Origin of the sequence: Streptomyces flaveolus, from assembly GCF_044765825.1 — a bacterium.
GTDB classification, from domain to species: domain Bacteria; phylum Actinomycetota; class Actinomycetes; order Streptomycetales; family Streptomycetaceae; genus Streptomyces; species Streptomyces flaveolus.
This window is the reverse complement of record NZ_JBIWKU010000003.1, coordinates 291,338-346,767: the sequence shown is the minus strand read 5'-3', so window position 1 is coordinate 346,767 and position 55,430 is coordinate 291,338. Positions and strand designations below refer to the sequence as shown.

At 72.7% G+C, this 55,430-nt stretch carries 56 protein-coding genes (1 of these 56 cut by a window edge); 32 read left to right on the top strand and 24 right to left on the bottom strand.

What is annotated here, in order from left to right; genetic code table 11:
• The 3 genes in view from ACIRG6_RS11115 to ACIRG6_RS11105 are tightly spaced (at most 9 nt apart) and all read left to right on the top strand, a layout consistent with a single transcriptional unit that may run on beyond the window.
• Positions 1-741: the 3' portion of an ABC transporter permease gene (locus ACIRG6_RS11115; RefSeq protein WP_403322144.1), read on the top strand. It extends 243 nt beyond the left edge of the window; only the last 741 of its 984 coding nucleotides appear in the window; the start codon falls outside the window, past its left edge; it ends in the stop codon at positions 739-741.
• Between the two features lie 9 nt (positions 742-750).
• Positions 751-1,743, top strand: a complete 993-nt coding sequence (locus tag ACIRG6_RS11110; RefSeq protein WP_403322142.1) for an ABC transporter ATP-binding protein — start codon at positions 751-753, stop codon at positions 1,741-1,743.
• Entirely contained in the window at positions 1,736-2,806 is a 1,071-nt protein-coding gene (locus tag ACIRG6_RS11105; protein WP_364675966.1) for an ABC transporter ATP-binding protein, read from the top strand. Before ACIRG6_RS11110 ends, ACIRG6_RS11105 begins: the two co-directional genes overlap by 8 nt.
• 128 nt (positions 2,807-2,934) lie before the next feature.
• On the opposite strand, the gene ACIRG6_RS11100 is transcribed toward ACIRG6_RS11105, so the two are convergent.
• Positions 2,935-5,049: a S9 family peptidase gene (locus tag ACIRG6_RS11100; protein ID WP_403322139.1), complete on the bottom strand. Its 2,115-nt coding sequence runs from the start codon at positions 5,047-5,049 to the stop codon at positions 2,935-2,937.
• A gap of 206 nt (positions 5,050-5,255) precedes the next feature.
• On the opposite strand from ACIRG6_RS11100, the gene ACIRG6_RS11095 reads away from it, so the two are divergent.
• Entirely contained in the window at positions 5,256-5,450 is a 195-nt protein-coding gene (locus ACIRG6_RS11095; RefSeq protein ID WP_189228818.1) for a hypothetical protein, read from the top strand.
• Between the two features lie 8 nt (positions 5,451-5,458).
• Here ACIRG6_RS11095 and ACIRG6_RS11090 read toward each other — a convergent pair whose 3' ends face one another.
• The 3 genes from ACIRG6_RS11090 to ACIRG6_RS11080 form a co-directional block, all read right to left on the bottom strand.
• The gene (locus tag ACIRG6_RS11090; RefSeq protein ID WP_364818886.1) at positions 5,459-5,899 is read right to left on the bottom strand and encodes a pyridoxamine 5'-phosphate oxidase family protein; all 441 of its coding nucleotides are present in this window, start codon (positions 5,897-5,899) and stop codon (positions 5,459-5,461) included.
• Between the two features lie 44 nt (positions 5,900-5,943).
• Positions 5,944-7,446 carry an MFS transporter gene (locus ACIRG6_RS11085; protein ID WP_403322136.1) on the bottom strand — a complete coding sequence of 501 codons (1,503 nt, stop codon included), beginning with the start codon at positions 7,444-7,446 and terminating at the stop codon, positions 5,944-5,946.
• A 74-nt stretch (positions 7,447-7,520) separates the two neighbouring features.
• Complete coding sequence (locus tag ACIRG6_RS11080; RefSeq protein WP_364675955.1) at positions 7,521-8,006, bottom strand: MarR family winged helix-turn-helix transcriptional regulator; 486 nt, start codon at positions 8,004-8,006, stop codon at positions 7,521-7,523.
• Between the two features lie 163 nt (positions 8,007-8,169).
• On the opposite strand from ACIRG6_RS11080, the gene mshB reads away from it, so the two are divergent.
• From mshB to ACIRG6_RS11045, 7 genes are all read left to right on the top strand, one after another.
• The gene (mshB, locus tag ACIRG6_RS11075; RefSeq protein ID WP_403322134.1) at positions 8,170-9,048 is read left to right on the top strand and encodes an N-acetyl-1-D-myo-inositol-2-amino-2-deoxy-alpha-D-glucopyranoside deacetylase; all 879 of its coding nucleotides are present in this window, start codon (positions 8,170-8,172) and stop codon (positions 9,046-9,048) included.
• The gene (locus ACIRG6_RS11070; RefSeq protein WP_403322132.1) at positions 9,045-9,467 is read left to right on the top strand and encodes a DUF6113 family protein; all 423 of its coding nucleotides are present in this window, start codon (positions 9,045-9,047) and stop codon (positions 9,465-9,467) included. The genes mshB and ACIRG6_RS11070 overlap by 4 nt, the downstream gene beginning before the upstream one ends.
• A gap of 156 nt (positions 9,468-9,623) precedes the next feature.
• Positions 9,624-11,900, top strand: coding sequence for a hypothetical protein (locus tag ACIRG6_RS11065; protein WP_403322131.1), 2,277 nt, complete (start codon positions 9,624-9,626; stop codon positions 11,898-11,900).
• A 129-nt stretch (positions 11,901-12,029) separates the two neighbouring features.
• Positions 12,030-12,938: an ABC transporter ATP-binding protein gene (locus ACIRG6_RS11060; RefSeq protein WP_381685711.1), complete on the top strand. Its 909-nt coding sequence runs from the start codon at positions 12,030-12,032 to the stop codon at positions 12,936-12,938.
• Complete coding sequence (locus ACIRG6_RS11055) at positions 12,935-13,675, top strand: ABC transporter permease (protein ID WP_318214300.1); 741 nt, start codon at positions 12,935-12,937, stop codon at positions 13,673-13,675. The genes ACIRG6_RS11060 and ACIRG6_RS11055 overlap by 4 nt, the downstream gene beginning before the upstream one ends.
• Positions 13,672-14,838, top strand: coding sequence for a sensor histidine kinase (locus ACIRG6_RS11050; RefSeq protein ID WP_364675943.1), 1,167 nt, complete (start codon positions 13,672-13,674; stop codon positions 14,836-14,838). The genes ACIRG6_RS11055 and ACIRG6_RS11050 overlap by 4 nt, the downstream gene beginning before the upstream one ends.
• The gene (locus tag ACIRG6_RS11045; RefSeq protein WP_403322127.1) at positions 14,835-15,449 is read left to right on the top strand and encodes a response regulator transcription factor; all 615 of its coding nucleotides are present in this window, start codon (positions 14,835-14,837) and stop codon (positions 15,447-15,449) included. The genes ACIRG6_RS11050 and ACIRG6_RS11045 overlap by 4 nt, the downstream gene beginning before the upstream one ends.
• A gap of 95 nt (positions 15,450-15,544) precedes the next feature.
• On the opposite strand, the gene ACIRG6_RS11040 is transcribed toward ACIRG6_RS11045, so the two are convergent.
• Positions 15,545-16,399: a transglutaminase-like domain-containing protein gene (locus ACIRG6_RS11040; protein ID WP_318214303.1), complete on the bottom strand. Its 855-nt coding sequence runs from the start codon at positions 16,397-16,399 to the stop codon at positions 15,545-15,547.
• Between the two features lie 58 nt (positions 16,400-16,457).
• A complete protein-coding gene (locus tag ACIRG6_RS11035) occupies positions 16,458-17,510 on the bottom strand; it encodes a GNAT family N-acetyltransferase (protein ID WP_403322125.1) in 1,053 nt (350 codons plus the stop codon).
• Between the two features lie 140 nt (positions 17,511-17,650).
• On the opposite strand from ACIRG6_RS11035, the gene fdxA reads away from it, so the two are divergent.
• A complete protein-coding gene (gene fdxA / locus ACIRG6_RS11030) occupies positions 17,651-17,971 on the top strand; it encodes a ferredoxin (RefSeq protein ID WP_003973842.1) in 321 nt (106 codons plus the stop codon).
• A 116-nt stretch (positions 17,972-18,087) separates the two neighbouring features.
• Positions 18,088-19,179 carry a bifunctional succinyldiaminopimelate transaminase/glutamate-prephenate aminotransferase gene (locus ACIRG6_RS11025; RefSeq protein ID WP_365020160.1) on the top strand — a complete coding sequence of 364 codons (1,092 nt, stop codon included), beginning with the start codon at positions 18,088-18,090 and terminating at the stop codon, positions 19,177-19,179.
• Positions 19,180-19,250: 71 nt separating this feature from the next.
• On the opposite strand, the gene ACIRG6_RS11020 is transcribed toward ACIRG6_RS11025, so the two are convergent.
• Positions 19,251-19,670 carry an ATP-binding protein gene (locus tag ACIRG6_RS11020; protein WP_364675928.1) on the bottom strand — a complete coding sequence of 140 codons (420 nt, stop codon included), beginning with the start codon at positions 19,668-19,670 and terminating at the stop codon, positions 19,251-19,253.
• A gap of 310 nt (positions 19,671-19,980) precedes the next feature.
• Positions 19,981-20,958 carry a heavy metal transporter gene (locus ACIRG6_RS11015; protein ID WP_364818897.1) on the bottom strand — a complete coding sequence of 326 codons (978 nt, stop codon included), beginning with the start codon at positions 20,956-20,958 and terminating at the stop codon, positions 19,981-19,983.
• A gap of 94 nt (positions 20,959-21,052) precedes the next feature.
• On the opposite strand from ACIRG6_RS11015, the gene dapE reads away from it, so the two are divergent.
• Both dapE and ACIRG6_RS11005 read left to right on the top strand, forming a co-directional pair.
• Positions 21,053-22,132, top strand: a complete 1,080-nt coding sequence (gene dapE, locus ACIRG6_RS11010) for a succinyl-diaminopimelate desuccinylase (protein WP_318214308.1) — start codon at positions 21,053-21,055, stop codon at positions 22,130-22,132.
• Between the two features lie 108 nt (positions 22,133-22,240).
• Positions 22,241-22,999, top strand: a complete 759-nt coding sequence (locus tag ACIRG6_RS11005; protein ID WP_239772814.1) for an LOG family protein — start codon at positions 22,241-22,243, stop codon at positions 22,997-22,999.
• A 193-nt stretch (positions 23,000-23,192) separates the two neighbouring features.
• On the opposite strand, the gene folP is transcribed toward ACIRG6_RS11005, so the two are convergent.
• The gene (gene folP, locus ACIRG6_RS11000) at positions 23,193-24,053 is read right to left on the bottom strand and encodes a dihydropteroate synthase (RefSeq protein WP_350714728.1); all 861 of its coding nucleotides are present in this window, start codon (positions 24,051-24,053) and stop codon (positions 23,193-23,195) included.
• A gap of 193 nt (positions 24,054-24,246) precedes the next feature.
• On the opposite strand from folP, the gene ACIRG6_RS10995 reads away from it, so the two are divergent.
• Both ACIRG6_RS10995 and ACIRG6_RS10990 read left to right on the top strand, forming a co-directional pair.
• The gene (locus ACIRG6_RS10995) at positions 24,247-24,600 is read left to right on the top strand and encodes a DivIVA domain-containing protein (RefSeq protein WP_318214310.1); all 354 of its coding nucleotides are present in this window, start codon (positions 24,247-24,249) and stop codon (positions 24,598-24,600) included.
• Entirely contained in the window at positions 24,597-25,181 is a 585-nt protein-coding gene (locus ACIRG6_RS10990; RefSeq protein WP_403322122.1) for a DNA-3-methyladenine glycosylase I, read from the top strand. The genes ACIRG6_RS10995 and ACIRG6_RS10990 overlap by 4 nt, the downstream gene beginning before the upstream one ends.
• A gap of 40 nt (positions 25,182-25,221) precedes the next feature.
• On the opposite strand, the gene chcB is transcribed toward ACIRG6_RS10990, so the two are convergent.
• Complete coding sequence (gene chcB / locus ACIRG6_RS10985) at positions 25,222-26,031, bottom strand: 2-cyclohexenylcarbonyl CoA isomerase (RefSeq protein ID WP_450152406.1); 810 nt, start codon at positions 26,029-26,031, stop codon at positions 25,222-25,224.
• A 344-nt stretch (positions 26,032-26,375) separates the two neighbouring features.
• Here chcB and ACIRG6_RS10980 point away from each other — a divergent pair, with 344 nt between their 5' ends.
• Positions 26,376-26,543 (top strand): DUF3117 domain-containing protein, encoded by a 168-nt coding sequence (locus ACIRG6_RS10980; RefSeq protein ID WP_003966491.1) that lies wholly within the window; start codon positions 26,376-26,378, stop codon positions 26,541-26,543.
• A 148-nt stretch (positions 26,544-26,691) separates the two neighbouring features.
• On the opposite strand, the gene ACIRG6_RS10975 is transcribed toward ACIRG6_RS10980, so the two are convergent.
• The gene (locus tag ACIRG6_RS10975) at positions 26,692-27,390 is read right to left on the bottom strand and encodes an O-methyltransferase (RefSeq protein WP_308032459.1); all 699 of its coding nucleotides are present in this window, start codon (positions 27,388-27,390) and stop codon (positions 26,692-26,694) included.
• A gap of 288 nt (positions 27,391-27,678) precedes the next feature.
• Between ACIRG6_RS10975 and sigE the strand changes: the two genes are divergently transcribed.
• The 5 genes from sigE to ACIRG6_RS10950 all read left to right on the top strand — a co-directional run bounded on the left by sigE (position 27,679) and on the right by ACIRG6_RS10950 (position 33,096).
• Complete coding sequence (gene sigE, locus ACIRG6_RS10970) at positions 27,679-28,350, top strand: RNA polymerase sigma factor SigE (RefSeq protein ID WP_189228802.1); 672 nt, start codon at positions 27,679-27,681, stop codon at positions 28,348-28,350.
• Positions 28,347-29,324 carry an anti-sigma factor family protein gene (locus ACIRG6_RS10965; RefSeq protein WP_364675912.1) on the top strand — a complete coding sequence of 326 codons (978 nt, stop codon included), beginning with the start codon at positions 28,347-28,349 and terminating at the stop codon, positions 29,322-29,324. The genes sigE and ACIRG6_RS10965 overlap by 4 nt, the downstream gene beginning before the upstream one ends.
• A gap of 93 nt (positions 29,325-29,417) precedes the next feature.
• Positions 29,418-31,565, top strand: a complete 2,148-nt coding sequence (locus ACIRG6_RS10960; protein WP_403322119.1) for a trypsin-like peptidase domain-containing protein — start codon at positions 29,418-29,420, stop codon at positions 31,563-31,565.
• A gap of 159 nt (positions 31,566-31,724) precedes the next feature.
• A complete protein-coding gene (locus tag ACIRG6_RS10955; RefSeq protein WP_364675906.1) occupies positions 31,725-32,174 on the top strand; it encodes a sec-independent translocase in 450 nt (149 codons plus the stop codon).
• A gap of 247 nt (positions 32,175-32,421) precedes the next feature.
• Complete coding sequence (locus ACIRG6_RS10950) at positions 32,422-33,096, top strand: hypothetical protein (protein ID WP_318214315.1); 675 nt, start codon at positions 32,422-32,424, stop codon at positions 33,094-33,096.
• A gap of 67 nt (positions 33,097-33,163) precedes the next feature.
• Here the strand turns inward: ACIRG6_RS10950 and ACIRG6_RS10945 are convergent, their stop codons facing one another.
• The 3 genes from ACIRG6_RS10945 to ACIRG6_RS10935 are packed head-to-tail and all read right to left on the bottom strand — an operon-like array spanning position 33,164 to position 36,223.
• Positions 33,164-34,297 (bottom strand): Mrp/NBP35 family ATP-binding protein, encoded by a 1,134-nt coding sequence (locus ACIRG6_RS10945; RefSeq protein WP_189228797.1) that lies wholly within the window; start codon positions 34,295-34,297, stop codon positions 33,164-33,166.
• Positions 34,298-34,341: 44 nt separating this feature from the next.
• Positions 34,342-34,941: a DUF1003 domain-containing protein gene (locus ACIRG6_RS10940; protein WP_318214316.1), complete on the bottom strand. Its 600-nt coding sequence runs from the start codon at positions 34,939-34,941 to the stop codon at positions 34,342-34,344.
• Positions 34,931-36,223, bottom strand: a complete 1,293-nt coding sequence (locus ACIRG6_RS10935) for a magnesium transporter MgtE N-terminal domain-containing protein (RefSeq protein WP_364675901.1) — start codon at positions 36,221-36,223, stop codon at positions 34,931-34,933. Before ACIRG6_RS10935 ends, ACIRG6_RS10940 begins: the two co-directional genes overlap by 11 nt.
• 212 nt (positions 36,224-36,435) lie before the next feature.
• Here ACIRG6_RS10935 and ACIRG6_RS10930 point away from each other — a divergent pair, with 212 nt between their 5' ends.
• On the top strand, positions 36,436-37,173 hold the full coding sequence (locus ACIRG6_RS10930) for a hypothetical protein (RefSeq protein ID WP_318214318.1): 738 nt from the start codon (positions 36,436-36,438) through the stop codon (positions 37,171-37,173).
• On the opposite strand, the gene ACIRG6_RS10925 is transcribed toward ACIRG6_RS10930, so the two are convergent.
• A complete protein-coding gene (locus tag ACIRG6_RS10925) occupies positions 37,170-37,691 on the bottom strand; it encodes a hypothetical protein (RefSeq protein WP_403322114.1) in 522 nt (173 codons plus the stop codon). The genes ACIRG6_RS10930 and ACIRG6_RS10925 overlap by 4 nt on opposite strands.
• A gap of 33 nt (positions 37,692-37,724) precedes the next feature.
• Entirely contained in the window at positions 37,725-38,840 is a 1,116-nt protein-coding gene (locus ACIRG6_RS10920; protein WP_239762492.1) for a magnesium and cobalt transport protein CorA, read from the bottom strand.
• 505 nt (positions 38,841-39,345) lie between these two features.
• Here ACIRG6_RS10920 and ACIRG6_RS10915 point away from each other — a divergent pair.
• Complete coding sequence (locus tag ACIRG6_RS10915; protein WP_364675894.1) at positions 39,346-39,942, top strand: suppressor of fused domain protein; 597 nt, start codon at positions 39,346-39,348, stop codon at positions 39,940-39,942.
• 37 nt (positions 39,943-39,979) lie between these two features.
• Here ACIRG6_RS10915 and ACIRG6_RS10910 read toward each other — a convergent pair whose 3' ends face one another.
• Positions 39,980-41,203, bottom strand: a complete 1,224-nt coding sequence (locus tag ACIRG6_RS10910; protein ID WP_403322111.1) for an MFS transporter — start codon at positions 41,201-41,203, stop codon at positions 39,980-39,982.
• A 158-nt stretch (positions 41,204-41,361) separates the two neighbouring features.
• Here ACIRG6_RS10910 and ACIRG6_RS10905 point away from each other — a divergent pair, with 158 nt between their 5' ends.
• The 3 genes from ACIRG6_RS10905 (at position 41,362) to ACIRG6_RS10895 (ending at position 43,685) form a co-directional block, all read left to right on the top strand.
• Entirely contained in the window at positions 41,362-42,003 is a 642-nt protein-coding gene (locus ACIRG6_RS10905) for a DUF6758 family protein (RefSeq protein WP_318214322.1), read from the top strand.
• Between the two features lie 134 nt (positions 42,004-42,137).
• Positions 42,138-42,995, top strand: a complete 858-nt coding sequence (locus tag ACIRG6_RS10900) for a PHP domain-containing protein (protein WP_364818906.1) — start codon at positions 42,138-42,140, stop codon at positions 42,993-42,995.
• An 84-nt stretch (positions 42,996-43,079) separates the two neighbouring features.
• Positions 43,080-43,685, top strand: a complete 606-nt coding sequence (locus ACIRG6_RS10895; protein ID WP_318214324.1) for a MarC family protein — start codon at positions 43,080-43,082, stop codon at positions 43,683-43,685.
• Positions 43,686-43,764: 79 nt separating this feature from the next.
• On the opposite strand, the gene ACIRG6_RS10890 is transcribed toward ACIRG6_RS10895, so the two are convergent.
• Positions 43,765-43,917, bottom strand: a complete 153-nt coding sequence (locus ACIRG6_RS10890) for a hypothetical protein (protein WP_225632295.1) — start codon at positions 43,915-43,917, stop codon at positions 43,765-43,767.
• Positions 43,918-44,153: 236 nt separating this feature from the next.
• On the opposite strand from ACIRG6_RS10890, the gene ACIRG6_RS10885 reads away from it, so the two are divergent.
• Complete coding sequence (locus tag ACIRG6_RS10885) at positions 44,154-45,059, top strand: NYN domain-containing protein (RefSeq protein WP_350714731.1); 906 nt, start codon at positions 44,154-44,156, stop codon at positions 45,057-45,059.
• A 35-nt stretch (positions 45,060-45,094) separates the two neighbouring features.
• On the opposite strand, the gene ACIRG6_RS10880 is transcribed toward ACIRG6_RS10885, so the two are convergent.
• Positions 45,095-45,973 carry an alpha/beta fold hydrolase gene (locus tag ACIRG6_RS10880; protein ID WP_364675885.1) on the bottom strand — a complete coding sequence of 293 codons (879 nt, stop codon included), beginning with the start codon at positions 45,971-45,973 and terminating at the stop codon, positions 45,095-45,097.
• A gap of 380 nt (positions 45,974-46,353) precedes the next feature.
• The gene (locus tag ACIRG6_RS10875; RefSeq protein ID WP_403322107.1) at positions 46,354-48,972 is read right to left on the bottom strand and encodes a DEAD/DEAH box helicase; all 2,619 of its coding nucleotides are present in this window, start codon (positions 48,970-48,972) and stop codon (positions 46,354-46,356) included.
• Positions 48,973-49,465: 493 nt separating this feature from the next.
• Here ACIRG6_RS10875 and ACIRG6_RS10870 point away from each other — a divergent pair, with 493 nt between their 5' ends.
• Positions 49,466-50,221 (top strand): ferritin-like fold-containing protein, encoded by a 756-nt coding sequence (locus ACIRG6_RS10870; protein WP_364675880.1) that lies wholly within the window; start codon positions 49,466-49,468, stop codon positions 50,219-50,221.
• 167 nt (positions 50,222-50,388) lie between these two features.
• On the opposite strand, the gene ACIRG6_RS10865 is transcribed toward ACIRG6_RS10870, so the two are convergent.
• From ACIRG6_RS10865 to ACIRG6_RS10850, 4 genes are all read right to left on the bottom strand, one after another.
• Positions 50,389-50,658, bottom strand: coding sequence for a hypothetical protein (locus tag ACIRG6_RS10865; protein WP_364675877.1), 270 nt, complete (start codon positions 50,656-50,658; stop codon positions 50,389-50,391).
• 171 nt (positions 50,659-50,829) lie between these two features.
• On the bottom strand, positions 50,830-51,057 hold the full coding sequence (locus ACIRG6_RS10860; protein WP_239762505.1) for a DUF3107 domain-containing protein: 228 nt from the start codon (positions 51,055-51,057) through the stop codon (positions 50,830-50,832).
• A 155-nt stretch (positions 51,058-51,212) separates the two neighbouring features.
• Positions 51,213-51,854: a TetR/AcrR family transcriptional regulator gene (locus tag ACIRG6_RS10855; protein WP_077801099.1), complete on the bottom strand. Its 642-nt coding sequence runs from the start codon at positions 51,852-51,854 to the stop codon at positions 51,213-51,215.
• A gap of 187 nt (positions 51,855-52,041) precedes the next feature.
• The gene (locus ACIRG6_RS10850; RefSeq protein WP_239762506.1) at positions 52,042-52,263 is read right to left on the bottom strand and encodes a hypothetical protein; all 222 of its coding nucleotides are present in this window, start codon (positions 52,261-52,263) and stop codon (positions 52,042-52,044) included.
• Between the two features lie 198 nt (positions 52,264-52,461).
• Here ACIRG6_RS10850 and ACIRG6_RS10845 point away from each other — a divergent pair, with 198 nt between their 5' ends.
• Positions 52,462-53,484: an alpha/beta fold hydrolase gene (locus ACIRG6_RS10845; protein ID WP_364675874.1), complete on the top strand. Its 1,023-nt coding sequence runs from the start codon at positions 52,462-52,464 to the stop codon at positions 53,482-53,484.
• A gap of 697 nt (positions 53,485-54,181) precedes the next feature.
• Positions 54,182-55,213, top strand: coding sequence for a DUF3152 domain-containing protein (locus ACIRG6_RS10840; RefSeq protein WP_403322102.1), 1,032 nt, complete (start codon positions 54,182-54,184; stop codon positions 55,211-55,213).
• Positions 55,214-55,430: the final 217 nt, after the last annotated feature.

Sequence of the window (55,430 nt, the reverse complement as noted above, 5' to 3'; positions counted from 1 at the left end):
CCGTCCCTGATCGCCTCCGGCAACCCCCTCAAGTGCGACCTGGCCAAGGCCCAGGAGGGCTCCCAGCCCGGCCACCCCTTCGGCTTCAACGGCCAGGGCTGCGACGTCTACACCCGCACCGTCTACGGCGCCCGTACGTCGGTGGAGGTCGGCGTCCTCGCCACGCTCGGGGTCGCCGTCCTCGGCAGCGTGCTCGGCGGACTCGCCGGGTTCTTCGGCGGAGCGGGGGACGCGGTCCTGTCCCGGATCACCGACGTCTTCTTCGCGATCCCGGTCGTCCTCGGCGGCCTGGTGCTGCTCTCCGTCATCACCAGCAACACCGTCTGGCCCGTCATCGGCTTCATCGTGCTGCTCGGCTGGCCGCAGATCTCCCGTATCGCCCGCGGCTCCGTCATCACCGCCAAGCAGAACGACTACGTCCAGGCCGCCCGCGCCCTCGGCGCCTCCAACTCCCGCCTCCTGCTGCGGCACATCGCGCCCAACGCCGTCGCCCCCGTCATCGTCGTGGCGACCATCGCGCTCGGCACCTACATCTCCCTGGAGGCGACCCTGTCCTTCCTCGGCGTCGGTCTGAAGCCGCCCAGCGTCTCCTGGGGCATCGACATCTCCGCCGCCGCGCCCTATGTCCGCAACGCCCCGCACGCACTGCTCTGGCCCTCCGGAGCCCTGGCCGTCACTGTCCTCGCGTTCATCATGCTCGGCGACGCGGTGCGCGACGCCCTCGATCCGAAGCTGAGGTGAGCCGCCGCCATGCTGCTCGAAGTGCGCGACCTGCACGTGGAGTTCCACACCCGGGACGGCGTCGCCAAGGCCGTCAACGGCGTCAGCTACGGCGTGGACGCCGGCGAGACCCTGGCGGTCCTCGGCGAGTCCGGCTCGGGCAAGTCCGTCACCGCCCAGACGATCATGGGCATCCTCGACGTCCCGCCCGGCCGGGTCACCGCCGGCGAGGTGCTCTTCGAGGGCCGGGACCTGCTGAAGCTGAAGGAGGAGGAACGCCGGAAGGTCCGCGGCGCCGAGATGGCGATGATCTTCCAGGACGCGCTGTCGTCGCTGAACCCCGTCCTCACCGTCGGCGACCAGCTCGGCGAGATGTTCACCGTGCACCGCGGCATGTCCCGCAAGGACGCCCGCGCCAAGGCCGTCGAGCTGATGGACCGGGTGCGCATCCCCGCCGCCGGGGAGCGGGTGAAGCAGTACCCCCACCAGTTCTCCGGCGGCATGCGCCAGCGCATCATGATCGCGATGGCGATGGCCCTCGAACCCAAGCTGATCATCGCCGACGAGCCCACCACCGCCCTCGACGTCACGGTCCAGGCCCAGGTCATGGACCTGCTCGCGGAACTCCAGCGCGAACTGCACATGGGCCTGATCCTCATCACCCACGACCTGGGCGTGGTCGCCGACGTCGCCGACAAGATCGCCGTGATGTACGCGGGCCGGATCGTGGAGACGGCCCCGGTCCACGACATCTACAAGGCCCCCGCGCACCCGTACACCCGCGGCCTGCTGGAGTCCATCCCGCGCCTGGACCAGAAGGGCCAGGAACTCTACGCCATCAAGGGCCTGCCGCCCAACCTCACCCGCATCCCGCCCGGCTGCGCCTTCCACCCCCGCTGCCCCATGGCCCAGGACGTCTGCCGCACCGACGTACCGCCGCTGTACGACGTGACGGAGCCGGAGTGGAGCGGCGCGGAACGCGGGAGCGCCTGCCACTTCTGGAGGGAGTGCCTGCATGGCTGAGGCCACCGAACCGATCCTCGAGGTCCGCGGGCTGGTCAAGCACTACCCGCTCACCTCCGGCATCCTCTTCAGGAAGCACGTCGGCGCGGTCAAGGCGGTCGACGGAGTGGACTTCGAGCTCGGACGCGGCGAGACCCTCGGCATCGTCGGTGAGTCCGGCTGCGGCAAGTCCACGGTCGCCAGGATGCTGGTCAACCTGGAGAAGCCGACGGCGGGGGAGATCCGCTACAAGGGCGAGGACATCACCCGCCTGTCGGGCAAGGCCCTCAAGGCCGTACGCCGCAACATCCAGATGGTCTTCCAGGACCCGTACACCTCCCTCAACCCCCGGATGACGGTGGGCGACATCATCGGGGAGGCCTACGACATCCACCCGGAGGTGGCCCCGAAGGGGGAGCGGCGCAAGCGGGTCCAGCACCTGCTGGACGTGGTCGGCCTCAACCCGGAGTACATCAACCGCTATCCGCACCAGTTCTCCGGGGGGCAGCGCCAGCGCATCGGCATCGCGCGCGGACTCGCCCTGCGCCCGGAGATCATCGTCGCGGACGAACCGGTCTCCGCCCTCGACGTCTCGGTCCAGGCGCAGGTCATCAACCTGATGGGCCGGCTCCAGGACGAGTTCGAGCTCTCGTACATCTTCATCGCCCACGACCTGTCGATCGTCCGGCACATCTCGGACCGGGTCGGTGTGATGTACCTAGGCCGCATCGTGGAGACCGGCCGCGACGCCGAGATCTACGACCATCCCACGCACCCCTACACCCAGGCGCTGCTGTCCGCCGTGCCCGTGCCCGACCCGGAGGCCCGGGAACACCGCGAGCGGATCATCCTGGCCGGTGACGTGCCCTCCCCGACCAACATCCCCTCGGGCTGCCGCTTCCGCACCCGCTGCTGGAAGGCGCGGGAGCGGTGCGCCCTGGAGGTGCCCGCGCTGGCCGTGCCCGCCGAGTTCCGGGGTGTCCCGGGCCCCGCGGCGCACGACTCGGCGTGCCACTTCGCGGAGGAGAAACAGGTGGTCCCGCCCGAGACGGAAGGCGAGGGGAACGGCAGCGGGCCGGGGTGACATGGCGCTCCCCGGCCCGCTTACGGCACCCGCACGGCCGTACACCGATCAGCGTGACGCGTCCGTATATCGGTACCGCTTCGGTGAAGTTGCCCGCGTGTTACGGCGGTTGGTGCCTTCGGGTGAGGTCAGGCCAGCGACCGCTTCAGGAAGTCCACCTGGAGCCGCAGCAGGTTCTCGGCGACCTCCTCCTGCGGGGTCATGTGCGTGACGCCGGACAGCGGGAGCACCTCGTGCGGGCGTCCGGCCGCCAGCAGGGCCGAGGACAGGCGCAGGGAGTGCGCGACCACCACGTTGTCGTCCGCCAGCCCGTGGATGATCATCATCGGGCGGTGCGGCTCGGCGGCGTCCACCAGGCCCGCGTCGTCGATCACCGAGTTGCGGCGGTAGACCTCAGGCTGCTCGTCCGGGTGACCGATGTAGCGTTCCTGGTAGTGGGTGTCGTACAGCCGCAGATCCGTCACCGGGGCGCCCACGATCGCCGCGTGGAAGACGTCCGGCCGGCGCAGCGCCGCCAGCGCCGCCAGATAGCCGCCGAAGGACCAGCCGCGCACGGCCACCCGGTTCAGGTCGAGCGGGAAGTCGGCGGCGAGGGCCTGGAGCGCGTCCACCTGGTCCTGGAGGACGACCGCGGCCACGTCGTCCTTGACGGCCTTCTCCCAGGCGGGCGAGCGCCCCGGCGTGCCCCGCCCATCGGCGACCACCACCGCGAAGCCCTGGTCGGCGAACCACTGGGACGTGAGGTGGGCGTTGTGCGCGGCCACCACGCGCTGGCCGTGCGGACCGCCGTACGGGTCCAGGAGCACCGGGAGGGAGGTGTCACCGTGGTAGTCCGTTGGCATAAGCACGGCGCACGGGACACGGCGTGCGCCCCCTTGGGTGAGTGTCACGCGCGGGGACAAACCGGGGTGTTCGGCGTGCGAGGCGACGGTCGCCACCGGCTTCCCGTCCCGCAGGACCTGCGCCCGGGCCCCCGGCCGGTCGAGCGTCGCGGAGACGAGAACGGTCACGCCCCCGGCGCGCACCGCCGAGTGCACGCCGGGCTCCTGCGAGACGCGCTCCACGCCGAGCTCGTTGACCCGGTACACGTGGACCTCGCCGGTCTCCGCGTCGGCCGCGTCCTCGCCCGCGGAGGCGGAGACCAGCACGTCGTCGCCGGAGACGTCCAGCACCGCCCGCAGGTGCAACTGCGCTCCGGTGAGCGGCCGTTCGCCGACCGCCAGCACCCGCGCCCCGCCCTCGTCGGCGATCCGCACGAGCTGCCCGGACGGGCTCCAGCAGGGCACACCGGGGAAGAGTTCCAGCCAAATCGGATCTTCATCCGCGTGCACCATCCGGGTCGCCCCGGACGCGGTGTCCACGGCCAGGAACAGCTGGCTGCGCTGGTCGCGCGCCTGTACGAGGATCAGTGGCGCGCCCGCCGCTGACCAGTGCACTCGCGCCACATACGGGTAGCGCGCACGGTCCCAGAGGACCTCCGTGCGCCCCCCGTCCAGCCCGATCACGAACAGCCGTACGTCCGCGTTGGCGGTGCCCGCCGCCGGGTACGGGACGTGTTGTGGATCACGTCCGGGGTGGGCCGGGTCGGAGATCCACCACCGCTCGACCGGCGTGTCGTCCACCCGCGCGACCAGCAGCCGGTCGGACTCCGGGCCCCACCAGAAGCCCCGCGCCCGCCCCATCTCCTCGGCGGCGATGAACTCGGCGAGCCCGTAGGAGACGCCCTCGGCGTCCGGCTCGGCCAGCGCCCTGTCCCCGTCCCCCTCGGCGCCCACCACCCGCAGGGTGCCCCGGGCGACGTAGGCGACGTGCCGTCCGTCGGGGGAGGGGCGCGGGTCGATCACCGGGCCGGGGGTGGGGAGTTCACGTGCCGTCCCCGCGCGCAGCTCGGCCGTGAAGAGCCGCCCCGACAGGGCGAAGGAGGCCAGTTCGACGGCCGCGTCGGTGGCGTACCCGACGATGCCGGCGCCGCCCTCGCGGCTGCGCTCGCGCCGCGCCCGCTCCTCGGCCGACAGGCGTTCCTCGGCGCCGCCCAGGAGGGCGCGCGGGTCGGCGGCGACGCGCTCCCCGCCGTCCGCGACGTCGAGGACCCACAGGGAGTTGGCCCGGTCCGTACCGGAACCGGAGCGCAGGAAGGCGACCCGTGAACCGTCGGGTGCCACGGTGAACGAACGCGGCGCGCCGAGCGTGAACCGCTGGGTGCGGGCGTGCCGTTTGGGGAAGGAGTCGGACTCGGTCGTCATGCCCTGACCATATTGGCCATGCGCCCCCTTGTGCGGCCGTGCGCCGATCGATGCGCGCGTACGGATAGTTATGATCACTAGCGCATAGTGGGTATCAACTGGGTGCCCGCTGCGTGGATTTATCTGCTCCTGCGTACCGAAGCGTTCCGATAGTCCGACCGCGTCCGACCTTCCCATGTCCCTGGGTTCTTTGGAGGTGAGCCGCCGTGGCACTCTCGATTTCGGCGGTGGTGCTGCTGGCGATCATCGTCTTCCTGCTGGTCAAGAAGTCAGGACTGAAGGCCGGGCACGCAGTGGTCTGCATGCTGCTCGGCTTCTACCTGGCCTCGTCGACCGTCGCCCCCACGATCAGTGAGGTGACGTCGAACATCGCGGGGATGATCGGGAGCATCAACTTCTGACGGCCGGCTCAGTCCTGGGCGGCGACGTCCAGGGCCGTCCCGTACAGCCGGGAGACCCTCAGGAGGATCACCACACGGCGGTCGGGCAGCGGCTGCTCGCCGGGGGCCGCCCCGTCCGCCGGGTCCACGATCTCCGCCTCGCCCTCCGCCACGGCGAACGACCAGACGTCCGGGCCGTTGACGTGGAGTGAGGCGTGCGGGTCGCGGCGCAGTTGGCGGACCTTGAGGCGGTCCGCGGTGGAGGAGACGCGCAGCACGCGTTCCTCGGCGTCCCAGTCGTAGAGGACGGTCGACAGGTGCGGGTGGCCGCTGCTCCTGACGCTCGCCAGTACGCCGAACCGCTGCCCGCCCAGCAGCCGGGAGAGTTCCTGGTCGGTGAGCGCCCGGGGGGCCGGTCCGTCGTTCCTGGTGGTGCCGGCCGGGGCCTCGGTGGCGGTGTTCTCGGTCATGGGGATCGGCCTTTCGTCGGTCGGGGCGGGGTGCGAGGGCGGGGTCACACGGCGGCGGAGCGGCCGGGCCGCGGTGTGCCGGCAGCCGGCTCCTCGGAGGCCTGCCGCCCGGGGCGGCGCAGCATCGTGAAGGCGACGGCGAACGCGGTGATCAGGAGTCCTGCGCCCACCGCGAAGGCGAGGCGGTAGCCGCCGGTCAGCGCCTCGGCGGCTGTCCGGCCGTGCGCCGTCAGGCTCTCGGTGCGGGAGGCGGCCAGGGTGGACAGGACCGCGACGCCCAGGGCCATGCCGATCTGCTGGGTGGTGTTGAACAGGCCGGACACGAGACCGGCGTCCTCCTCGCTCGCGCCGGACATGCCGAGCGTGGTCAGCGCCGGCAGCGCGAGGCCGAAGCCCGCGGCGAGCAGCATGACCGGGAGGAGGTCGACGGCGTAATCGGCCCGGACGGGGACCCGGGCGAGGAGACCTAGGACGCCGACGAGGAGCGCGATGCCCGCCAGCAGGACGTTGCGCTCACCGAAACGGGCGTTGAGGCGGGCCGAGACTCCCAGGGAGACCGCACCGATGACGGCGGCTGCCGGGAGCATCGCGAGGCCGGTCTCGGCGGCACCGTACCCGAGCACCTTCTGCAGGTAGAGGGCGACGAGGATCTGGAAGGAGAAGAGCGCGGCGACCATCAGGACCTGGACCAGGTTGGCGCCCGAGACGCTGCGCGAGCGGAAGACCCTCAGCGGCATGAGCGGGTTCTTCGCGGTGGCCTGACGGACGAGGAACGCGGCGAGCAGTACGGCGGCGAGGGCGCCGAGGCCGAGGGTGCGCCCCGAGGCCCAGCCGTGCTCCTCGGCCTTGACGACGGTGGAGATGCCGAGCATCAGGCCGGCGGTGACCAGCACCGCGCCGAGAACGTCCGCGCCCGCCCCGAGGCCGAGACCGCGGTCACCGGGCAGGACGCGTACGGCGATCGCGAGGGCGGCGATGCCGATCGGCAGGTTGATGAAGAAGATCCAGTGCCAGGTCAGCGCGTCGGTGAGGACCCCGCCGAGGACCTGGCCGATGGACGCGCCCGCCGCACCGGTGAAGCTGAACACCGCGATGGCCCTGGAGCGCTCCCCGGGTTCGGTGAACAGCGTCACGAGGATGCCCAGGCCGACGGCGGAGGCCATCGCGCTGCCGATGCCCTGGAGGAAGCGGGCGGCGATCAGCGCGGCGGGCGAGGTGGCCACGCCGGCCAGCAGCGAGGCGGCGGTGAAGACGGCGACGCCGGCCAGGAACATGCGCTTGCGGCCGATCATGTCGCCGAGCCGGCCGGCCAGCAGGAGCAGGCTGCCGAACGCGATGAGGTAGGCGTTGACGACCCAGCTGAGGCCGGCGGGGGTGAAGTCCAGGTCGCTCTGGATGACCGGCATCGCCACGGTCACGATGGAGCCGTCGAGGATGATCATCAGCATCCCGGTGGCGATGACTCCGAGGGCGAGCCGGCGTGTACGCGGGCCGGGGGGAGAAGCGGGAGGAGCGGGCGACGGCGCGGGGCCGGATACGGCAGACATGGCGCTCTCCTGTCAGTCGGGGCGACAGGAGAGACCGTAGCAGATTGTTTTGTTGCAGACTATTTTTATCGGTCCTACTTCGGCTGGCGTGCGCGGCGGGCCGGGCGCGGGGTCTCGACGGGGTTCGCCAGGGCGTCGTCGACCAGGTGGTTGAGGATCCGCAGGAGGGCTTGCGCGTCCCCCTCGGTGAGCGAGGCCAGGGCTTCGCGGTGCACGCGGTCGACGATCTGCTGGCTCCGTGCGGCGACACGGGCGCCCTCGTCGGTGACGGCGATGATCCGGGCGCGGCGGTCCGTACTGGAGGGGCGGCGCTCGGCCAGGCCCGCCTTCTCCAGGGCGTCCACCGTCACCACCATGGTGGTTTTGTCCATGTCACCGATCTCGGCGAGCTGGATCTGGGTGCGCTCCTCCTCCAGGGCGTGCACCAGCACACAGTGCATGCGGGCGGTCAGGCCGATCTCGGCGAGGGCGGCGGCCATCTTGCTGCGCAGGACGTGGCTGGTGTGGTCGAGGAGGAACGACAGGTCCGGTTCGGTGCGCGAGGGTGTCATGGCGGTCATGTCCGCCAGCGTAGGGCCATTCGATCCGTGGCGGATTATCCGGCAGAGACCTTGATGCGTCGCTGTGGAGCGCGCCCCCGCACCTGCACCGGCGCCTGACCCGTCCCCACGGACGGTCTCCCCGCATGACGAGGACGAGCGCTCGGCCTCATAGGGTGGCCCCATGACGGAACTCCCCGCCCGGCGTCTGCTGCTGGTGCACGCGCACCCGGACGACGAGTCGATCAACAACGGCGCCACCATGGCCAGGTACGCGGCCGAGGGCGCGCACGTGACGCTGGTGACCTGCACCCTCGGCGAGCGCGGCGAGGTCATCCCGCCCGGACTCGCCCACCTCACCGGGGCCGCCCTGGGCGGGCATCGCAGGGGCGAGCTGAGCGAGGCGATGCGCGCGCTCGGCGTGCACGACTTCCGGCTGCTAGGCGGACCCGGCCGGTACGCCGACTCGGGGATGATGGGCCTGGCCGACAACGACGACCCCGGCTGCCTCTGGCAGGCCGACCTCGACGAGGCCGCGGCCCTCCTCGTCGAGGTGATCCGCGAGGTGCGGCCCCAGGTCCTCGTCACCTACGACCCCGACGGCGGCTACGGCCACCCCGACCACATCCAGGCCCACCGCATCGCCATGCGCGCCGTCGAGCTGGCGGCCGAGGCGGGCTGCCCGGTCGCCAAGGTCTACTGGAACCGCGTGCCGCGCACCGTCGCCGAGGACGCCTTCGCCCGGCTCCGCGACGACCTGCCCGGCCTGACGTTCGAGAAGGCGGCCGGAGTCGAGGACGTACCGGGGGTCGTGGACGACGAGCGGATCACCACCGAGATCCGCGCCGAGGGCACCGCGTACGCCGCCGCCAAGGCCGCGGCCATGCGCGCGCACGCCACCCAGATCACCGTGGCCGAGCCGTACTTCGTCCTCTCCAACGAACTGGCCCAGCCGGTCTTCACCACCGAGTACTACGAACTGGTGCGCGGCGAGCGGGCCGGTGACGACGGCGGGCGCGAGAGCGACCTGTTCGCCGGGATCCGGATCGAGGAGGCGTCATGAGCGGGCGTACCGAGCCGACGGCCCCCGCCCTGGCCCAGCCGCTGCGACCGCCGTCCCCCGGGCGGGCCGCCCTCTACCTCGGGCTCTTCGTCCTCGGCGCGGTGACCGGCGTGGCGGGAGCGCTCGTGCAGCCGGCCTGGTTCCCGGGCGGGCTGCTGCTCGCCCTGGCCGCCGAGGCCGGACTCTGCCTCGGTGCCGGCCGCGCCCTGGGCCGCCGCGGCGGGGCCGTGGCACCCGCCGTCGGCTGGGCGGTCGCCGTGGTGCTGCTCACCGCCAGCCGCCCGGAGGGCGACTTCGTCTTCGCCGCGGGCGCCGGCTCCTACCTCTTCCTCCTCGGCGGCATCGCCGTCGCTGTGATGTGCGCCACCCTCGCGCCGGTGCGGCAACCGGACGGCGGCGGCGCCCGACTTGGCAAATGACGTACTACTTCGCCGTGGCACGGGCGTGCGAGTCCGGTGCGGGTTTCCCCGGCAGTCATGGGATACGCGTGAGAAGTGGCCAGTATGGTGGTGCGCGCCGCCGAGCCGCCCGCTTTCTGGTGTGCCGGGCGGCGGAGCCAACCGGGAGAACCTGCCTTGAGTCGTGAAACTGACAGTCCGTCCTCCGGGCCCCACGGGCGCGGTGGAGCCGCGTACCCGTCGGGCACCCCGCCCTACGGGACCCCCGTGGCTTCCGGCGCCGGTGCGGACGCGGGCCGTTCGGCCACGCGGCCGGAGGAGCGCAAGACCGAGACGACGCTGACGACCCGGATCCGGATCAACATCCCCGGGTCGCGGCCCATTCCGCCGGTCGTCGTGCGCAAGCCCGTCGCGGACGCCGAGAGCGCCGCCGCCGACACGGAGACGGCCGAGCACCCCGAGCCGGGCGCCACCGCGCCCACGGGCGCCGTCGAGTCTCCCGCCGAGCCCGCCCAGCCGGCCGAGGACAAGCCGACCAGCGACTGGTTCGCGCCCCGCAAGTCCGCGCCGGGCACACCCGGTCAGGGCGGCGGCTCCACCAACGGCGCGGGTCTGCCCGGTGGTTCCGGGGCCGGCAGCGCCGGTCCGGGTCGGGCGCCCTCGGGCGCCGGTACGGCCGGCGGTGCGCGCCCGGGCGGCGGGAGTGGCCGCCCCGGTGGCGTGGTCGGCTCCATGAGCGTGCCGGGTGGTTCCCGGTCCGGTTCCACCAACGGCGCCGGCCTGCCCGGCGCGACCGGCGGACCCGTGGCGCCCGGACACGGCGGCGGCACCGGTTCCTTCGACGTGACCGAGGCGCTGACGGCCGGACCGCTCGGCGGGAACGGTGCGCGCCCGGGCGGCAGCGGCACCGCCGAACGCGGCCGTGACGGCCTGCCGTTGTCCCCGGAGGACGGGCGCGGCGGGCGGAGCGTCTTCGACGGACTGGACGCGCAGAACCAGCAGAGCGGCCAGAACCGCCAGAACGGGCGGCCCGTTTCCGGCGGTCCCCAGGCGCCCGCGGGCCCGACGACCGGCCCGGTCACCGGGGACGGTCCTGCGCCGGTGCCCCCGCTCGACGGGCCGGGCGTACCCGGCCGGACCGACGCCCAGCGCGGCCCCGCACCCACCGGCCCGCGCGACCCCGGCGGCGCCCTCGGCGTACCGGGCGGACCCCAGGGGCCCGGCACCGGCACCGGCACCGCCCGTCCCGGTCCCGGTGGCGGGCTGAGCGACGACACCGCGATCCTCACCCCGCAGCGGCCCGCCCCGGGACCGCTGGGCGGCGCCCGCTACGGCAACCCGGACAACGTCTCCGGCAATACGGTCACCAGCGGCATCCCCGTCGTACCCGGCGACCGCAACACCCCGTTCCCCGGCGCGTCCTCCGACGGCCCGCGCCCGCACACGCCGCCGAAGGCGCCCGCGCCGGCCCCCGCGCCCCCGGCGAGCTCCGCCAAGCCGGCCGCCAAGAAGAAGGGCCGCAAGAAGCTCCCGCTGCTCGTCGGCGGCCTGATCGTCGTCGCCGGCGGTGCCTACGGCGCCGGCCTGCTGATGAACCACTCCGACGTGCCCAAGGGCACCACCGTGCTCGGCGTCGACATCGGCGGCGGCACGCGCGACGACGCCGTCGAGAAGCTGGACGACGCCCTCGGCGCGCGGATGAACAAGCCGCTGAAGCTCACGGTGGGCGGCGACACCGTCTCCCTCAAGCCGGACCAGGCGGGGCTCCAGTTCGACACCCAGGCCACGGCCAGCGCGGCGGCGACGAGCGACTACAACCCGGTCTCCGTGATCGGCTCGCTCTTCGGCAACCACCGTGTCGTCGACCCGGTGATGCCCGTCGACGAGGAGAAGCTGCACGCCGCCCTCCAGGGCGCGGCGGGCGGCGCCGGCTCGGCGACCGAGGGCACGATCAGGTTCGAGTCCGGCAAGGCCGTCCCGGTGTACGGCAAGGCGGGCAAGGGCATCGACGTCGCCAAGTCGACCGACGCGGTGGAGCAGGCGTACCGCGCCCAGGTGGAGACCGGCGCCTCCACCGCGGTGAACGTGCCGACGACCGACCGCCGGCCGACGGTCTCCGACGCCGAGGTCGACCGGATGATGAAGGAGTTCGCCGAGCCGGCGATGTCCGGCCTGGTCACGGTCCGGACCGACGCCGCGCACACGGTCTCCTTCAGCCCCGGCAAGTCGCTGTGGAAGTTCCTCGCCGTCAAGCCGCAGAACGGCAAGCTGGTCGAGTACTACGACCAGGCCGCCCTGAAGGAGCTGTACGGTGACACCTTCGACGGCGTGCTCATCACCCGCGCCACCGGCCAGAAGACCCCGGTCACCGTCCAGGACGTGATCGGCGCCCTGCGCCCGGCGCTGAAGAGCACCGGCAACCGCGTCGGGGTCATCGACACCAACCCCAGCTGACGCACGGCGACACGACGAGGGGGTACCCGGCGGACACCGGGTACCCCCTCGCCGCATGACATCTGTCATCCGTCACTCGGGACCGCCGACACTGCCGCGCACCCGGCCGCGGCGGCCACGATGGCTGCCATGACGACGACAGAGGCGGTCGGGTTCGACCGGGTGACCAAGAGCTACGGGGACGTCCGCGCCGTCGACGGCCTGACCCTCACCCTGCGCCCCGGGGAGACCGTGGCCCTGCTCGGGCCGAACGGGGCGGGCAAGTCGACCACGCTCGACCTGCTGCTCGGCCTCAAGCAGCCCGACACGGGCACCGTCCGGGTCTTCGGCACCGGCCCGCGCGAGGCCATCGTCGCCGGGCGCGTCGGCGCGATGCTGCAGAGCGGCGGGCTGATGGACGAGATCACCGTCGCCGAACTGGTCCGGCTCGGCTGCGCGCTCCACCCCAGGGCCTACCCGGTCGCCGACGTCCTGGCCCGGGCCGGCCTCACGAAGATCGCCGACCGCAAGGTCGACAAGCTCTCCGGCGGCCAGGCCCAGCGTGTCCGCTTCGCGCTCGCCACCGCCGGCGACAGCGACCTGATCGTCCTGGACGAGCCCACCACCGGCATGGACGTCTCCGCCCGCCAGGCCTTCTGGGCCACCATGCGCGAACAGGCCGACCAGGGCCGCACGGTGCTGTTCGCCACGCACTACCTGGAGGAGGCCGACGCCATCGCCGACCGGGTGCTCGTCCTGCACCGGGGCCGGCTGCTGGCCGACGGCACCGCCGCCGAGATCAAGGCCAGGGCCGGCGCCCGCCGGATCTCCTTCGACCTGGAGGGCGCGATCGACGAACAGGCGCTGCGCGCACTGCCGTTCCTGACGTCCCTCACCGTGTCCGGCCGGGCCGTCCGCATCCAGTCCTCCGACGCCGACGCCACCGTCCACGCCGCGTACGGCCTCGGCCTCTACCCCCGCAACCTCGAAGTCGCCGGCCTCGGACTCGAGCAGGCCTTCGTCGCCATCACCGCCGCCGAGGAGGCCAAGCAGCCGTGAACAGCCTGATCAAGCTGGAACTCACCCGCGCCCTGCGCAACCGCAAGTTCCTGTTCTTCTCGGTGATCTACCCCTCGGCCCTGTTCCTGCTCATCGCGGGCAGCGCCGACGCCACCACCGAGGTCGACGGCACCGGCCTGACCCTGCCGACCTTCTTCATGGTCTCCATGGCCTCCTTCGGCGCCCTGACCGCCGTCCTGATGGGCAACAGCGAACGCATCGCCAAGGAACGCGAGAGCGGCTGGGTACGGCAGTTGCGGCTGACCACGCTCCCGGGCCGCGGCTACGTCCTCGCCAAGACCGCGAGCGCCGCCGTCGTCAGCCTGCCCTCCATCGTCATCGTCTTCGTGGTCGCCGCCGCCGTGAAGGACGTACGCCTGGACGCCTGGCAGTGGCTCGCCCTGACCGGCGCGATCTGGGCGGGCAGTCTGGTCTTCGCCGCCCTCGGCGTCGCCATCGGATACCTGGCGACCGGGGACGCGGTCCGCCCCATCACGATGATCGTGTACTTCGGCCTGTCCATGCTCGGCGGCCTGTGGATGCCCACGACCACCTTCCCGGGCTGGCTGCGGAACATCGCCGAATGGCTGCCCACGCACGCGTACGCTGCCCTGGGGCAGGCGATCGAACAGAGGCACGCCCCGCACGCACAGGATCTCGCCGTCCTCGCCGTCTCGTTCGTCCTGTTCACGGGCGGCGCGGCGTGGCTGTACCGGAAGGACACGCTGAAGGCGTGAGCGGCGTCGGCATCGGGCAACGCCCGGAGAACCTCAGGCAGAAGGTCATCAAGTCGCTGTGGGCCGGCATCTGGCTGGTCTACCTGAGCGCCCCCGTCGTCGACCTGCTGAACGGCGGCCACAGCACGGGCGCGCGGATCGTCGGCTGGGCGGGCCTCGTCGGATTCGTCGTCTGGTACATGCTGCTGCTCTTCCGCACCGGACGCGGTGACCGCACCGACGTGGTCCTCGGCTCCCTCGCCGTCCTTGCGGCCGAGTCGACGCTGCTCGCCCTCACCCTGGGCCGGGAGTGGCTGGTCCTGTTCGTGTACGTCTCCATCGCCTCCGGCGCCGCCCTGCCGCTGCGTCTGGCCCGCTGGACGGTTCCCGGCGCGTCCGCGCTGATGACGGTCCTGGCGTTCGTCGTGCCGGACGCCAGGAGCTTCCTCGGCGGTCTGCTCGTCCCGGCGCTGCTGGGCGGCTTCGCCATGACCGGCGTACGCGAGCTGATCCGGACGACGATCGCGCTGCGCGAGGCCCGCGCCACCGTCGCCCACCTCGCCGCCAACGAGGAGCGGCTGCGGCTCGCCCGCGACCTGCACGACCTGCTCGGGCACTCGCTGTCCCTGATCACGCTGAAGAGCGAACTGGCCGGCCGCATGCTTCCCGGCCACCCGGACAAGGCCGCCCAGCAGGTCGCCGACATCGAGCAGGTCAGCCGCCAGGCCCTCGTCGACGTCCGTGAGGCCGTCACCGGCTACCGTCGCGCCCGTCTGACCTCGGAACTCGCCGGGGTCCAGGTGGCGCTGACGGCCGCCGGCGTGGACCCCGAGCTGCCCGCCGAACCCGACCTCACCGGGGTCCCCGAGGAGTCCGAGTCGGCGCTCGCCTGGGCCCTGCGCGAGGCGGTCACCAACGTCGTACGGCACAGCGGCGCCCGGCGCTGCACGGTGGAGCTGCTCCGGCGCCAGACCCTGGACGGGCAGGTGCTCGAGCTGTCGGTGGAGGACAACGGCTCCGGCGGCCCCGGCTCCGCGGACGCCCCCGGCAACGGCCTGACCGGACTCGCCGAGCGCCTGGAGAAGGCCGGCGGCGAGCTGGAGGCCGGCCGGACCCGGCACGGATTCCGGCTGGTCGCCCGCGTCCCGGCCGGCGTGGTCGCGGACGTAGGATCCGGGGCATGACCCGCACGATCAAGGTCCTGCTGGCGGAGGACCAGGCGATGGTCCGCGAGGCACTGGCCGCCCTGCTCGGCCTGGAGGAGGACATCGAGGTCGTCGCCCAGGTGGCGCGCGGCGACGAGGTACTGGAGGCCGCCCGCGAGCACGGCGTGGACGTGGCGCTGATGGACATCGAGATGCCGGGCGCGACCGGCATCGAGGCGGCGGCCCTGCTGCACCGCGAACTCCCGGCGGTGAAGCTGATCGTCCTCACCACCTTCGGCCGACCCGGCTATCTGCGCAGCGCCATGGAGTCCGGCGCGGACGCCTTCCTGGTCAAGGACGCCCCGGCGGCCCAACTTGCGCAGGCCGTACGGAAGGTCCTGGCGGGCGAGCGGGTCATCGACCCGACCCTGGCGGCCGCGGCCCTCGCCGAGGGCGCCAACCCCCTCACCGACCGCGAACGCGAGATCCTGCGCGCCGCGTCCGACGGCTCCACCAACGCGGAACTCGCCGAGGCCCTCCACCTCTCCCAGGGCACGGTCCGCAACTACCTCTCCACAGCCATCCAGAAACTGACGGCCCGCAACAGGGCGGAGGCGGTCCGCATAGCGAGGGAGAAGGGCTGGCTGTAACACCCACCCGCGCCCAGCTCGGGGCGGCACGGATGGGCGCAGGCGGCACCCCGCAACGCCGGGCCGCGCACCCCCCGCCCTCGCCGGACCGGCGTTCAGTTCAGCAACGCCCTCGCCGCCCGCGCCTCCCCCCGCACGAGCTCCGCCGCCCCCTCGTCCACCGCCCCGACCACGTCGGCATACGCGTCCAACTCCACCGCCCCCGCCACGAACTCCCCCCGCTGCACCAGCAACTGCGCCCGCTCGTACCGCAACCGCGCCGCATGCGACGGCAACAGCAACGCCAGGTCGATCGCCCACAGCCCCACGTCCGACCGCTCCGGACGAGCCGCCGCCCACGCCCGGACGTTGTTCAGGATCCGCGTCACCACGTCCAAGGGCGCCGCAGGCTCCAGCATCGACGGATGCAGCCCCGCCCCCGTCGCCCCCGCCACCAGCACCTCCGCGTCGTTCCCGCTGAGCACCCGCCCCCCGTCGAACGGATCGGCGAGCACCCGCTCCCCCTCCGGCCCGAACCCGACCACGAAATGCCCCGGCAGCGCGACCCCGTACACCGGAGCCCCCGCACGCCGGGCCACCTCCAGCCACACCACCGACAGCAGGATCGGCAGCCCCCGCCGGCGCCGCAGCACCTCGTGCAGCAGCGACGACTCCAGGCGCCGGTAGTCCGCCGCGGCCCCGTGGAACCCGTACCGCTCGCCCAGCAGGTCCCGCAGCGCGACCGCCCAGGCCCGCGGCGAACCCGGCCGGAACGGCACCTGCCCGGCCAGCCGGTCGAGCTCCATCTGCGCGGCGTCCAGACCCGCCTCGTCCAGCCCTCCGTCCGCCACGGCGCCCACCAGGAGGCACAGCGTCGACAGATCGGGCCGCTCGGACCGCGCCTCTTCGGCGAACCGACGCCGCACCTCGGCGGAACGCTCGGGCGACGGCGGATGGGGGAGGTGACGCATATCAGGCTCGTGCCCTCTCACGGCGGTCAGCGAACGACGAACGACACAGGGGCGGCACTCAGCCCCGCCCCGTCCCGGCGGCGTCTTCGGGCGCGCGGTAGTGGTGGTAGGCGTGGTGCGCCGAGAACCCCATCCCGGCGTACAGCGCCCGCGCCCCCGCGTTGTCCGTCTCGACCTGCAGCCACGCCGCCGAGGCGCCCTCGTCGAGCGCCCGCCGGGCCAGCGCGGCCATGACCTCGGTGGCGAGCCCTCGTCGCCGCTGCCCGGGATCGACCTCGACGGCCGCGAAGGAGGCCCACCGTCCGTCCACGACGCACCGCCCGATCGCGGCCGGCGCCTGCGCACCGGGCACCGTCGCGAACCACACCGACGGCCCTCCTCCACGCTCCGCTTCGCTCGCGCGGGGGGACCCCGAGCCCAGTACCCGCAGCGCCACGTCACTCACACCCTTGCGCCGATACCGCGACAGCCACGCCTCGTCGGCCTCCCGGGACAGCACCACACCGGTCCCCTCGGCCCGGTCGGCGACCGGCGCCAGCCCGCCGGTCCACACCTCGGCCGTCACCTCCCGCACCCAGCCCCGCCGCTCCAGCTCCGCGCACAGCAGCTCCTGCGTGCCCTCGGCGCCGGTGGCGGTCTGGACGTACGCGGGCAGTCCACGCGCGCCGTACCAGCGGCGTACGGCGGTCAGCGCGTCGTCGAGGGGCATCCCCGGATCGCCGAGCGGCAGCACGGAGTTGGCCCGCCGCGTGAACCCGGCGGCGGCCCGCAGCTCCCACTCACCGAGCCACTCGCTCTCCACCGGCGGCCAGGCCCTCGCGGCGACCCGCGCCAGCTCCTCGTAGTAGGACGCCGCGGGACCGCGCCGACGCGCCGGGGCGGACGGCACGACCTTGCCCGCGACCAGCGTGGATTCCGGGATCCGGACCGACTCGCCACTCTTGCGTGTGATCAGCAGCACACCGTTGTCCCATGATGTGAGAACGCCGACCGTGTCGGTGAACTTCTCACCTGCGACACCAGGTTCGCTCAAGCACCGAACGGAGACTCGTTTGCCCACGTCAGCGGCCGTAATGCGGACCTCGAGTCGGCCGGCGGCAGAGATTTCCACGGGTCGGTCCACCCCTCCTGTTCGGATCAAGCCCAAGAACGGAGATACTAGGGGCGGGCATCGACGACGCCGCGCTCCCGCGCGCCAGGCGGCGGAGCCTGAGGAGGCCCGCCAGCGCCCTATCGAGGAGGAACGACAGCGTGACCTACGTCATCGCGCAGCCTTGTGTCGACGTGAAGGACAAGGCGTGCATCGAGGAGTGCCCGGTCGACTGCATCTACGAGGGCCAGCGGTCCTTGTACATCCACCCGGACGAATGCGTCGACTGTGGTGCCTGTGAGCCGGTCTGCCCGGTCGAGGCGATCTTCTACGAGGACGACACTCCGGAGGAGTGGAAGGACTACTACAAGGCGAACGTCGAGTTCTTCGACGAGCTCGGCTCGCCCGGCGGCGCCAGCAAGCTGGGTCTGATCGAGCGCGACCACCCCTTCGTCGCCGCGCTGCCGCCGCAGAACCAGTAACGGCGGCCCGCACGCGCGCCGCCTCGGTCCCGTACGGCCCGGTCACTCCGATCGGCGCCGCACGGGACCGAGGCGTTTGCCGTACCGGGCGCCCACGACGAAAGTGAGCCAGTAACGTGTCCGCAGTCTCCGACCGCTTGCCCACCTTCCCCTGGGACAAGCTGGAGCCGTACAAGAAGACGGCCGCCGCGCACCCGGACGGCATCGTCGACCTCTCCGTCGGCACCCCGGTCGACCCGGTCCCCGAGCTGATCCAGAAGGCCCTGATCGACGCGGCGGACTCCCCGGGCTACCCGACCGTCTGGGGCACCCCGGCACTGCGCGACGCGATCACCGGCTGGGTCGAGCGCCGCCTCGGCGCCCGTGACGTCACCCACCGCCACGTCCTGCCGATCGTCGGCTCCAAGGAACTCGTCGCCTGGCTCCCGACCCAGCTGGGCCTCGGCCCCGGCGACCGCGTGGCCTTCCCGCGCCTCGCCTACCCGACGTACGAGGTCGGCGCGCGCCTGGCCCGCGCGGAGTACGAGGCGTACGACGACCCGACCGAGCTGGACCCGGCGGGGCTGAAGCTCCTCTGGCTCAATTCCCCGTCCAACCCGACCGGCAAGGTCCTTTCGCAGGCCGAGCTGACCCGGATCGTCGCCTGGGCCCGCGAGCACGGCATCCTCGTCGTCTCCGACGAGTGCTACCTCGAGCTGGGCTGGGAGGCCGACCCGGTCTCCGTGCTGCACCCGGACGTCAACGGCGGCTCGTACGACGGCCTCGTCGCCGTCCACTCCCTCTCCAAGCGGTCCAACCTCGCGGGCTACCGCGCGGCCTTCCTGGCCGGCGACCCGGCCGTCCTGGGCCCGCTCCTGGAGATCCGCAAGCACGGCGGCATGATGACCTCGGCGCCGACGCAGGCGGCCGTGGTGGCGGCCCTCGGCGACGACGAACACGTCCGCGTCCAGCGCGAGCGGTACGCGGCCCGCCGCGCGGCCCTGCGCGAGGCGCTCCTCGGCCACGGCTTCCGCATCGAGCACAGCGAGGCCAGCCTCTACCTGTGGGCCACCCGCGACGAGTCCTGCTGGGACACGGTCGCCCACCTGGCCGAACGCGGCATCCTCGTGGCCCCGGGCGACTTCTACGGCCCGGCCGGCAGGAACTTCGTCCGCGTCGCCTTCACCGCCACGGACGCCCGTGTGGCGGCGGCTGTCTCCCGCCTGTAGCGCGACAAAGCGACGGGGCCCGGGAGCGAACCCCGGACCCCGTCGCTGCAACGGGCGGCGTCGGCCGACCGTCAGCGCACCGGCAGCCCCTGCACCGGCAGCGCGGCACCCGCCGGCAGCCCGCCCTTCGTGGCCGTCGAGGCGGTGTCACCGACGACGCCACCGGCGGCGTCCGCCGCGCCACCGGCGGTCTTCTGCGCCACGGGCGTGGCCTTCTTGACGACCGAACCACCGGTCTTGCCAGCGGCCGGCACGGCCTTCTTGACGGCCTTGCCGCCGGTGTCACCCGCGACCTTGGTGGTGTCCTGCGCGGCGCCGTCGACAGCCTTGCCGACGTTCGCCCCGTCCAGCGCGGTCAGCCCGCCGAGGTTCGGGGTGGCCGGCAGTTCGGGAGCCGCACTGGCGGAGCCGGCCGCACCGACCCCGGCAGCCGCTCCCGCAGCGACGAGCAGCGCGGCACGGGCGATCCGGCGGGTCAGGGGGAGGGACATGATGCTCCTTCGACGGAAGTCAACGATGAGGTTCCGACCTCGCCCGGCGGGTGATCGCCGGGCTCGGACGCAGTGACTACCGCTCGAAGCCCGCGAAGGTTGCGGCGGCACAACGTAAAGAGTTGGCAATGCGTCGCATTATCGGTTGCACAGAAAAGCGGGCAAATGGGCTCCCCCCGGAAAGCTTGCTGAATCCTTACAGCTCTTTGCTTTCCCGGGTTCCGGGAGATTCGGGGGTGACGACGCGAAAACCTGCGCACCCCGTCGACTTCGTGCCGGTGCGGCTACCTCTCGCGGGTGACGGCTCGCACTACCGCGCGGACGTGATCCGGACCGAACGCGTGCCCTGTTCCGCACCGTGGGTGCCGGCATGGTCCGTCGCGTACCACTTGCTGTCGGTGTTCCCGGCGGTCCACTGCCGGCCGGCGTAGGTGACCCGCTCGATGCGCAGCGCGGACGCGTTGGCCACCGCCCAGTGCGCCAGCTGCCAGCCGCGCCGCTCGGCGCTGCGGTCCGTGCCCGACCCGTGGCCGTCGCCCACGGGCAGGGTCACGGTCCGCCCGTCGGAGCCGCCCCGGGCGCCCGGGGACGCCGCGGGACCGGGCTCCGTCGAGGTGCCCACCTCCGCGCCGGCCGGCTGGAGCACATCGCGTCCGAAGTCCCGCACGAGCGCCGCACGTACCGCGTCCGGCCCCTCGGCCCGGTGCGCGCCGGGACGCCCTTCGCAGGTCAGCGTCGCCGCGGACCGCCCGGTCAGGGCCGCCGCCAGCAGCGTCGCGTCCGGCTCGTGCTTGGCGTACGCGTCGGGGAAGCCGCTGCGCTGCACGCGCTGCGCGGCGACCGTCAGGGGCAGACGGGTGTAGCCGGGCACCTCGACCAGGTGGTCGTAGAACATGCCCGCCGAGTACGCCGGGTCCATGATCTCCTTCTCGGTGCCCCAGCCCTGCGAGGGCCGCTGCTGGAACAGGCCGAGCGAGTCGCGGTCGCCGTAGTCGATGTTGCGCAGCGCGGACTCCTGGAGCGCGGTCGCCAGGGCGATCGTCACCGCCCGTTCGGGCAGGTCGCGCGCGGTGCCCACGGCGGTGATCGTCGCCGCGTTCACCGCCTGCTCCGGCGTGAACTCGTAGACCGCTCGGTCGTCGTCGCCCGAGACGACCTTGCAGCCCGGCGCGCCGCCGGTGACGTACTGGACCGTGAGGTAACCGGCGACCGCGAGCAGGACCACGAAGGCAGCCCCGGTACGGAGGAGGCGGCCGCGGCGTTTGCGGGTGGAGGACGGCTCAGACACGCGTACAAGGTACTGGAGAGTAGGGCTTCTGGTGCGGCGGGTGCGGATGATGCGCGAGGACGCCGCCCACGACCCGGCGGGTAGGGTCGACGGCATGGCCGATACCCCGCTTGACCTCACGCTGGACGCCGCGGAGCTCACCGCGCGGCTCGTCGACTTCCCCTCCGAGAGCGGCTCCGAGAAGCCCCTGGCGGACGCGATCGAGAGCGCGCTGCGCGCCCTGCCGCACCTGACGGTCGACCGGTACGGCAACAACGTCGTGGCCCGCACGGACCTGGGCCGGTCGGAGCGCGTGATCCTCGCCGGGCACATCGACACCGTGCCGATCGCCGGCAACGTCCCCTCCCGGCTGGACGAGGACGGGGTCCTGTGGGGGTGCGGCACCTGCGACATGAAGGCGGGCGTCGCCGTGCAGCTGCGCATCGCGGCCACGGTCCCGGCCCCCAACCGCGACCTGACCTTCGTCTTCTACGACAACGAGGAGGTCGCCGCCGAGCTGAACGGCCTGAAGCACGTGGCCGAGGCGCACCCCGAGTGGCTGGAGGGCGACTTCGCGGTGCTCCTGGAGCCGTCGGACGGCCAGGTGGAGGGCGGCTGCCAGGGCACTCTGCGGGTGCTGCTGAGGACGACGGGGGAGCGCGCGCACTCCGCGCGGAGCTGGATGGGCTCCAACGCCATCCACGCGGCCGCCCCGATCCTCGCGCGCCTGGCCGCGTACGAGCCGCGCCACCCGGTGATCGACGGCCTGGAGTACCGCGAGGGCCTGAACGCGGTCGGCATCACGGGTGGGGTCGCGGGCAACGTCATCCCCGACGAGTGCGTGGTCACCGTCAACTTCCGCTACGCCCCGGACCGCAGCCCCGAGGACGCCCTCGCCCACGTCCGCGAGGTCTTCGCGGACTGCGGGGTCGCGGAGTTCGTGGTCGACGACCACAGCGGCGCGGCCCTGCCGGGACTGTCCCACCCCGCCGCGGCGGCCTTCATCGAGGCGGTCGGCGGCACCCCGCAGCCCAAGTACGGCTGGACGGACGTGTCGCGCTTCTCCGCGCTCGGCGTCCCGGCGGTCAACTACGGCCCGGGCAACCCCCACTTGGCGCACAAGCGGGACGAGCGGGTCGAGACGGCGAAGATCCTCGCGGGGGAGGAGCGGCTGCGGTCCTGGCTGACGGCATGATCCGGTCCGGGTTTACGCCGCTGCGTGCCGGACATGCTGAGGTCCCCCGTACGTAACCCGCGTCGATCTACGCTGAGGTGGAACCACCTGCAAACGGAGGGAGCGCACATGCCTACAGGCAACCCCGAGGGCAAGAAGCAGCCGCCGGAGGAACAGCGCCTGGGCCCGGTCCTCCGACGGCGGGGCCAGGTCCAGGAGAGCACCACGGACCAGCGCCTGCTGGACGAGCGTGCCCCCACGGACTGGGTCCACACCGACCCCTGGCGCGTCCTGCGGATCCAGTCGGAGTTCATCGAGGGCTTCGGCACGCTCGCCGAACTCCCGCCCGCGATCAGCGTCTTCGGCTCCGCCCGCACGCCCGTCGACTCGCCGGAGTACGACGCCGGCGTCCAGCTGGGCCGCGGCCTGGTCGACGCGGGCTTCGCGGTCATCACCGGCGGTGGGCCGGGGGCGATGGAGGCGGCCAACAAGGGCGCGCTGGAGGCGAAGGGCATCTCGGTCGGCCTCGGCATCGAGCTGCCCTTCGAGCAGGGCCTCAACCCGTACGTCGACATCGGGCTGAACTTCCGTTACTTCTTCGTCCGCAAGATGATGTTCGTGAAGTACGCCCAGGGTTTCGTGGTCCTGCCCGGCGGTCTCGGCACCCTCGACGAACTCTTCGAGGCGCTCACCCTGGTGCAGACCCAGAAGGTCACCCGCTTCCCCATCGTCCTCTTCGGCTCCGAGTACTGGGGCGGCCTGGTCGACTGGCTCCGGGGCACCCTGGTCGCCCAGGGCAAGGCGGCGGAGAAGGACCTGCTCCTGTTCCACGTCACGGACGACGTGGACGAGGCGGTCGCCCTGGTCTCCAAGGAGGCAGGCCGCTAGCGCTCACCGTGCCGAGCCCGGCAGGGGTGCAGGGGACGCGGGCCCGGCAGGGATGCAGGGGACGCGGGCCCCGCCGGGGGCCAGTGGCGGAGCCCCTGGTGGGGTCGAAGGGGCGAAGCCCCTGGGGACGGGAATGGGTAAGGGCGGCGGGGGCGGGAAGACCCCCACGCCGCCCCACGCGCCGCCTACGCCCCTACGCCAACCCCCGCCGAGCCACCGCAGGTGCCCGGTGGCCGGCGATCGTCGCCACCATGTCCAGCACCTGCCGCGTCTCCGCCACCTCGTGCACCCGGTACACCCGCGCCCCCAGCCACGCCGACACCGCCGTCGTCGCCAGCGTCCCCAGCACCCGTTCCTTCACCGGCCGGTCCAGCGTCTCCCCGACGAAGTCCTTGTTGGACAGGGACACCAGCACCGGCCACCCCGTCTCCACCATCTCCCCGAGCCGCCGCGTCGCCTCCAGGCTGTGCCGCGTGTTCTTCCCGAAGTCGTGCCCCGGATCGATCAGCACCGACTCCCGCGGCACCCCCAGCGCCACCGCCCGCTCGGCCAGCCCCACCGTCACGCCGAGGATGTCGGCCATGACGTCGTCGTACGTCACCCGGTGCGGCCGCGTCCGCGGCTCGGCGCCACCGGCGTGCGTGCACACCAGCCCCACCCCGTACCGCGCCGCGACCTCCGCGAGCTTCGGGTCGACACCGCCCCACGCGTCGTTCAGCAGGTCCGCCCCCGCCTCGCACACGGCCTCGCCGACCTCGTGCCGCCAGGTGTCCACGCTGATCACGACGTCCGGGAACCGCCGCCGCACCTCCGCGACGAAGCCCACGGTCCGCCGCGCCTCCTCCGCCGCCGACACCTCGTCCCCGGGTCCGGCCTTCACCCCGCCGATGTCGATGATCGCGGCCCCTTCGGCCACGGCCTGCTCCACGCGCGCGAGGGCCGGCTCGTCGCGGAAGGTGGCGCCCTGGTCGTAGAAGGAGTCCGGGGTCCGGTTCACGATCGCCATGATCACCGGCTCGTGCGGCGCGAACTCACGCCTGCCCAGCCTGAGCATCCCCTGCGACATCTCCTCGTCCATACCGTCCCTCACGTCCCGCTCCGGCTCCGACGTCCCGCTCTTCGGCGTCCGCCCGCGTCCTTCGACCGCCTGCGATCACCGCCTGCGATCCCGACTGTCAGACTCGCATGGCACGATCGGACCCGACACAACGACTCCGATCCAACCAGCCGACCATGGGGGCCCAGCGATGGTCATGTTCCTCTTCCTCGTCGTCGCGCTCGCCGTCGTGGTCGCCGCGGTGACGCTCGCCGTGGTGAGCGGCGGCGACAGCGGGCCGTTGCCCGAGGCCGCGCCCGAGCAGCTGCGGGACTCCCTGCCCCCGGACCGCCCGGTGGCCCGCGCGGACGTGGAACGGCTCCGCTTCCCGCTCGTCGTCCGCGGCTACCGCATGGCGGACGTCGACGACGCCCTCGGCCGGCTCGGCGCCGAGCTCTCCGAGCGCGACGCCCGCATCGCCGACCTGGAGTCCGCGCTCGCGGGCGCCCGGGCCGCCGCCCACCACGTCACCATGGAGAAGCCGGCCCAGGAGGAGCAGCAGTGAGCGCCGGTGAGGCCGTCACCGGTCCGGACGGCGCGCCGCGCTGCCCCTGGGCCCTGTCCACCGCGGACTACGTGACGTACCACGACGAGGAATGGGGCCGCCCGGTCCACGGCGACGACGCCCTGTTCGAGCGGCTCAGCCTGGAGGCCTTCCAGTCGGGCCTGTCCTGGATCACCATCCTGCGCCGCCGCTCCGGCTTCCGTGCCGCCTTCGCGGACTTCGAGATCGCCGCGGTCGCGGAGTTCACCGACGAGGACCGCGAGCGGCTGCTCGCCGACCCGGGCATCATCCGCAACCGCGCCAAGATCGACGCGACCCTCGCCAACGCGCGCGTGCTGACCGAGTGGGCCCCCGGCGAGCTGGACGACCTGATCTGGTCCCACGCCCCCGACCCGGACGGCCGCCCGGTGCCCAAGACCCTCGCCGACGTCCCGGCCGTCACCCCGGAGTCGACGGCCCTGTCGAAGGCCCTGAAGAAGCGGGGCCTGCGCTTCGTCGGCCCCACGACGGCGTACGCGCTGATGCAGGCGTGCGGACTGGTCGACGACCACCTGGCGGACTGCGTGGCCCGGCGGGCGTGAGCGGCGCGGACCGCGACCGCACCGCCCGCTCGCGCCCGGCTCAGCGCCCCAGGTACACCGGCTTCTTCTTGTCGACGAACGCCTGCACCGCGATCCCGTGGTCCTGCGACGACCCCGCGCGCGCCTGCAGCTCGTCCTCCTTCTCCAGCGTCTCGGAGAGCGAGTGCGTCAGCCCGTACGCCATCGCCTCCTTCAGCGCCGCGTAGGCCACCGTCGGCCCCTCGGCCAGGGCCCGTGCCGTCCGCTCGGCCTCCGCGCGCAGGTCGGCGGCCGGGACGACCCGGTTGGCGATGCCGAGCTCGTACGCCTCCTGGGCCTTGATGCTGCGCGGGAACAGCAGCAGGTCGGCGGCGCGCCCGGGGCCGACGACGCGTGGCAGCGTCCAGGAGACGCCCGAGTCGGCGGTCAGCGCGACGCCCGCGAACGACGTGTTGAACGCCGCCGTCTCCGCGACGATCCGGTAGTCCGCGGCGAGCGCGAAACCGAAGCCCGCCCCGGCCGCCACCCCGTTCACGGCGGCGACCACCGGCTTGGGCGCCTCGGCCAGCGCCCGCACGATCGGGTTGTAGTGCTCGCGGACCGTGCTCATGGTCCGGCCCTCGCCGGTCTCCCGGTCGGCGGCCAGCAGCCCGATGTGTTCCTTGAGGTCCTGGCCGACGCAGAACGCCCGCTCCCCGGCCGCCGTCAGCAGCACTGCCCGTACGGCGTCGTCCGCCGCGGCGGACCGCACCACGTCCCGGAGCGCGACCTTGGTCTCGATGTTCAGCGCGTTCATCGCCTCGGGGCGGTTCAGCGTGATCGTCGCGAGCCCGTCGCTCACCTCGTAGAGCACGGTGTCGGCCATGGGTATCCCCTCCGCGTCGCGGCTTGTGTCTGCAGGACAGCATGACGGAGATCACCGGCGGCGGACCGCCGCGGGGGTGTGACCTCCGTCAAAGAATTCCGGTCCGTATCCATTCGGCGGGAGTGGGTCGGGGCGCGCAGTATCGCAGTCACATCGCCGAATTGAGTGGTTTTGCTCGCGCGCGTTGCCCAAGCGATGCCGACCGATGTTGGTCATCGGGTCCTGGGATGCGGGATAATGGCTGGGAAGCAATGTGTTCGATGCCGGTGTCGCGCGTCCACGCCGGACTGCGCGTGCCCTCACGGGCCGTCGGCGGTGACGGTGAGCTGGTATCAGGAAGGGGAACGAGCATGGCGGCCATGAAGCCGCGGACGGGCGATGGCCCGCTCGAGGTGACCAAGGAGGGGCGGGGCATCGTCATGCGCGTTCCGCTCGAAGGCGGCGGTCGACTCGTCGTCGAGCTGACCCCCGACGAGGCCGACGCGCTCGGCGACGCCCTCAAGAAGGTCGTCGGCTGACGCGCAAGCGACCATACCCGTTCAGTCGCCCCGGTGCCGTACCTGGTGCCGGGGCGATTGATTTCCCGGTTTTTCTCCGGCTTTCCGGGTTTCTCCCGGACGGTTTCATAACGTTTTCCTGCGCCCGGCACTGCTTCTCCCTGCCGGGCTACCGCTTCACCGCGCACAGCAGCCCGTCGCCCACCGGCAGCAATGACGGCACCAGTTCCTGGCTCTCGCGCACCGCGCGCAGCACCTCCCGCAGCCGCAGCACCTCGGTGGGCTGCGGTCCGGAGTCGATCGTCCTGCCGGTGCCGAAGACGCCCTCGAACGCGACGAGGCCCCCCGGGCGCAGCAGGCGCAACGATTCGGCGAGGTAGTCCAGGTACTCCAGCCGGTCGCCGTCGCAGAAGACGAGGTCGTAGCCGGCGTCCGCCAGCCGGGGCAGGACGTCCAGGGCGCGGCCCGGGATGAAGCGGGCCCTGTTGCTGGCGAAGCCCGCGGCCCGGAAGGCCTGCCGGGCGAACTGCTGGTGCTCCGGCTCCGGGTCGACGGTGGTCAGGACCCCGTCCGGCCGCATGCCCTGCAGCAGATGGATCCCCGACACGCCGCAGCCGGTACCGATCTCCGCGACCGCCTTGGCGTCCACGGCGGCGGCGAGCAACCCGAGCGCCGACCCGGTGCCGGGCGTCACCGAGCGCAGGCCCGCCTCGCAGGCCCGGTCGCGCGCCCAGCGCAGCGCGTCGTCCTCGGCGACATAGGCGTCGGCGAACGCCCAGCTCGTCTGCCGGTTGCCGGTAATGACCCTCTCCTGTCCCCGTCGTTGCCTCGGCGTGACTGTATCCGTTGGCGTCGGGAACCCGCAGATGGGACCGGTCGTTTGAAGGGGTACGGGAAGACACGGCGAAGCGGCCGGTACGGCGACGGGGGGCAGCGGATGGGCAGGGGCACCGAGCAAGTGCTGACGCAGCCGTACGAGCGGTACCAGCTCAGATCAAATTCTCGTAAAACCGCTTATCCGGAGCTAACGGGCGAGGTGGCTATGGTAGGGGCTCCACTGGACACCACCAGAGCCGACAGGGGAGGTGCGGCCGTACCTGTGGATCGGGGAGGAGTGCTGCGGCGCTTTCTCGGATCGGCGGGCAGGCCGAAATCCGTGAACGACACCGCTGCTGACCACAGCCACGCCACTGGTCCTGCCTCAGGACACACCCAGACCGCGACCTTCACCAGCGACGCGGACGGGCAGGCGTGGACTCCGCCCACCTGGGAGGAGATCGTCAGCACACACAGCGGCCGGGTCTACCGCCTCGCCTACCGCCTCACCGGCAACCAGCACGACGCCGAGGACCTCACCCAGGAGGTCTTCGTCCGCGTCTTCCGGTCCCTGTCGACCTACACGCCGGGCACCTTCGAGGGCTGGCTGCACCGCATCACCACCAACCTGTTCCTGGACATGGTGCGCCGCAAGCAGCGCATCCGCTTCGACGCGCTCGGCGACGACGCGGCCGAGCGGCTGCCCAGCAAGGAGCCCACCCCGCAGCAGGTCTTCCACGACGCCCACTTCGACGCGGACGTCCAGCAGGCGCTGGACACCCTCGCGCCCGAGTTCCGCGCCGCCGTCGTCCTGTGCGACATCGAGGGACTGTCGTACGAGGAGATCGCCGCGACCCTCGGCGTCAAGCTCGGCACCGTCCGCTCCCGCATCCACCGTGGCCGCTCCCAGCTGCGCAAGGCCCTCGCGCACCGTTCCCCCCAGGCCCGCGCCGAGCGCCGCTCCTTCGTGGCCCGTGTTCCCGCACTGGGAGGAGGGGGCACGAGCGCGTGAGTGGGTCACGGCCGGAACCGGAGGGACACCTCGCGGAGCAGCACCTGGGAGACCGACTCTCCGCCCTGGTGGACGGGGAGCTCGGTCATGACGCGCGTGAGCGCGTGCTGGCGCACGTGGCGACCTGCCCGAAGTGCAAGGCGGAGGTCGACGCGCAGCGCCGTCTGAAGAACGTCTTCGCGGCCGCCGCCCCACCGGCCCCGTCCGAGAGCTTCCTGGCCCGCCTCCAAGGGCTTCCGGGCGGCGGCGACGGGGACGGCCACGGCTCGCCGCTGAGCGGCGGGAGGTTCTCCGATCCGATGCCCGGCATGCCCGGGAAGTTCGAGTTCGGTTACGTTCCCGCCCGCCCGCACTCCTCCCTGCTGCCCTCCTCGTCGGCGGACCGGGGCTTCCGGATCCATGACGTGAGCCGGCACGAGTCGGAGCGGTCGGCCTCGCGCGGCATGCGGTTCGCGTTCGTCGCCGCGGGAGCGGTGTCGCTGGCCGCGATCGCGCTGGGCGGTGTCACCCTCGGCACACCCGACACCACCACGGAGGCCCGGGGTTCCGGCGCCGGCAGCAACGTGACGCCGCTGGGCACCCAGGGCGCGGGAACGGCCAAGACCCCTGAGAGCCAGCGCCGCCGTGCGGTCGGTCCGCTGCTCGGACAGGCCCAGGGCCAGCGGGCGCTCGGCGAGACCCCCGTGGCCCCGACCGATGTCTCCGCGCCGCTGCTGCCCGGCCTGCCGCCCCCCGCGGCCGCCGACCCGCGGCAACAGGCCGTACGGGCGCTGACCACCCCGATCACGGTCGGCACGGTCGCTGTGTCCCCGCTGATACGGCCGCTGGACGCGGTACCGCCGCTCGCCCTGGCCGCCTGGCCGTCGCCGCCCGTGGTCGAACCGCCCGGTCTGTTCACCGCACCCGCCCCCGATCCGCTCTCCTCCCCCCGGGCCTCGGCGCTCCCCGCCGCGTCCCACCGTCCGGCTCCCTGACGGGGTCTGCGCGTCGGCGTGCGGACCTGATTGAATCCGGGATGGCGCCAGAGCCCTTGGAGCCGACGATCCGCGGCCAGGTGTGGGGAGAACATGAACGAGGGGAAGCCCACGAAGGCGAAGTGGTGGAGCCGTCCTCGCCCGTCCGGTGACGGCTCCGACGGAGACTTCGAACTGGCACGTCCTCGCGCCGCCCACGACACCGCCGACGCCGAGCCCGACGGGGGCGACTTCCCGCTGGAGCGCCCCGAGGCGCCCCGGGCGGCCGGCGAGCGGGACCACGGCGGCGACTACGAACTGGACGGCCCCGCGGCACGCCCCGTCGAACCGACGACGGACACCGGCGCCGCCCCCGGCGCCCCCGCCACGGTCCCGGAGCCACACACCACCACCGACGCCCCGGGCACTCCCGGCACCGACACCGCCGACGCGGCTGCCGCCACCGCCGCCCACGCCGCCGCCCCGGGCGCCCTGGACGCCGCCGTAGCCGGCCCGGATGCCCCGGGGGGTGCCGGCACCAGCGCGTACCCAGGCGCCTCCGATGCCCGAGGCGTCGGCACCGACGCCGCCGACGCCCTGCGCGACCCCGGCACCGACGCTGCCGGCGCCCCCGGCGACCCCCGCGCCGACGACACCCCCGCCTGTGCGCCCGTCGCCGAGCGCCCCCGGCCCCTGCACGATCCCGACCCGTACAGCACCCCGCCGTACGGCGAGCCCGGCCCCTGGGCCCCCGCACCGCCGGTCCAGCACCCGGCGACGACGCCGGCTCACGGCACCACGGCCCCGGTGCACGGCGCGACGGCGCCCCCGGCATCCGCGGCGGCGCCCGCAGGGCCGGCTGCGGCGCCCTCCGGCACCCCGATGCCCGACCCCGCCTACGCGGACGCCCCGCCCCCCGCCCCGCCGCTCCAGCACCCGGTGACGGCCCCCCTGACGCCCGCCACGGCCACCACCGCGGGGGCGCCCGCCGCGCCCGGCACGTCCGAGCCGTCCCCGCCCCCCGGCGCCGCCCCGCCCCCGGGCACCCCCGCGCCCGACCCCTGGCGGCGGTACGACCCCTGGGCCGTGGCAGCCGCCGGCCCCCTCCAGCAGAACGGCGCCCCCGTCGGGACGCGCGAGCAGCGGCGCAAGCGGGCCCGGCGGACGCTCGTCGTCGGCACCCTGCTGATCGCCCTGGTCTCCGGCGGCGTCGGCGGCGCCGTAGGGGCCTACCTGGAGCGCCACGGCGGCATGGGGACCGTGGAACTGCCGCAGGCCGGGAAGGAACCGGCCGACCGGGCCCCGGACAGCGTCGCCGGGATCGCCGCGCGGGCCCTGCCCAGCGTGGTGACCCTGCATGTGAGCGGCAGCGACGCCGCGGGCACCGGCACCGGATTCGTCCTCGACGGCAGCGGCCACATCCTCACCAACAACCACGTCGTCGAGCCCGCCGGAAACGGCGGCGAGATCACCGTGACCTTCAACAGCGGCGACACCGCCGAGGCCACCGTCGTCGGCCGCGACAGCGGATACGACCTCGCGGTGGTCAAGGTGAAGGGCGTCGACGGACTCACCCCCATGCCGCTCGGCAACTCCGACAACGTGCAGGTCGGTGACCCCGTCGTCGCCATCGGCGCCCCCTTCGACCTGGCCGGCACGGTCACCTCCGGCATCATCAGCGCCAAGGAGCGGCCCATCACGGCCGGCGGCGAGGAGAGCGACGGCAGCGACGTGTCGTACGTCGACGCGCTGCAGACCGACGCGCCCATCAACCCCGGCAATTCCGGCGGCCCCCTCCTGGACGCCCAGGGCCGGGCCATCGGCATCAACTCGGCCATCCGGTCCGCCGACAGCGGCGCCGCCGAGTCCGACGGCGGCCAGGCCGGCTCCATAGGACTGGGCTTCGCCATCCCCATCAACCAGGGCAAGCGCGTCGCCGAGGAGCTGATCAACACGGGCCGGGCGACACACCCGGTCATCGGCATCACCCTCGACATGGGCTACACCGGCGACGGCGCCTGCGTCGGCACGCAGGGCAGCGACGGCGGCCCCCCGGTCACCGCGGGCGGACCCGGTGCCGACGCCGGCCTCGAGGCCGGGGACGTGATCACCGAGGTCGACGGCCGGCGCGTGCACTCCGGTGAGGAACTCATCGTCAAGACCCGCGCCCACCGCCCCGGCGACCGCCTGGAGCTGACCGTGGAGCGCCAGGGCAGGGAGACGAGCGTCTCGTTGGTGCTGGGCTCCTCCGACGGAGGCTGAACACCCGGACGGGCCGGCAAACGGCCAGGAAACGGGGCCGGGAAGGCAAACAATCGGGAAAGCGCTCGCATACGCACGGTCGGTGGTCACGGGACGGTACCGGCCGGGCAGGGTCGGCGGGTACCGTGGTGGCGGCCCGGACATCCCAAGGAGCTTCAGGTGTTCAATGACATAGGCGCACTCGAGCTGGTGACGCTCGTCGTCCTCGCCGTGCTCGTGTTCGGTCCGGACAAGCTCCCGAAGGTCATCCAGGACGTGACGCGGACCATCCGGAAGATCCGGGAGTTCTCGGACAGCGCCAAGCGGGACATCCGGGAGGAGCTGGGCCCGGAGTTCAAGGACTTCGAGTTCGAGGACCTCAACCCCAAGACGTTCATCCGCAAGCAGCTGGACAACGACGAGCTGGGTCTCAAGGAGATCCGCAACGGCTTCGACATGAAGAAGGAGATGGCCGAGGTCGCCGACGCGGTCCACGGCCGCGAGTCGGAGACGTCGTCGTCCGCCTCCTCGGGCGGGGCCATCGACATGTCCAAGAAGATCGACATGGCGAAGAAGCCCGAGATCCCCGCCCGCGACGAGCGCCCGCCGTTCGACGCCGACGCCACCTGAGCCCGGCGAGCCGGCTGCCGTACGGCGGGACGGGCCCCCGCGCCACCGCCGTACGTGACGCGTCTCATACTCCGAACCGGTCGCACCCGGCCTGATCGCGGGGCTGGTGCGGTCCACGCGCCGGGCGCTTTCCCGGCTGTCCGCACGGGTGTGGCTATGCTGCCGAGTTGTTGTGCGGAGCGGACGAGTGCGCCCGAAGGGGGGTGGGCCGATCCGCTCCGACGAGAGCGAGGAGGCGTCCGGGCACATGGAGACGACGAACGCGGCGGTCGCGCAGGCGCCGGCCGCGGAGGACGGACAACCAGTCCCCTCCGCCCGGCGTACGGTCGACGGCTATCTGCGGGCGCACTTCCCGTGGTACGGCCTCGACGAGGCCTTCACGGGGCGGCGCTGGCTGATGCAGGTCGGCACGTCGGCCGACGGGGCCGTGGAACACGGCTCGATCGGGCACGGCGACGAACCGTCGGTGCGCAACGAGCACGTGGCGGGCGACGAACAGGACGCCAAGGAGAAGTTCGCGGTGGTCGTGACGGTGGCCGCCAACCCCGACCGGCGCAGCGCCGACGGCACGGGTCTGCTGGAGGCCACCTCGGTGTCCTCGGCGGCGTGGCTCGCCGGTGTGGGGCTGCTGTCCTTCACCTGGCCCGGTCAGATGGACCACTCCCTGCGCGACGACTGGCTGGAGCAGCAGACCGAGACCGCGTGGGTGCTGGCCGACGACCTCGACGGGGAGGACTGGACGACGCTGTCCCTGCCCGTGGACGGCGTGCCGACGTCCTTCCACTACCGGGAGTCCGAATTCGGCTGGGTGCTCGCCGGCTCCACCGACCGGGGCGTCCACCTCGGGGCGTACGGCCGGGGCATGAGCGCCTACGGGCTCGCCTTCTCGGTCGTCAAGGACATCGCCGCCTACGACGCCTGACCGGCGGCCGGGCGTACGACAAGGGGCGCCGTCCTCCAGGACAGCGCCCCCGTGGCCGTACGGGACGTCAGAACTTGTTCCTGGGCGTGATCCCCAGCGACAGCCCGGACAGGCCGCGCTGACGGCCGCCCAGCTTGCCCGCGATCGCACGCAGGGCCGCGCCCGCCGGGGACTCCGGGTCGGACAGGACCACGGGCTTGCCCTCGTCGCCGCCCTCGCGCAGACGGACGTCGATCGGGATGGAGCCGAGGACCGGGACCGAGGCGCCGGTCGTGCGGGTCAGGCCGTCGGCGACGGCCTGACCGCCGCCGGTGCCGAACACGTCGACCATCTCGCCGCAGTGCGGGCAGGGCAGGCCGGACATGTTCTCGACCACGCCGACGATCTTCTGGTGGGTCTGCACGGCGATCGCGCCGGCTCGCTCCGCCACCTCGGCGGCGGCCTGCTGAGGGGTCGTCACGACGAGGATCTCGGCGTTCGGGACGAGCTGTGCGACGGAGATCGCGATGTCGCCGGTGCCGGGCGGCAGGTCGAGCAGCAGGACGTCCAGGTCGCCCCAGTACACGTCCGCCAGGAACTGCTGGAGCGCGCGGTGCAGCATCGGGCCGCGCCAGACGACCGGCGCGTTGCCCGGGGTGAACATGCCGATCGAGATGACCTTCACGCCGTTGGCGGAAGGCGGCATGATCATGTTCTCGACCTGGGTGGGCCGCCCGTCGGCGCCCAGCATGCGCGGCACGCTGTGGCCGTAGATGTCGGCGTCGACGACACCGACCTTCAGGCCGTCGGCCGCCATCGCCGCCGCCAGGTTCACCGTCACCGACGACTTGCCGACGCCGCCCTTGCCGGAGGCGACCGCGTACACCCGGGTCAGACTGCCCGGCTTGGCGAAGGGCACCTCGCGCTCGGTCTGACCGCCGCGCAGCGCGGAGGCCAGCTCACGGCGCTGCTCGTCGCTCATCACGTCCAGTTCGACGTCGACCCGCGTGACACCCTCGACCCGCGAGACGGCGTCGGTCACCCGCTGGGTGATGGTGTCCCGCATGGGACAGCCGGAGACCGTCAGGTACACCGCGACCGCGACCGCCCCGTCCGCGCCGATCTCCACCGACTTGACCATCCCGAGCTCGGTGATGGGCCGGTTGATCTCGGGGTCGTTCACCGTCGCCAGTGCCTCGCGCACCGCGTCTTCCGTAGCCATAGACACGATGGTACGGCGCCGCCCACGGGGCGCGGTAAGCCCCGTCAGCGGTCGTGTACGTCACGCCCCGCGGACCGATCTGCCGGGAATACCCCGTCACCGCGGCGGTGGCCGTCCTGCCGCTCCTCCATCTCCTTGATCAGGTCGTGAAGCTCGGAGCGGATCCAGTCCCGCGTCGCGACCTCGCCGAGGCCGATGCGCAGGGCGGCGATCTCCCTGGTCAGGTACTCGGTGTCGGCGATCGACCGCTCGTTCTGCTTGCGGTCCTGCTCCAGATTGACCCGGTCCCGGTCGTCCTGCCGGTTCTGCGCGAGCAGGATCAGCGGCGCGGCGTAGGAGGCCTGGAGGGACAGCATCAGCGTCAGGAAGATGAACGGGTACTCGTCGAAGCGCAGGCCGCTCGGCGCGGACACGTTCCACACCACCCACAGGATGATGACGACCGTCATCCAGACGATGAAGCGTCCGGTGCCCAGGAAGCGCGCGACGCGCTCCGACAGCCTGCCGAAGGACTCCGGGTCCCACTCGGGCAGCAGCCTGCGGCGCGGCGGACGGGGCTGGTCGAGGCGGGCCCGGGCACGGGAGGCCGCCGTCGCTCCCGACGCGGCACGCTCACGGGCCGTGCTCTCGCGCTCAGGCACCATCGCCGCTCACCTCCCCGGCCGACTCCTCCAGGTGGTACTCGGTCTCCCGCCAGTCCTCGGGCAGCATGTGGTCCAGTACGTCGTCCACGGTCACCGCGCCCAGCAGCGCCCCGGAATCGTCGACGACCGGCGCCGCCACCATGTCGTACGCGGCGAAGAACCCGGCGACCACGGGCAGCGCGGCGTCCGGATCCAGGGGCTGCAGGTCGTCGTCGATGATCGAGCCGACCAGCGTGTACGGGGGGTCGCGCAGCAGGCGCTGGAAATGGACGGTGCCCAGGTACTTCCCGGTCGGGGTCTCCTCGGGCGGGCGGCAGACGTAGACCTGGGCGGCGTGCGCCGGCGACAGGTCGGGGTTGCGGATGCGGGCCAGGGCGTCGGCGACGGTGGCGTCGGGCCGCAGCACGATCGGCTCGGTCGTCATCAGACCGCCGGCCGTGTGCTCCTCGTACGCCATCAGGCGCCGCATGTCGGCCGCGTCGTCGGGCTGCATCAGGCTCAGCAGCCGCTCCTTGTCCTCCTCGGGCAGCTCGCCGAGCAGGTCGGCCGCGTCATCGGGGTCCATCGCCTCCAGCACGTCCGCGGCGCGTTCCTCCTTGAGCTTGCCGAGGATCTCGATCTGGTCGTCCTCGGGCAACTCCTCCAGCACGTCGGCCAGCCGGTCGTCGTCGAGAGCGGCGGCGACCTCGGCGCGGCGCTTGGCCGACAGGTGGTGCAGCACGTTGGCGAGGTCGGCGGGGCGCAGCTGCTCGAAGGTGGCGAGGAGGTTCTCGGCGCCCTGCCCCTGCTCCTCCACGGAGAAGCCGGTGACGCCGGACCACTCGACGGTCAGCGTCTCGCCCCGGTTCCGCCGGAAGGCGCCGCCCTTCCTGCCCTTGCGGACGAAAACCTTGTCGATCTCCCAGTCCCGGCGGGCCGGCAGCTGCTGCACCGACAGGTCCAGGACGGTGGCCTCCTCGCCGTCCTCGGTCAGCGTCACCCGCCGGTCGAGGAGCTCGCCGAAGACGAGACGCTCGGTGGGCCGCTGCTCGAAGCGCCGCACGTTGAGCACCCCGGTCGTGATGACCTGCCCGGACTCGATCCCGGTGACCCGGGTCATGGGCAGGAAGATACGGCGGCGGGTGGAGAGTTCGACGACGAGACCGAGCACCCGCGGGGGCTTGCGGCCGACGCGGAGCATCACGACCAGGTCGCGCACCCGTCCCACCTGGTCGCCGGCCGGGTCGAAGACGGCGATGCCGGAGAGGTGCGAGACGAAGATCCGGGGGGCGCCCGCTGCCATGGCCGCGGCTCCTTTTCGTCAGTCAGTCCGTGAGAGGAGTTTCGTACTGTGTCTCTTTTCCGAATTGCCCGCTCGGACGGCCTTCAGGCTAGCCCGTCCCGAAGAGGTCCGCCCTGGCGGCCGGTCCGGACGGACTGGCTCGGATCACCGCGTTCGGCCCCGGTACGCTGCGGTACGCCGCTTGGATCTCCGTCAGAAAGGCAGCCCCACCTGTGACCGTGACTCCCCGGCGCCGATTCCGCAGGGCCGCCTGGCTGGGCGCGGTGTGCGCCCTGGCCGTGACGGGGGCGGGGCTGGCGGGATGCAGTAGCGAGGACCCGGACGCGGGCACCAACGGGGTGGGCAAACTGCCGGCCGAGAAGATCCAGGCCAAGACGCGCGCGGTCGCCGGATCCGCCCGCGCGGTCCGGCTGCACGGGACGGTGGCCGCCGGCGGCAGCACGTACACCCTGGACATGCGCCTGAAGTCCGACGGCGGCACCGGGTCGGTCGCCGCCGAGGGGGCGACCTTCCGGCTGCTGCGGGTCGGTGAACAGCTCTTCCTCAAGGCCGACGCCGGTTTCTGGAGCCACGACGGCGGCGACGCGGCGGCCGCGGAGAAGCTGGCCGGCAAGTACGTGAAGGTGCCCGAGGGCGACCCCGCGTACCAGAAGTTCAGCGGCTTCACGGACAAGGACGTCCTCCTCGACGGGCTGCTGACCCTGCACGGCACGGTGGAGACGGACGGCCGGCACGAGCAGGCCGGTGTGCGCACCGTCCGCATCGCCGGTGACCAGGGCTCCGGCGGCTCGCTGGACGTCTCCCTGGAGGGCACGCCCTATCCGCTGCGCCTGGTGCGGGCGGGCAGCGCGGGCACGCTCAGCTTCTCGGACTGGAACAAGGACTTCGCGCTCGCGGCACCGGCCAAGGACGACACCCTGGACTACGGCAAGCAGCTGCCGACGTCCTAGCTCCGCCGGCTCTTCCTCCGGCGCTTCAGCAGCAGCCGCGGCAGCCCCGCCGGGAGCGGTTCGCGCGTCGTCGCCGGGCTCGGCAGCGGTGCCTCGGCCAGCGAACCGTCGGGCAGCGGCGCGACCGTCCCCGTCGGCTCCAGGCGCAGCACCCGGCACTCGCGGGCCCAGCGGTCGGTCATCGCCTCGCCGTCCGGGGCGTTCAGCCGCTTGCCCTTGAGGTCGGCGACCACGGCCTGCCACGCCTCTGAGCCGGACGGCAGCTCCACGACCTTCGCCGCCCAGGAGACCAGCCGGCCCCCCTTGTCCTTGCTGCGCACCGTCACCTCGGCCGTGGCCCCGTCGGTGAGGCCCGGCAGGGGCTGCTCGCCGGGTCCGTCGCCGATGACGCAGGCAGCGCCCTCGTGCCAGACGTGCCACAGCGCGCGGGCGGGCACGCCGGGGCCCCTGACCCAGATGAGGCCGGACTTCTTGGTGGCCTCCTCGACGAGGGCCTGGTCGAGCAGCTCGCTTGTCATGCGGTCAGCCTATCCAGGAGCCCGCGGGCCGCTTCAGAGCCAGCCGTTGCGCTTGAGGGTGCGGTGGATGCCCAGACAGATGCCGACCGTGATCGACAGGACCAGGGGGTAGCCGAACTTCCAGTGCGTCTCCGGCATGTAGTCGAAGTTCATGCCGTACACCCCGCACACCATCGTCGGCACGGCGATGATCGCCGCCCATGAGGTGATCTTGCGCATGTCCTCGTTCTGCGCGACGGACGCCTGGGCGAGGTTGGCCTGGAGGATGGAGTTCAGCAGCTCGTCGAAGCCGATGACCTGCTCCTGCACCCGCGCCACGTGGTCGGCGACGTCCCGGAAGTACTTCTGGATCTCCGGGTCGATCAGCCGCATCGGACGCTCGCTGAGCAGCTGCATGGGCCGCAGCAGCGGCGATACCGCCCGCTTGAACTCCAGGACCTCGCGCTTGAGTTGGTAGATCCGGCCGGCGTCGGTGCCGCGCGGACTGCCCTTGCGGCCCGGCGAGAACACCTCGGTCTCGACCTCGTCGATGTCGTCCTGCACCGCGTCGGCGACCGCGATGTAGCCGTCGACGACGTGGTCGGCGATGGCGTGCAGCACCGCGGAGGGGCCCTTGAGCAGCAGCTCGGGGTCGTCCTGCAGCCGGTGCCGCAGCGCCCGAAGTGAGCCCTGGCCGCCGTGCCGGACGGTGATGAAGAAGTCCCGTCCGGTGAAGCACATGACCTCGCCGGTCTCGACGACCTCGCTGTTCGCGGTGAGCTCGTCGTGGTCGACGTAGTGGATGGTCTTGAAGACCGTGAACAGGGAGTCGTCGTAGCGCTCCAGCTTGGGCCGCTGGTGGGCCTGGACGGCGTCCTCCACGGCCAGCGGGTGCAGCCCGAACTCCCGGGCGATACCGGCGAATTCGTCCTCGGTGGGCTCGTGCAGACCGATCCACACGAATCCGCCGTCGCGGCGCACCTGCCGCATCGCCTGGTGGGGGCTCAGCGGCGCGTCGGTCTGGACGCGCGTGCCGTCGCGGTAGACGGCGCAGTCGACGACGGCGGAGGTGGTCTCCGGGTCGCGGGTGGTGTCGTAGGCGCCGTTGTCCTTGCGCAGCGAGACGCGGGACGGGCGGACCGCGGCGCGCAGGTCACGGATCATCGACATGGCAGGCTCCTTCGCGACGGGCAGCGAGCGTGCCGGGGACGGGTGGAACCACCCGGAATGAGGACGTCCAGATCACGCGTGCTCGGCGCGTCCACAAAGCGGGGGGCACCGCACCGTCGCGGTGGCCGGCTTCACTGCTGATTCAGCGCTGCTGTTGCAGGCAGGCAGATCAGGCAAAACGAGACGAAGTGCTCTTCCGAGGAGAGGCGCGCGAGCAGGAAGCGGCGGCGGGAAGAACCGGAGCAGCTGCGTCAGCGGCCGGAAGAGCGAGTGGTACTGCACGGTCGACTTCGGTCCATGCCGCCCACCTCCTCCGGCCGGTCCCTCGTGAGGGACGATCCATACCCCTGTTTGGAGGGGTTCCCCGTAGGGGAGTGTTCATAGCGTCGGGGCCATGATCGCGCCGCTACTGCGTGCTGCCCCAAAACCGCTGGCCCAGAGTATCAGTGACTCGACGTGTCAAGGTGCCGCTTTGCCGCGTACTGACGAGTTCTATGCTCGCCGCATGGCTGATGTTCTTCCTCTGGTCGAGGCCCGGTTGTGTACGGCACTGGGCGAACCGGACGCACGCGCGGCGGTCACCTTCCTGGGCGCCGACCGTATCGAGGTGCTGCGCTTCCCCGGCGGCGGTCCGGAGGGCGACATCGTCCGCTACGCCACCCTCGGCATGTCGGCGCAGCCCATGGCGGACCCCACGGCCGTGCTCGCCGACCCGGTCAAGGGCCCCCGGGCCGAGCTGGTCCTCTCCGTCCGGGCGGGCCTCGCCGACACCGGAAAGGTGCTCCGGCCGCTGGCCGTGCTCGCCGCGTCTCCGCAGGTGGAGGGCGTCGTCGTGGCGCCCGGCGCCTCCCTGGACGTCGGTGAGCCGCTGTGGCCCGGCGCCCCGTTCACCTCGGTGCTGGTCGCCGAGCCGGGTGGTCTGGTGGAGGACCTGGAGCTGGACGCCCCGCTGGACCCCGTCCAGTTCCTGCCGCTGCTGCCGATGACGCCGAACGAGGCCGCCTGGAAGCGGGTGCACGGCGCCCAGGCCCTCCAGGAGCGCTGGCTGACGCACGGGACGGACCTGCGGGATCCGTCCCGCAAGTCCGTCCCGCTGGAGTGACGGAACTCACCGAGGCCCAACGCCCGTGAGCCCCCGCTCAGTTGGTGAAGACGGTGACCCCGTCCTCGGCCGCGTGCTTCGGCTCCAGCTCCTCGGCCTCGTGAGTGAGTGCCCGGCGCCGTACGGCGACCACGACCGCGCCCAGTACGGCGGTGACGGCGGCCACCACGAACGGGATGTGGATGTCGGTCCACTCCTCGATCTTCGGCGCGAAGTACGGAGCGGCGGCCGCCGCGAACCAGCGCACGAAGTTGTAGCCGGCGCTCGCCACCGGGCGCGGCGCGTCCGACACGCCGAGGGCCAGCTCGGTGTACACGGTGTTGTTCACGCCGATGAAGGCACCGGACAGGATGGTGCAGACGATCGCCGCGGTGTGGTTGCCGTACCCGAGGACCAGCACGTCGGCCGCGAGCAGCACCAGCGAGCTGCCGAGCACCTTCAGCGACCCGAACCGCTTCTGCATGCGCGGCGCCACGAGGACCGAGAACACGGCGAGCAGCACACCCCAGGCGAAGAACACGGCACCGGACTTGTACGGCGTCATGTTCAGCACGAACGGCGTGAAGGCCAGCACCGTGAAGAACGTGTAGTTGTAGAAGAACGCCGAGATCGCGGCGGAGGCGAGGCCGCCGTGGCCCAGCGCCTTGATCGGGTCCAGCAGCGAGGTCTTGCGGGCCGGCCTCGGCTGCTCCTTCAGGAACACCGTGATGCACAGGAAGCCGATCGCCATCAGGAACGCGGTGCCGAAGAACGGGTAGCGCCAGCTGGCGTCACCGAGCAGCGCGCCCAGCAGCGGGCCGCAGGCCATGCCGAGGCCGAGGGCCGACTCGTACAGCAGGATCGCCGCGGCGCTGCCGCCCGCCGCCGCGCCGACGATGACCGCGAGGGCCGTCGAGACGAACAGCGCGTTGCCGAGGCCCCAGCCGGCGCGGTAGCCGACGAGCTGGCCCACGGTGTCGGAGGTGCCCGCCAGGCCCGCGAAGACCACCACGAAGGCCAGGCCGAGCAGCAGGGTCTTGCGGCCGCCGATGCGGCTGGAGACGAAGCCCGTGACCAGCATGGCGACGGCCGTGATCAGGAAGTACGACGTGAACAGGAGGGAGACCTGGCTGGCGCTCGCGTCCAGGCCCTTGGCGATGGACGGCAGGATCGGGTCGACGAGCCCGATGCCCATGAAGGCGACGACGGACGCACCGGCGGTCGCCCACACGGCCTTGGGCTGTCGCAGGATGCCGCCCGCACCCGCGTCGAAGGGGTCCATGGTTGCTCCAATGCCGACAGAGATGGTTGGTGTATGCACATAGTAAGTTAGCGTGGCTAACTAGTGCAACATGCATCTACTTTTCCCTGGTCACGCCCGCCGCCCGGATGGGTGATCGTCCTTGACGTGGGCGGGCGAGGGTAGGACCGTGGGGCTGTATGAGGGGCGAACCCAGTTGCCCGAAGTGTGGTGGCCGGGTCAGGGCTCCCGGCCTCTTCGCCGATTCATGGCAGTGCGACGTGCACGGCACGGTGCACCCGCTCCAGCCCGTGATACCGCCCAGTGTCGAGGCGCTCGGCGTCGTGGTGCACCGCACCCAGGTGCCGGTGTGGATGCCGTGGCCGCTGCCGGTGGGCTGGCTGTTCACCGGCGTGGCCTGCGCGGGCGACGACCGCAGCGGTGGCCGGGCCACGGCGGTGGCCTGCTCGGGTCCGGGCCCGCTCGGCGGCGTCGGCGAGCTGATCCTGGTGGCCGAGGAGCTGGGCGTCGGGCTCGGCGCCCGGTACGCGGGGATCGACGCCCCGGACCCCGGCCCCTACATGGACGTCGAGAAGCCGGCCCAGGCCAAGGTCATCGCCGCCGGCCGCCCGACCCCGCTCTGGCACGTCTCCGGCGTCCCGAGCGACCGGGCGGTGTTCGCCGGGGAGGCGCTCGGGATGTGGCTGTGGGCCGTGCTGTGGCCCGAACAGTCGGGGCTGCTCATGTACGACGAGCTGGTGCTGACCGACCTCCGGGACGCCGGCGCCGAGGTGGACCTCGTGCCGTGCGGCGCCCTGTCACCGCGGCTGATCCAGCCGTAGGGCGGGGCCGGGAGGCGGGCTGGGCACCGTGGACGTAGGGGGCGCGAGGCCGCTTCGGGTGTGACATCGGGGTACGAAATTCCGGTTATCCTTGAGCGTCCCCCTCCGTCCCGTCACCGCCTGGAGTCAGCGTCGTGCGCATCGATCTGCACACCCACTCCACCGCGTCCGACGGCACGGACACCCCGGCCCAGCTGGTGCGCAACGCCGCCGCGGCCGGGCTGGACGTCGTCGCGCTGACCGACCACGACACCACCCGCGGCCACGCCGAGGCCCTCGCCGCGCTGCCCGAGGGCCTGACGCTGGTCACCGGCGCGGAACTCTCCTGCCGTCTCGACGGCATCAGCATGCACATGCTGGCCTACCTCTTCGACCCCGAGGAGCCCGCCCTGCTCGCCGAGCGGGAGCTGGTCCGGGACGACCGGGTGCCGCGGGCCCGGGGCATGGTCGCCAAGCTCAACGCGCTGGGAGTTCCCGTCACCTGGGAGCAGGTGGCGCGGATCGCCGGTGACGGCTCGGTCGGGCGCCCGCACGTGGCCTCCGCGCTCGTGGAGCTCGGCGTCGTGCCGACCGTGAGCGACGCCTTCACCGAGGACTGGCTGGCCGACGGCGGCCGGGCCTACGTCGACAAGCACGAGACCGACCCCTTCGAGGCGATCCGGCTGATCAAGGGCGCCGGTGGTGTCGCGGTGTTCGCCCACCCGGCCGCCGCCAAGCGGGGCCGCACGGTGCCGGAGGCCGCCATCGCCGAGCTGGCCGCCGCCGGGCTGGACGGCATCGAGGTCGACCACATGGACCACGACGCGCAGACGCGGGCGCGGCTGCGCGGACTCGCCGCGGAGCTGGGGCTCCTGGTGACCGGCTCCAGCGACTACCACGGCAGCCGGAAGACCTGCGAGCTGGGCGAGTACACGACGGACCCCGAGGTGTACGGGGAGATCACGCGGCGGGCGCACGGGGCGTTCCCCGTGCCGGGAGCCGGCGGAGCCTGAGGCCCGCGGAGCCCGAGGCCCGCAGGCCGCTCTCGTCCCCCACCCCGTTCGTTGTCCCTGTCATCGCAAGGCTTTGTCACGCTCATGTTCGACCTCGCCGTCTTCGGCTCCCTCTTCCTGACCCTTTTTGTCATCATGGATCCCCCCGGGATCACCCCGATCTTCCTCGCGCTGACCGCCGGCCGGCCCGCCAAGGTGCAGAAGCGGATGGCCTTCCAGGCCGTCTGCGTGGCCGGCGGTGTGATCACGGTGTTCGGGCTGCTCGGGCACCAGATCCTGAACTACCTGCATGTGTCCGTGCCCGCGCTGATGATCGCGGGCGGGCTGCTGCTCCTGCTGATCGCGCTCGACCTGCTCACCGGCAAGACGGACGAGCCCAAGCAGACCAAGGACGTCAACGTCGCGCTGGTGCCGCTGGGCATGCCGCTGCTGGCGGGGCCCGGCGCCATCGTGTCCGTCATCCTGGCCGTGCAGAAGGCCGACAGCGTGACCTCCCAGGTGTCTGTCTGGTCGGCGATCCTCGCCATCCACGTGGTGCTCTGGCTGGTGATGCGGTACTCGCTGCTGATCATCCGCGTCATCAAGGACGGCGGTGTCGTCCTGGTGACCCGCCTGGCGGGCATGATGCTCTCCGCGATCGCCGTGCAGCAGATCATCAACGGCGTCACCCAGGTGATCCAGGGGGCGTGAGCGCCGGACACGACAGAGCCCCCGCACAGCACCGGTGACGGTGCCGTACGGGGGCTCTCGGCGTGTGGAACGGTCCGCCTTACAAGGCCGAGGTGTCGGCGGGGCGGATCCACAGGCGCTGCCCGATGGCGGCGGCCTGCTGAACAATGCGGTTCACGGAGGCGGCGTCCACGACGGTGGTGTCGACGGGCGTTCCGTCGATGTCGTCGAGTCGCATGACTTCAAAGCGCATGGGCCTCTCCCTTGATCTGGTCATCCTCCTGAGGAGAACTACTGGTGTGGGTCCCGGGTCGTCGGTGCCCGGGCGTCCGTATGAGTCAACCGGCTGCGTGTTACGAACATTCCCTACGCTAAGGAAATTTTTCGAACAACTAATTACTGACACGTAAGAAGACCGCGTCGGAGCGATCGGCGCCCGGCACAAGACTGACCGGCACCGGTTGTGTTCGCAGCGTGACCGCCGGGACAATGGAGGCGATGAACGACGACCTCGCGTCCCTGAACGCCCGCATCGACCGCACCAACGAGCTGCTGCAGCGCATGCTCGCCGAGGTGGCGAAGACGCCCTCGACCCACGCGATCTTCGTCGACGCCGGGTACCTCTACGCGGCGGCGGGGCGACTGGTCGCCGGGACCGAGGACCGCCGGGCCTTCGACCTGGACGCCGAGGGACTGATCGAGGCACTCATCGACAAGGCGCGCACGATCTTCGCGGACAGCCGCCTGCTGCGGGTCTACTGGTACGACGGCGCCCGGCGCCGCATCCACACCGCCGAGCAGCAGTCCATCGCCGAGCTGCCGGACGTCAAGGTGCGCCTGGGCAACCTCAACGCCAACAACCAGCAGAAGGGCGTCGACTCCCTCATCCGCTCCGACCTGGAGTCCCTCGCCCGGTACCGCGCCATCAGCGACGCGGCGCTGCTCGGCGGCGACGAGGACCTGGTGTCGGCGGTCGAGGCCGCCCAGGGCTACGGCGCCCGCGTCCACCTGTGGGGCGTCGAGGCCCCCGAGGGACGCAACCAGGCCGACCCGCTGCTCTGGGAGGTCGACAGCCAGCGCACCTTCGACCTCGACTTCTTCAAGCCGTACGTCTCCCGGCGTACGGCCCAGGCCTTCGAAGCGGCGGGCGTGGTCCGGCCGGCCCGCGAGGACGTCCGCTTCGTGGGTGCCCAGATCGCGTCGAAGTGGCTGGCGGCACGGGGCCGCGACGCACTGCTGGAGCTGCTGCCCGGCCACCCCTACCTCCCCGGCTCGGTGGACCAGGATCTGCTGGTGGAGGCCGAAGGGCTGCTGCAGTACTCACTGCGGGGCCAGGCCGACCTGCGCCGCGCGCTGCGGGACGGCTTCTGGGAGCACCTCCGGGCGCAGTACTAGGACGGGCGCCGGGGCCCGTCCGGCCCGTCCTGCGGTCACGGCGCGGGGACGCCGTCCCAGAAGTCGGCCAGGGCCTGGGCCGTCGGCAGCGGCTGGTCCGTGTTGGGCGAGTGCTCGGCCCCGGGGATGACGGTCCGGCGGGCGTCCAGCCGTACGGCCATCTCGTCCAGGAGGGGCACGGGCCAGGTGTCGTCGTAGGCGCCCGACAGTACGTGGAGCGGCAGTGGCACCGCGGCGAGCTCGGCGACACGGTCCGGCTCGGTGCACAACTGGCGTCCCGTGGCGAGCAGTTGGGCCGGCCGGGTGCCAAGCCAGCGCTCGCGCAGCCGTTGCGGAGCCTCCGGGCCGTGGGCGGGGACCGGGGCGCCGGCGTCCTCGGGCGGCCCCATCGACTGCATCACCTCCCAGACCTGGGCCATCGTCATGGTGTCGAGCGCGTCCCGCAGGAGTTTCACGCGCTGCTGCTGGGAGACGGAGATCCGCGCGGGGCCCGACGACATCAGCGTGAGGGAGACGAAGGGGGAGTGGTCGAGCAGAACGGCGGCCCGGGCGATCTGGCCGCCGAGGGAGTGCCCGACGAGGTGCACGGTCGTCCCGAGCGCGGCGACCTGCGCGAGGACGTCCCGGGCCAACTCGCCCTGCGCGTAGCCGGACTCGTCGTGTTCCGGGCCGTCGGACTCGTACTGTCCCCGCCCGTCCACGGCGACCGTACGGTACCCGCGCGCGGCGAGCGGCTCGTGCAGCAGCGTGAAGTCCTCCTTGCTGCCCGTGAAACCGGGCAGCATCAGCACGACCCCCTTCGGTACGCCCCCGCCCGCCACGGGCGAATCGACGACGGCGAACTCACCACGCGCGGTACGCAGCCGGTACGCGCGGGCATCGGGCGGCGGGGTGAAGCGGGCGTTCGTGCTCACGGGCAGAGATTATCCGGGGCCGGGACACGGGGCGGCCCCCGGCCCGCGCACCTTGCGGGCAGGCGCGCCATTGACGGCCGAGCCTGCGGGCGGTCGCGCCAGTGAAGTGGCCAGCCTGCGTCCGCCCGTGCCGCCCGCGGGCAGCCGTCCCACCCAGCCCGCGCAGCCTGCGGGCAGTCGTGCCTCCCCCAGTGCCTGAAACGGCCTGGGAGGTACCCCCAGGGCGGCACGGGCGGGCGCAGGCGGCACCCTTTCAGCGCGGGCAAGCGTTCCCCGGGCGTCACCCTCCCTGCGCCGCCCGGACAGCGGACCGGATACGCCGTCGGCCCGGCCCCGCCTGGGTGGCGGGACCGGGCCGACGGTCGGATCAAGCGGCGGGATCAGCTCTCGGCCGACTCCGCGGGCTGCTTCGCAGCCGTGGCCGCCTTGCGCGTACGGCGAACCTTCGGCTTCGCCTCGCCCGCGTCGGCGGCCTCGACGGGAGCCTCGGCAACCGCCGCGGCCTTGCGGGTCCGACGCCGCGGTGCGGCCTCCGGCTCCTGCGAGGCCTGGGCCGGGATCTCGGCGGTGGCCTCGACCGGCTCGGCGGCCTTGCGGGTGCGGCGGCGCGGCTTGGTCTCCGTGGCCTCGGCCGTGTCGACGGCGGCTTCCGCCTTGGCGGCCGCGGTCTTGCGGGTGCGGCGCGGCTTGACCTCGGCGGTTTCCGCAGCCTCGACGGCCTCGGCGGCCTCCGGGGCCTCGGCAGCGGCCTTGCGGGTGCGGCGACGCGGCTTGGTCTCCGTGGCCTCGGCCGTGTCGACGGCGGTCTCCGCCTTGGCGGCGGCCGTCTTGCGGGTGCGGCGCGGCTTGACCTCGGCCGCCTCCGACTCCTGCGAGGCCTGGGCCGGGATCTCGGCGGTGGCCTCGACCGGCTCGGCGGCCTTGCGGGTGCGGCGGCGCGGCTTGGTCTCCGTGGCCTCGGCCGTGTCGACGGCGGCTTCCGCCTTGGCGGCCGCGGTCTTGCGGGTGCGGCGCGGCTTGACCTCGGCGGTTTCCGCAGCCTCGACGGCCTCGGCGGCCTCCGGGGCCTCGGCAGCGGCCTTGCGAGTGCGGCGGGGCTTCGGCTCCGCCGTCTCCGCCGGTGCCGCCGCCTTCTTGCGCGTACGGCGCGGCTTCGCCTCCGCCGGCTCGGCGGCCGGCTCGGCCACTCCCTCGGCCGTGTCGACCGCCGTCTCGGCGGCAGCCGAGGCCGTGGCCTTACGGGTACGCCGACGCGGCTTCTCGACGGGCGCCTCGACCGCGGTCACCTCGGCCACCGGGGCGTCGACCACAGCGGCCTCGGCCACCGGGGTCGCGACAGCCGCCGGCTCGGCCACCGCAGCGGCCTCCACCGCCGCGGCCGGCGTCTCGGCCGACTTGCGGGTGCGGCGACGACGCGGCTTCGCCGGGGTCTCGACGCTCTCCGAAGCTTCCGGAGCCGTGCCTTCCGCCGTCGCCACGGCGCTTTCCGGTGCCGTGGCCTCCGTCGTGGCGGCCGTCACCGGCTGCTGGGCCGGCTCACCGCTCCGCGTCCGGCGACGGCGACGCAGCGTGCGGGGCCCCTGGGCGGTGCCCTCCGTGTCCGTGGCGCCGTCCGCGCCGCCGGTCACGGCCTCGGGAGCGGTAGTCCCGGCGGCCGGCGCCTCCACCTGCGCCCCGCCGCGCGTCCGGCGACGGCGACGCGGCGCCGTACGGGAGGAACGCTCACCTTCGGAGGAGCGCTCGCGGTCGGCGGAACGGGACTCGTCCCGGCCACCACGGCCACCGCGGGCGCGACCGCCCCGGCCGCCCGGCTCGCCCAGGTCCTCCAGCTCCTCCGCGTCCAGCCCGGCGCGCGTGCGCTCCGAGCGCGGCAGGACGCCCTTGGTGCCCTCGGGGATGCCGAGGTCGGTGTAGAAGTGCGGGGAGGTGGAGTACGTCTCCGGCGGGTCGTTGAAGCCCAGGTCCAGTGCCTTGTTGATCAGCTGCCAGCGCGGGATGTCGTCCCAGTCGACCAGCGTGATCGCCGTACCCTTGGCGCCCGCGCGGCCGGTGCGGCCGATGCGGTGCAGGTACGTCTTCTCCTCTTCCGGCGACTGGTAGTTGATGACGTGCGTCACGCCCTCGACGTCGATGCCGCGGGCGGCGACGTCGGTGCAGACGAGCACGTCCACCTTGCCGTTGCGGAAGGCGCGCAGGGCCTGCTCGCGGGCGCCCTGGCCGAGGTCGCCGTGGACCGCGCCGGAGGCGAAGCCGCGCTGCTTGAGCTGGTCGGCCAGGTCGGCCGCGGTGCGCTTGGTGCGGCAGAAGACCATGGCCAGTCCCCGGCCGTCGGCCTGCAGTATGCGCGCCACCATCTCGGGCTTGTCCATGTTGTGCGCGCGGTAGACGAACTGCTTCGTGTTGGCGACCGTCGCGCCCGCGTCGTCCGGCGAGGTGGCGGAGATGTGCGTGGGCTGCGACATGTAGCGGCGGGCCAGTCCGATGACGGCGCCCGGCATGGTGGCCGAGAACAGCATCGTCTGACGCTTGGCCGGCAGCATGTTGATGATCTTCTCGACGTCGGGCAGGAAGCCCAGGTCGAGCATCTCGTCGGCCTCGTCGAGGACCAGGCTCTTGATGTGCTTCAGGCTCAGCTTCTTCTGGCCCGCGAGGTCCAGCAGACGGCCGGGGGTGCCGACGATCACGTCGACGCCCTTCTTGAGGGCTTCCACCTGCGGCTCGTACGCCCGGCCGCCGTAGATCGCGAGGACGCGCACGTTGCGTACCTTGCCGGCGGTCTGGAGGTCGTTGGTGACCTGCTGGCACAGCTCGCGCGTCGGGACGACGACGAGGGCCTGCGGGGCGTCGGTCAGGGACTCGGGCGCCGCGCGGCCCGCCTCGACGTCGGCGGGGACGGTGACGCGCTCGAGGAGCGGGAGGCCGAAGCCCAGCGTCTTGCCGGTGCCGGTCTTGGCCTGGCCGATGACGTCCTTGCCCGACAGGGCCACGGGGAGCGTCATCTCCTGGATGGGGAAGGGAGTGATGATGCCGACGGCCTCGAGGGCTTCGGCGGTCTCGGGGAGGATTCCGAGGGATCGAAACGTCGTAGTCAGGGTGCTGCCTCTTCTGTGTGCGTGGTGCGAGGCGAGCGCGCGGGTCGTGCCGGACCGTGTCGGGGACGTCGGCCACCCTTACGGGTGGACCGTAGGACACGGGACCTCTGTCGACGCTCCAGCGCTCGTACCACTGAGGGTCCCCCTCCGGGGTCCGTACGCAGTGTGGCGTACGGCAGGGAGGGCTGTCGGGTCGGAGCCGATCGGGCCACCGACCGGGCATCCTCATGCGTGCGGCCCGACGACGATGTCACGTACCCGTACGTCACATACTCGGCAGGCGCATTACCACCATACCCCGGATTCGCGCACACGCGATGGCCGATTTGGTCACGTAGTCGTCGTCACAGTGACTGACCAGGCCGTTACGGTCCGCGGCGGGCGGGCTATTGTGCGCTGCATGACGAGCTCTGACAAGCCTGGCAACGCCGCAGACGCCCCCGCCGAAACCACCGGAGCCACCGGAGTCGCCGCCCGGGACTGGGCGACGGCAGCCGCCGACCCGCACTACCGGGCCGCGGTCGTGGACCTGCTCGGCGCGCTCGCGTACGGCGAGCTGGCGGCGTTCGAGCGGCTCGCGGAGGACGCCAAGCTGGCGCCCACGCTGGCGGACAAGGCGGAGCTGGCGAAGATGGCGTCGGCGGAGTTCCACCACTTCGAGCGGCTGCGCGACCGGCTCGCCGAAATCGGTGAGGAGCCGACGGCGGCCATGGAGCCGTTCGTGGCCGCCTACGACGGTTTCCACAAGCAGACGGACCCCTCCGACTGGCTGGAGGGTCTCGTCAAGGCCTACGTCGGCGACTCCATCGCCAGCGACTTCTACCGGGAGGTCGCCGCCCGGCTCGACTCCGACACCCGGGGCCTGGTGCTGGCCGTGCTGGACGACACCGGGCACGCGAGCTTCGCCGTGGAGAAGGTGCGCGCGGCGATCGAGGCGGACCCCCGGGTGGGCGGGCGGCTGGCGCTGTGGGCGCGGCGGCTGATGGGCGAGGCGCTGTCGCAGTCCCAGCGGGTGGTCGCCGACCGGGACGCGCTCTCGACGATGCTCGTGGGCGGTGTCGCGGACGGCTTCGACCTCGCCGAGGTGGGCCGCATGTTCTCCCGGATCACCGAGGCGCACACCAAGCGGATGGCGGCGCTGGGGCTGGCGGCCTAGGCACCGCCCTGCCAGGAGGCCGGGGCACCGCCCGGTCCGGGCATCACCCGGACCGGGGGCCGGCGCGGCCCCCACGGGCATCGAGCGCCGGCGTCAGCCCGGGCGCCGTGATCCGTCCGGGCGCCGCAGGGCCCGGCCTCGCCGTCGGCGCCACCATCGGCGGCCGGTCAGGCGGTCGCCGAACGGCGCCGCAGTCTTCCCGCCGGGCGCAGCAGCAGCGACAGCGAGGCCGCCGAGACGGCCGCCGCGCCGATGAGGACCGGCAGGAGCCCGCCGGCGCCCAGCGCGGTGTGCGTGACGAACGCCCCGAACAGGGCCCCGGCGACACCCGTGGGCAGGACCAGGATGCGGTCGGGGAGGCGGTGCGGCAGACGGTGGGCGGCGGCCCAGGCCAGAGCGAGGCCGAGGATCGAGGCGCTGAGCACTTCCAGGAGCATGTCGGGGTCCCTCCCACGTGGCCGGCCTGCCCGAAACGGTCTTTGGCGGACTTACCCCTGACCTGCGGAATGCAATCCTCCTCCTGTGGGTGAGCTGTGCTCCGGACGGGGAAACGGAAAAGGGCCCGGCGGTCGTGGCCGCCGGGCCCTTCTGCGTGCTTCTTCCGTCGGCTACAGCGCGCCGAATCCCACCTTGCGCGGGCTCGGCTCGCCGAGCTCGACGTACGCGAGGCGGTCGGCCGGGACCAGGACCTTGCGGCCGTGCTCGTCCACGAGGCTCAGCAGCTGCGTCTTGCCGGCCAGTGCCTCGGCCACCACGCGCTCTACCTCCTCGGCACTCTGACCGCTCTCCAGAACGATCTCGCGGGGCGCGTGCTGCACGCCGATCTTGACCTCCACGGCTATGTCCCTCCGACGGTCAGTGAAGTGCGCGATCTTACGCGCCGTACCCAGCACACATTAGCCCGGTGAGGGGACGTACACGCTCCGCCCGAGAACGCCAGGAGCGAACAGCCGGGGGGAACAAGCGCCGCCGTACGCCGAACGTGCGCCGGTCAGTGCTGCTCGCTGCCGTGCAGCGGGAAACCGGCGATGCCCCGCCAGGCCAGCGACGTCAGCAGCTGGACCGCCTGGTCGCGCGGCACGCTGCGGTCGCTGTGCAGCCAGGCGCGGGCCACCACCTGGGCGAGGCCGCCCAGTCCGGAGGCCAGCAGCATCGACTCGGCACGGGAGAGACCGGTGTCCTCGGCGATGACGTCGCAGATCGCCTCGGCGCACTCGTTCGTGACCTTGTCGACGCGCTCGCGCACGGCGGGCTCGTTGGTCAGGTCCGACTCGAAGACCAGGCGGAAGGCGCCGCCGTCGTCCTCGACGTACGCGAAGTAGGCGTCCATCGTCGCCCGGACGCGCTGCTTGTTGTCGGTCGTCGACGCGAGCGCGTTCCGCACGGACTGGATCAGCGCCTCGCAGTGCTGGTCCAGCAGCGCGAGGTAGAGGTCGAGCTTGCCCGGGAAGTGCTGGTACAGCACCGGCTTGCTGACGCCGGCGCGCTCGGCGATGTCGTCCATCGCGGCGGCGTGGTAGCCCTGCGCCACGAACACTTCCTGGGCGGCGCCCAGCAGCTGGTTGCGTCGGGCACGGCGGGGAAGGCGTGTGCCCCGCGGGCGTACCGCCTCTGTCTGCTCGATGGCTGTCACGCCGCCTCCCAAAGTCGTCCACGTGCGGTGTGCGCCGCGTCGCCATCGTACTTTTCGGTAACCGTGGTGTGCGCGGTGCGAGCGCAGAATTTCACGGACCGGACGGTGGCGATAGCCGCACAACAGGTTTCAAAAGGTCGCAGGCCGGGCAAAAATCGGCCTCCCTCCTGATCGGCGGCCCCCCGCCTCAGCGGTAGTCGTCCTCGTCCTGTGAGACGACCCGGGCCTGTTCGACCAGGTCGGCCTCGTTGGCGCGGTCCGGTTCCACGTCGGTCAGCGGGTCGTCGCGGTCGGGCGTGATGTCGGCGTACTGCTCGGCCGCGTCGGCGTCGGGGGCCTCGACGCCGAGTTCCTGAGGCTCCCGGTCCTCTTCCTCGAAGGTCTCCGGGTCGGTGGGGTCGACGGTCATGCTGGGCTCCCTTCCTACGGACGTCCCTGGATGCAGGGGCCACATACGGGTGCCCTCTCCATGAGCCTAGGAGACACCCGATTCCGCCGCCAGGCGTCACCGTGCGCCGATCGCGGGTACCCGGCAGCCCGGCGCTGCGCCCGTGCCTGTGATGGCGAACACATGAGCCAGTGCGTGATCGTCTCGTAACATTGCCGCATGTCTTCGACCGAGCCGCCGTCCGCGCCGCCCGCCAACGTGCTGCCGAAGGTGGCGGCCGTCAAGGTCGTGGAGGGTGAGCGGCTCAGCTCGGTCCACCTGCCCGGAATCACCCTGACGGTGCGCTCCAGGCGGCCGGCGCGCCAGGGTCTCCCGCCCGCGCTGTACGTCCACGGCCTCGGCGGTTCCTCGCAGAACTGGTCGGCGCTGATGCCGCTGCTGGACGACGTCGTCGACAGCGAGGCCGTCGACCTGCCCGGCTTCGGCGACTCGCCGCCGCCGGACGACGGTGACTACTCCGTCTCTGGCCACGCGCGCGCGGTCGTCCGCCATCTCGACGCGGCCGGGCGCGGCCCCGTCCACCTCTTCGGCAACTCGCTCGGCGGCGCGGTCGCTACGCGCGTCGCCGCGGTGCGGCCCGACCTCGTGCGCACGCTGACCCTCGTGTCGCCCGCGCTGCCGGAGATCCGCGTCCAGCGCAGCGCGGTGCCGACGGGGCTGCTGGCGCTGCCGGGAGTGGTGTCGCTGTTCACCCGGCTCACCAGGGAGTGGACCGCCGAGCAGCGGGTCCGCGGGGTGACGGCGCTCTGCTACGGCGACCCCGGGAGGGTGTCGCCGGAGGGCTTCCGCAACGCCGTGGAGGAGATGGAGCGGCGGCTGCAACTGCCGTACTTCTGGGACGCGATGGCGCGTTCGGCGCGCGGGATCGTCAGCGCGTACACCGTGGGCGGCCAGCACGGGCTGTGGCGGCAGGCCGAACGGGTTCTCGCGCCGACCCTGCTGGTCTACGGTGGACGGGACCAACTCGTCGGCCACCGCATGGCTCAGCGCGCGGCCCGCGCCTTCCGTGACTCCCGGCTGCTGACCCTGCCGGACGCGGGGCACGTGGCGATGATGGAATATCCGGAGACCGTGGCCACGGCGTTCCGTGAACTTCTCGCGGACACCGGGGAGCCGGCGGTCGGCAGGAACACCGACGGGGCCGTCGACGACGAGCCCGCCAACCAGACCACAGGAGGCTGAGGCGCGAGTGGGACGCCACAGCCGCCGCGGACCCGCCCCCAAGGGCGACAGCGCGGACGCCTCCGCGGCAGCGCGGGAGGACCGGGCCGGACGCCCGGGCCGACGACGCGCGCCCGGGCCGCCGGCGAACGGAACGCCGGGCCCGATGTCCCAGGGCACCGCGCCGGGCGGCGCCTGGGGCCACGCGGCCCGACAGCCGTCGGACGGCACGCCCGCGCACGGCTTCCCCCGGCTCGCGGACGGCACGCCGGCTCAGGGCGTTCCCCGGCTCCCCGACGGCACGCCCGCGCAGGGCCTTCCGCGGGTTCGGGGCGGTACGCAGGGCTTGTCGAGGTTCCCGGACGGGACTCCCGCGCATGGTTCGCCGCGTGCCGGGGACGGTGCGCCTGCGCAGGGAGCCCCTGGTGGGCCCGGTGGCGCGCCCGCGCGCGGTGTGTCCCGGTTCCCGGAGGGGACTCCGGCCCACGGTTCGCCGCGTGTCGGGGGCGCTGCCCCCGCGCAGGGGGCCCCCGGCGGTACGCCCGCGCGCGGTGTGCCCCGGTTCCCCGACGGGACTCCCGCGCAGGGGGTGCCGCAGGTCCGTGGCGGGCATCCCGAGCAGCGTGAAGCCGGCGGAGGCTGGGGCGACTTGGGCGGGCGGGCCGCGTCCGGACCGCAGTCTGGCGTGTCCGCGCCCGGCCGGCCCGCGGGCCCCGGCATGCCGTTCCCGCGGCAGCGGCAGGCGCCCGAGGAAGGGCCGCGGCGGGACTACCTGGACGCCTTCGGCGAGGACGACGACGTCTTCTCGACCCGCACCCAGCGCCGTACCCGCGTCCCCGCCCAGGCGCCCGACCCGTACACCTCCGTCACCGACCGGAGGTCCGGCGACGGCCCCGGCACCCCCGGCGGCGGCGACGCGGCACCCACCGGCGAACCCGCGCCGGCCAAGGGCGGCAAGGGGCGGACCTTCACCGGCATCGCCGCCGCCGCCGTCACCACCGTGCTGGCGGTCGTCGTGGCCGGCCAGGTCGCCGACGGCCAGGACGGCGAGGGCGCGCGCTCCCAGGCCGCGACCGACCAGGCCCGGGACGTCCGCGACCCCGCGTCCCGCGCGGACGAGCGGCCGGCCCCGCCCGGTGCCGCGGCGTCGCTGACGTACGAGCAGAAGATGGCCAAGACCTATCCGCTCGGCGCCACCTACAAGGGGTCGGGGAAGTTCGAGGCGATCCCCGGCATCGACAAGGCGCCGGGGACGGGGCAGAAGTACACCTACCGCGTGGACGTGGAGCAGGGCCTGGGGCTCGACGGCGAACTCTTCGCGCAGGCCGTGCAGAAGACGCTCAACGACAACCGGAGCTGGGCGCACAACGGCGCCCGTACCTTCGAACGCATTCACTCCGGGCAGCCCGACTTCGTGATCACGCTCGCCAGCCCCGGCACCACGGCCGACTGGTGTGCCAAGTCCGGCCTGGACACCACCGAGGACAACGTCTCCTGCGACTCGGCCGCCACCGAACGCGTGATGATCAACGCCTACCGGTGGGCGCAGGGCGCCGAGCCCTTCGGCGACCAGATCTACGCCTACCGGCAGATGCTCATCAACCACGAGGTCGGCCACCGCATCGGCTACAACCACGTCTCCTGCGACAAGGACGGCGAACTCGCCCCGGTCATGCAGCAGCAGACCAAGTTCGTGGACCACGACGGAATCGACTGCCGTCCCAACGCCTGGGCCTACCCCAACGGGTGATCCACCAGGCGTGCCGACGCGTCGCGCACAGTGATCACATGATCCCTTAGCGCGACCGAACGCGTCCCGCACGGGAAAGTTACGACCGTTCACCCCTTTTGGTGGGGGGGGGGGGGCCCCCCCAACCCCCCCACCGCATTTACGCCAACATTGGTAACGCATCGAGCCCCCCGGCCCACCGGGGCTGCCCACACGGGGGATGGGGGGTGCGGGCGTT

Bases quoted from the DNA above. Each gene is read 5' to 3' on its own strand.
- ACIRG6_RS11085 (WP_403322136.1), bottom strand. From the start codon at position 7,446: ATGTCTGCCGTATCCGGCCCCGCGCCGTCGCCCGCTCCTCCCGCTTCT.
- ACIRG6_RS11045 (WP_403322127.1), top strand. From the start codon at position 14,835: ATGACCCGCACGATCAAGGTCCTGCTGGCGGAGGACCAGGCGATGGTC.
- ACIRG6_RS10865 (WP_364675877.1), bottom strand. From the start codon at position 50,658: ATGCTCCTGGAAGTGCTCAGCGCCTCGATCCTCGGCCTCGCTCTGGCC.
- ACIRG6_RS11005 (WP_239772814.1), top strand. From the start codon at position 22,241: ATGCCTACAGGCAACCCCGAGGGCAAGAAGCAGCCGCCGGAGGAACAG.
- ACIRG6_RS11105 (WP_364675966.1), top strand. From the start codon at position 1,736: ATGGCTGAGGCCACCGAACCGATCCTCGAGGTCCGCGGGCTGGTCAAG.
- ACIRG6_RS10910 (WP_403322111.1), bottom strand. From the start codon at position 41,203: ATGGACCCCTTCGACGCGGGTGCGGGCGGCATCCTGCGACAGCCCAAG.
- ACIRG6_RS10925 (WP_403322114.1), bottom strand. From the start codon at position 37,691: ATGACAAGCGAGCTGCTCGACCAGGCCCTCGTCGAGGAGGCCACCAAG.
- ACIRG6_RS11090 (WP_364818886.1), bottom strand. From the start codon at position 5,899: ATGACCGAGAACACCGCCACCGAGGCCCCGGCCGGCACCACCAGGAAC.
- ACIRG6_RS10845 (WP_364675874.1), top strand. From the start codon at position 52,462: ATGTCTTCGACCGAGCCGCCGTCCGCGCCGCCCGCCAACGTGCTGCCG.
- ACIRG6_RS11070 (WP_403322132.1), top strand. From the start codon at position 9,045: ATGAGCGGGCGTACCGAGCCGACGGCCCCCGCCCTGGCCCAGCCGCTG.
- ACIRG6_RS11020 (WP_364675928.1), bottom strand. From the start codon at position 19,670: ATGTCCCTCCCCCTGACCCGCCGGATCGCCCGTGCCGCGCTGCTCGTC.
- ACIRG6_RS10940 (WP_318214316.1), bottom strand. From the start codon at position 34,941: ATGGTGCCTGAGCGCGAGAGCACGGCCCGTGAGCGTGCCGCGTCGGGA.
- ACIRG6_RS10920 (WP_239762492.1), bottom strand. From the start codon at position 38,840: ATGTCGATGATCCGTGACCTGCGCGCCGCGGTCCGCCCGTCCCGCGTC.
- ACIRG6_RS10895 (WP_318214324.1), top strand. From the start codon at position 43,080: ATGTTCGACCTCGCCGTCTTCGGCTCCCTCTTCCTGACCCTTTTTGTC.
- ACIRG6_RS10945 (WP_189228797.1), bottom strand. From the start codon at position 34,297: ATGGCTACGGAAGACGCGGTGCGCGAGGCACTGGCGACGGTGAACGAC.
- ACIRG6_RS10935 (WP_364675901.1), bottom strand. From the start codon at position 36,223: ATGGCAGCGGGCGCCCCCCGGATCTTCGTCTCGCACCTCTCCGGCATC.
- ACIRG6_RS10890 (WP_225632295.1), bottom strand. From the start codon at position 43,917: ATGCGCTTTGAAGTCATGCGACTCGACGACATCGACGGAACGCCCGTC.
- ACIRG6_RS10905 (WP_318214322.1), top strand. From the start codon at position 41,362: ATGAGGGGCGAACCCAGTTGCCCGAAGTGTGGTGGCCGGGTCAGGGCT.
- ACIRG6_RS11110 (WP_403322142.1), top strand. From the start codon at position 751: ATGCTGCTCGAAGTGCGCGACCTGCACGTGGAGTTCCACACCCGGGAC.
- ACIRG6_RS10885 (WP_350714731.1), top strand. From the start codon at position 44,154: ATGGAGGCGATGAACGACGACCTCGCGTCCCTGAACGCCCGCATCGAC.
- ACIRG6_RS11040 (WP_318214303.1), bottom strand. From the start codon at position 16,399: ATGCGTCACCTCCCCCATCCGCCGTCGCCCGAGCGTTCCGCCGAGGTG.
- ACIRG6_RS10870 (WP_364675880.1), top strand. From the start codon at position 49,466: ATGACGAGCTCTGACAAGCCTGGCAACGCCGCAGACGCCCCCGCCGAA.
- ACIRG6_RS10995 (WP_318214310.1), top strand. From the start codon at position 24,247: ATGGTCATGTTCCTCTTCCTCGTCGTCGCGCTCGCCGTCGTGGTCGCC.
- ACIRG6_RS11060 (WP_381685711.1), top strand. From the start codon at position 12,030: ATGACGACGACAGAGGCGGTCGGGTTCGACCGGGTGACCAAGAGCTAC.
- ACIRG6_RS10950 (WP_318214315.1), top strand. From the start codon at position 32,422: ATGGAGACGACGAACGCGGCGGTCGCGCAGGCGCCGGCCGCGGAGGAC.
- ACIRG6_RS10875 (WP_403322107.1), bottom strand. From the start codon at position 48,972: ATGACGCTCCCCGTGGCCCTGTCGGGCAAGGACGTCATCGGCCAGGCC.
- ACIRG6_RS10915 (WP_364675894.1), top strand. From the start codon at position 39,346: ATGGCTGATGTTCTTCCTCTGGTCGAGGCCCGGTTGTGTACGGCACTG.
- mshB (WP_403322134.1), top strand. From the start codon at position 8,170: ATGACGGAACTCCCCGCCCGGCGTCTGCTGCTGGTGCACGCGCACCCG.
- ACIRG6_RS10980 (WP_003966491.1), top strand. From the start codon at position 26,376: ATGGCGGCCATGAAGCCGCGGACGGGCGATGGCCCGCTCGAGGTGACC.
- ACIRG6_RS10840 (WP_403322102.1), top strand. From the start codon at position 54,182: ATGCCGTTCCCGCGGCAGCGGCAGGCGCCCGAGGAAGGGCCGCGGCGG.
- ACIRG6_RS10960 (WP_403322119.1), top strand. From the start codon at position 29,418: ATGAACGAGGGGAAGCCCACGAAGGCGAAGTGGTGGAGCCGTCCTCGC.
- ACIRG6_RS11080 (WP_364675955.1), bottom strand. From the start codon at position 8,006: ATGACCGCCATGACACCCTCGCGCACCGAACCGGACCTGTCGTTCCTC.
- dapE (WP_318214308.1), top strand. From the start codon at position 21,053: ATGGCCGATACCCCGCTTGACCTCACGCTGGACGCCGCGGAGCTCACC.
- ACIRG6_RS10850 (WP_239762506.1), bottom strand. From the start codon at position 52,263: ATGACCGTCGACCCCACCGACCCGGAGACCTTCGAGGAAGAGGACCGG.
- folP (WP_350714728.1), bottom strand. From the start codon at position 24,053: ATGCTCAGGCTGGGCAGGCGTGAGTTCGCGCCGCACGAGCCGGTGATC.
- ACIRG6_RS11100 (WP_403322139.1), bottom strand. From the start codon at position 5,049: ATGACGACCGAGTCCGACTCCTTCCCCAAACGGCACGCCCGCACCCAG.